Origin of the sequence: Kineosporia sp. NBRC 101731, assembly GCF_030269305.1 — a bacterium.
GTDB lineage: Bacteria > Actinomycetota > Actinomycetes > Actinomycetales > Kineosporiaceae > Kineosporia.
This window is the reverse complement of sequence record NZ_BSTC01000009.1, coordinates 288,356-346,026: the sequence shown is the minus strand read 5'-3', so window position 1 is coordinate 346,026 and position 57,671 is coordinate 288,356. Positions and strand designations below refer to the sequence as shown.

General features: G+C 67.4%; 44 protein-coding genes (2 of these 44 running past the window's edge). 21 read left to right on the top strand and 23 right to left on the bottom strand.

Annotated elements, in window-relative coordinates; genetic code table 11:
• Positions 1–1,402: the 5' portion of a Z1 domain-containing protein gene (locus QSK05_RS24330; protein ID WP_285599622.1), read on the bottom strand. Its footprint begins 1,124 nt before the window's first position; the window shows 1,402 of its 2,526 coding nt (coding positions 1–1,402); its start codon is at positions 1,400–1,402; the stop codon falls past the left edge of the window.
• A gap of 127 nt (positions 1,403–1,529) precedes the next feature.
• Between QSK05_RS24330 and QSK05_RS24325 the strand changes: the two genes are divergently transcribed.
• Both QSK05_RS24325 and QSK05_RS24320 read left to right on the top strand, forming a co-directional pair.
• Positions 1,530–2,015 carry a very short patch repair endonuclease gene (locus tag QSK05_RS24325; RefSeq protein WP_285599621.1) on the top strand — a complete coding sequence of 162 codons (486 nt, stop codon included), beginning with the start codon at positions 1,530–1,532 and terminating at the stop codon, positions 2,013–2,015.
• A 106-nt stretch (positions 2,016–2,121) separates the two neighbouring features.
• Complete coding sequence (locus QSK05_RS24320; RefSeq protein ID WP_285599620.1) at positions 2,122–3,249, top strand: DNA cytosine methyltransferase; 1,128 nt, start codon at positions 2,122–2,124, stop codon at positions 3,247–3,249.
• Positions 3,250–3,279: 30 nt separating this feature from the next.
• Here the strand turns inward: QSK05_RS24320 and QSK05_RS24315 are convergent, their stop codons facing one another.
• On the bottom strand, positions 3,280–4,947 hold the full coding sequence (locus tag QSK05_RS24315) for a TIGR02391 family protein (RefSeq protein WP_285599619.1): 1,668 nt from the start codon (positions 4,945–4,947) through the stop codon (positions 3,280–3,282).
• 381 nt (positions 4,948–5,328) lie between these two features.
• On the opposite strand from QSK05_RS24315, the gene QSK05_RS24310 reads away from it, so the two are divergent.
• The 5 genes from QSK05_RS24310 (at position 5,329) to QSK05_RS24290 (ending at position 21,665) form a co-directional block, all read left to right on the top strand.
• Positions 5,329–9,924, top strand: coding sequence for a DEAD/DEAH box helicase (locus QSK05_RS24310; protein WP_285599617.1), 4,596 nt, complete (start codon positions 5,329–5,331; stop codon positions 9,922–9,924).
• Positions 9,921–11,753 (top strand): UvrD-helicase domain-containing protein, encoded by a 1,833-nt coding sequence (locus QSK05_RS24305; protein ID WP_285599616.1) that lies wholly within the window; start codon positions 9,921–9,923, stop codon positions 11,751–11,753. The genes QSK05_RS24310 and QSK05_RS24305 overlap by 4 nt, the downstream gene beginning before the upstream one ends.
• Positions 11,746–14,976, top strand: a complete 3,231-nt coding sequence (locus QSK05_RS24300) for a helicase-related protein (RefSeq protein WP_285599615.1) — start codon at positions 11,746–11,748, stop codon at positions 14,974–14,976. Before QSK05_RS24305 ends, QSK05_RS24300 begins: the two co-directional genes overlap by 8 nt.
• Before the next feature lie 4 nt (positions 14,977–14,980).
• Positions 14,981–16,834: an MrfA Zn-binding domain-containing protein gene (gene drmB / locus QSK05_RS24295; protein ID WP_285599614.1), complete on the top strand. Its 1,854-nt coding sequence runs from the start codon at positions 14,981–14,983 to the stop codon at positions 16,832–16,834.
• Positions 16,835–17,027: 193 nt separating this feature from the next.
• Positions 17,028–21,665, top strand: a complete 4,638-nt coding sequence (locus QSK05_RS24290) for a DEAD/DEAH box helicase (RefSeq protein ID WP_285599613.1) — start codon at positions 17,028–17,030, stop codon at positions 21,663–21,665.
• Positions 21,666–21,893: 228 nt separating this feature from the next.
• On the opposite strand, the gene QSK05_RS36460 is transcribed toward QSK05_RS24290, so the two are convergent.
• The 3 genes from QSK05_RS36460 to QSK05_RS24280 all read right to left on the bottom strand — a co-directional run bounded on the left by QSK05_RS36460 (position 21,894) and on the right by QSK05_RS24280 (position 23,548).
• The gene (locus QSK05_RS36460) at positions 21,894–22,079 is read right to left on the bottom strand and encodes a DUF397 domain-containing protein (protein WP_352302436.1); all 186 of its coding nucleotides are present in this window, start codon (positions 22,077–22,079) and stop codon (positions 21,894–21,896) included.
• Between the two features lie 20 nt (positions 22,080–22,099).
• A complete protein-coding gene (locus QSK05_RS24285; RefSeq protein WP_285599612.1) occupies positions 22,100–22,984 on the bottom strand; it encodes a helix-turn-helix domain-containing protein in 885 nt (294 codons plus the stop codon).
• A 144-nt stretch (positions 22,985–23,128) separates the two neighbouring features.
• Positions 23,129–23,548: a hypothetical protein gene (locus QSK05_RS24280; RefSeq protein WP_285599611.1), complete on the bottom strand. Its 420-nt coding sequence runs from the start codon at positions 23,546–23,548 to the stop codon at positions 23,129–23,131.
• A 585-nt stretch (positions 23,549–24,133) separates the two neighbouring features.
• Here QSK05_RS24280 and QSK05_RS24275 point away from each other — a divergent pair.
• Complete coding sequence (locus tag QSK05_RS24275) at positions 24,134–24,439, top strand: hypothetical protein (RefSeq protein ID WP_285599610.1); 306 nt, start codon at positions 24,134–24,136, stop codon at positions 24,437–24,439.
• Here the strand turns inward: QSK05_RS24275 and QSK05_RS24270 are convergent.
• From QSK05_RS24270 to QSK05_RS24250, 5 genes are all read right to left on the bottom strand, one after another.
• A complete protein-coding gene (locus QSK05_RS24270) occupies positions 24,427–24,879 on the bottom strand; it encodes a YunG family protein (protein WP_285599609.1) in 453 nt (150 codons plus the stop codon). The genes QSK05_RS24275 and QSK05_RS24270 overlap by 13 nt on opposite strands.
• Positions 24,876–25,334, bottom strand: a complete 459-nt coding sequence (locus QSK05_RS24265; RefSeq protein ID WP_285599608.1) for a hypothetical protein — start codon at positions 25,332–25,334, stop codon at positions 24,876–24,878. Before QSK05_RS24265 ends, QSK05_RS24270 begins: the two co-directional genes overlap by 4 nt.
• A gap of 141 nt (positions 25,335–25,475) precedes the next feature.
• The gene (locus tag QSK05_RS24260) at positions 25,476–25,784 is read right to left on the bottom strand and encodes a hypothetical protein (protein WP_285599607.1); all 309 of its coding nucleotides are present in this window, start codon (positions 25,782–25,784) and stop codon (positions 25,476–25,478) included.
• A gap of 18 nt (positions 25,785–25,802) precedes the next feature.
• Complete coding sequence (locus QSK05_RS24255) at positions 25,803–26,198, bottom strand: GNAT family N-acetyltransferase (RefSeq protein WP_285599606.1); 396 nt, start codon at positions 26,196–26,198, stop codon at positions 25,803–25,805.
• 16 nt (positions 26,199–26,214) lie between these two features.
• Entirely contained in the window at positions 26,215–27,033 is an 819-nt protein-coding gene (locus tag QSK05_RS24250) for a helix-turn-helix transcriptional regulator (RefSeq protein WP_285599605.1), read from the bottom strand.
• 103 nt (positions 27,034–27,136) lie between these two features.
• On the opposite strand from QSK05_RS24250, the gene QSK05_RS24245 reads away from it, so the two are divergent.
• A complete protein-coding gene (locus tag QSK05_RS24245) occupies positions 27,137–27,883 on the top strand; it encodes an SDR family NAD(P)-dependent oxidoreductase (RefSeq protein ID WP_285599604.1) in 747 nt (248 codons plus the stop codon).
• Positions 27,884–27,937: 54 nt separating this feature from the next.
• Here QSK05_RS24245 and QSK05_RS24240 read toward each other — a convergent pair whose 3' ends face one another.
• The 5 genes from QSK05_RS24240 to QSK05_RS24220 form a co-directional block, all read right to left on the bottom strand.
• Positions 27,938–29,122: a hypothetical protein gene (locus tag QSK05_RS24240; RefSeq protein ID WP_285599603.1), complete on the bottom strand. Its 1,185-nt coding sequence runs from the start codon at positions 29,120–29,122 to the stop codon at positions 27,938–27,940.
• A 126-nt stretch (positions 29,123–29,248) separates the two neighbouring features.
• Positions 29,249–30,496 (bottom strand): MFS transporter, encoded by a 1,248-nt coding sequence (locus QSK05_RS24235; RefSeq protein WP_285599602.1) that lies wholly within the window; start codon positions 30,494–30,496, stop codon positions 29,249–29,251.
• Entirely contained in the window at positions 30,493–31,578 is a 1,086-nt protein-coding gene (locus tag QSK05_RS24230; protein ID WP_285599601.1) for a MerR family transcriptional regulator, read from the bottom strand. The genes QSK05_RS24235 and QSK05_RS24230 overlap by 4 nt, the downstream gene beginning before the upstream one ends.
• A 215-nt stretch (positions 31,579–31,793) precedes the next feature.
• Positions 31,794–32,138, bottom strand: a complete 345-nt coding sequence (locus tag QSK05_RS24225; RefSeq protein ID WP_285599600.1) for a hypothetical protein — start codon at positions 32,136–32,138, stop codon at positions 31,794–31,796.
• 110 nt (positions 32,139–32,248) lie between these two features.
• Positions 32,249–32,842: a hypothetical protein gene (locus QSK05_RS24220; RefSeq protein ID WP_285599599.1), complete on the bottom strand. Its 594-nt coding sequence runs from the start codon at positions 32,840–32,842 to the stop codon at positions 32,249–32,251.
• 164 nt (positions 32,843–33,006) lie between these two features.
• On the opposite strand from QSK05_RS24220, the gene QSK05_RS24215 reads away from it, so the two are divergent.
• The 3 genes from QSK05_RS24215 (at position 33,007) to QSK05_RS24205 (ending at position 36,052) form a co-directional block, all read left to right on the top strand.
• Positions 33,007–33,843 carry an alpha/beta fold hydrolase gene (locus QSK05_RS24215; RefSeq protein WP_285599598.1) on the top strand — a complete coding sequence of 279 codons (837 nt, stop codon included), beginning with the start codon at positions 33,007–33,009 and terminating at the stop codon, positions 33,841–33,843.
• On the top strand, positions 33,836–34,405 hold the full coding sequence (locus tag QSK05_RS24210; RefSeq protein WP_285599597.1) for a TetR/AcrR family transcriptional regulator: 570 nt from the start codon (positions 33,836–33,838) through the stop codon (positions 34,403–34,405). The genes QSK05_RS24215 and QSK05_RS24210 overlap by 8 nt, the downstream gene beginning before the upstream one ends.
• A gap of 93 nt (positions 34,406–34,498) precedes the next feature.
• Positions 34,499–36,052 (top strand): sensor domain-containing diguanylate cyclase, encoded by a 1,554-nt coding sequence (locus tag QSK05_RS24205; RefSeq protein ID WP_285599596.1) that lies wholly within the window; start codon positions 34,499–34,501, stop codon positions 36,050–36,052.
• 285 nt (positions 36,053–36,337) lie between these two features.
• On the opposite strand, the gene QSK05_RS24200 is transcribed toward QSK05_RS24205, so the two are convergent.
• Positions 36,338–36,646, bottom strand: coding sequence for a type VII secretion target (locus QSK05_RS24200; RefSeq protein WP_285599595.1), 309 nt, complete (start codon positions 36,644–36,646; stop codon positions 36,338–36,340).
• A 348-nt stretch (positions 36,647–36,994) separates the two neighbouring features.
• Between QSK05_RS24200 and QSK05_RS24195 the strand changes: the two genes are divergently transcribed.
• Positions 36,995–39,319 carry a putative bifunctional diguanylate cyclase/phosphodiesterase gene (locus QSK05_RS24195; protein ID WP_285599594.1) on the top strand — a complete coding sequence of 775 codons (2,325 nt, stop codon included), beginning with the start codon at positions 36,995–36,997 and terminating at the stop codon, positions 39,317–39,319.
• Positions 39,320–39,330: 11 nt separating this feature from the next.
• On the opposite strand, the gene QSK05_RS24190 is transcribed toward QSK05_RS24195, so the two are convergent.
• From QSK05_RS24190 to QSK05_RS24175, 4 genes are read right to left on the bottom strand one after another with little or no spacing between them, the layout of a single operon-like run.
• A complete protein-coding gene (locus QSK05_RS24190) occupies positions 39,331–39,999 on the bottom strand; it encodes a response regulator (protein ID WP_285599593.1) in 669 nt (222 codons plus the stop codon).
• Positions 39,996–41,153, bottom strand: coding sequence for a sensor histidine kinase (locus tag QSK05_RS24185; protein WP_285599592.1), 1,158 nt, complete (start codon positions 41,151–41,153; stop codon positions 39,996–39,998). The genes QSK05_RS24190 and QSK05_RS24185 overlap by 4 nt, the downstream gene beginning before the upstream one ends.
• Positions 41,154–41,162: 9 nt before the next feature.
• The gene (locus tag QSK05_RS24180; RefSeq protein WP_285599591.1) at positions 41,163–41,924 is read right to left on the bottom strand and encodes a hypothetical protein; all 762 of its coding nucleotides are present in this window, start codon (positions 41,922–41,924) and stop codon (positions 41,163–41,165) included.
• The gene (locus tag QSK05_RS24175; protein WP_285599590.1) at positions 41,917–42,654 is read right to left on the bottom strand and encodes an ABC transporter ATP-binding protein; all 738 of its coding nucleotides are present in this window, start codon (positions 42,652–42,654) and stop codon (positions 41,917–41,919) included. Before QSK05_RS24175 ends, QSK05_RS24180 begins: the two co-directional genes overlap by 8 nt.
• Here QSK05_RS24175 and QSK05_RS24170 point away from each other — a divergent pair.
• The 3 genes from QSK05_RS24170 to QSK05_RS24160 are packed head-to-tail and all read left to right on the top strand — an operon-like array spanning position 42,653 to position 45,333.
• Positions 42,653–42,799 carry a hypothetical protein gene (locus tag QSK05_RS24170; RefSeq protein ID WP_285599589.1) on the top strand — a complete coding sequence of 49 codons (147 nt, stop codon included), beginning with the start codon at positions 42,653–42,655 and terminating at the stop codon, positions 42,797–42,799. The genes QSK05_RS24175 and QSK05_RS24170 overlap by 2 nt on opposite strands.
• A 36-nt stretch (positions 42,800–42,835) precedes the next feature.
• Positions 42,836–44,890 carry an MMPL family transporter gene (locus QSK05_RS24165; protein WP_285599588.1) on the top strand — a complete coding sequence of 685 codons (2,055 nt, stop codon included), beginning with the start codon at positions 42,836–42,838 and terminating at the stop codon, positions 44,888–44,890.
• Entirely contained in the window at positions 44,887–45,333 is a 447-nt protein-coding gene (locus QSK05_RS24160) for a GNAT family N-acetyltransferase (RefSeq protein ID WP_285599587.1), read from the top strand. The genes QSK05_RS24165 and QSK05_RS24160 overlap by 4 nt, the downstream gene beginning before the upstream one ends.
• Positions 45,334–45,339: 6 nt before the next feature.
• On the opposite strand, the gene QSK05_RS24155 is transcribed toward QSK05_RS24160, so the two are convergent.
• Positions 45,340–45,825 (bottom strand): DinB family protein, encoded by a 486-nt coding sequence (locus QSK05_RS24155; RefSeq protein WP_285599586.1) that lies wholly within the window; start codon positions 45,823–45,825, stop codon positions 45,340–45,342.
• A 156-nt stretch (positions 45,826–45,981) separates the two neighbouring features.
• On the opposite strand from QSK05_RS24155, the gene QSK05_RS24150 reads away from it, so the two are divergent.
• From QSK05_RS24150 to QSK05_RS24135, 4 genes are read left to right on the top strand one after another with little or no spacing between them, the layout of a single operon-like run.
• The gene (locus tag QSK05_RS24150) at positions 45,982–47,727 is read left to right on the top strand and encodes an ATP-binding protein (protein ID WP_285599585.1); all 1,746 of its coding nucleotides are present in this window, start codon (positions 45,982–45,984) and stop codon (positions 47,725–47,727) included.
• A gap of 30 nt (positions 47,728–47,757) precedes the next feature.
• Entirely contained in the window at positions 47,758–48,945 is a 1,188-nt protein-coding gene (locus tag QSK05_RS24145; RefSeq protein WP_285599584.1) for an exonuclease SbcCD subunit D, read from the top strand.
• Positions 48,942–52,328, top strand: a complete 3,387-nt coding sequence (locus tag QSK05_RS24140) for an AAA family ATPase (RefSeq protein WP_285599583.1) — start codon at positions 48,942–48,944, stop codon at positions 52,326–52,328. The genes QSK05_RS24145 and QSK05_RS24140 overlap by 4 nt, the downstream gene beginning before the upstream one ends.
• Positions 52,325–53,350: a hypothetical protein gene (locus tag QSK05_RS24135; RefSeq protein ID WP_285599582.1), complete on the top strand. Its 1,026-nt coding sequence runs from the start codon at positions 52,325–52,327 to the stop codon at positions 53,348–53,350. The genes QSK05_RS24140 and QSK05_RS24135 overlap by 4 nt, the downstream gene beginning before the upstream one ends.
• A 33-nt stretch (positions 53,351–53,383) precedes the next feature.
• Here the strand turns inward: QSK05_RS24135 and QSK05_RS24130 are convergent, their stop codons facing one another.
• The gene (locus QSK05_RS24130; RefSeq protein WP_285599581.1) at positions 53,384–54,004 is read right to left on the bottom strand and encodes a TetR/AcrR family transcriptional regulator; all 621 of its coding nucleotides are present in this window, start codon (positions 54,002–54,004) and stop codon (positions 53,384–53,386) included.
• 127 nt (positions 54,005–54,131) lie between these two features.
• Between QSK05_RS24130 and QSK05_RS24125 the strand changes: the two genes are divergently transcribed.
• Positions 54,132–56,390: an MMPL family transporter gene (locus QSK05_RS24125; RefSeq protein WP_285599580.1), complete on the top strand. Its 2,259-nt coding sequence runs from the start codon at positions 54,132–54,134 to the stop codon at positions 56,388–56,390.
• Between the two features lie 53 nt (positions 56,391–56,443).
• Here the strand turns inward: QSK05_RS24125 and QSK05_RS24120 are convergent, their stop codons facing one another.
• Positions 56,444–57,671 carry the 3' portion of a sensor histidine kinase gene (locus QSK05_RS24120; protein WP_285599579.1) on the bottom strand. The gene runs 554 nt beyond the window's last position, so 1,228 of the gene's 1,782 nt are visible here — the last part of the coding sequence; the start codon falls outside the window, past its right edge — the gene reads right to left on this strand; it ends in the stop codon at positions 56,444–56,446.

Here is a 57,671-nt window from a genome sequence, read left to right as displayed (position 1 = left end):
CCGAGGGGTCAGAGTAGTCGAGACGGTCTGCGCTTCGGAAGTTGTCCAGGATCACTCGGGTGGCCGAGAGTACCTCGAGAAGGTGCTTCAGGACCTCCTCGAACGAGTTCTGGACCCGACCGAAGTCCTCGGTCGGGACACGAGCGGACTCCTTCTCCCACAGCACACGCCAACGATCCAACGCAGCGGGGTCTTGATCCTGCAGGTTCCGGACCGCCCTGTCGCGCATGCTTTCCAAGGAAGGTCGGTAGGACTCGTGCACCGCGATCTTGAGCGAGGTGTGAATGAGCATGGTGCTGTGACCGAGGTCCTTGCGGGCCCGACGCGCCGCCGTGGCCAGCCAGAACCAGTGGACCGCGTCCTTGAGCTCGGTCGTCATCGTCGGCACGAAGTCCTCGGCGGACTCTCGCCCACCCGGCCTCAGTAGAGGTACGTCGGTCTCAGGGACGTGGCGGACCATGTCGTAGCCGTCCGGCGGCGCCCCGTCCGGGCCGGAGACCTCCTCCTCGTCCACGTCGAAGGTGTCCCGTCCGAAGATCTTCTCCGGGCCGAAGTACCCCACCGGCCGAGGAAGGTTGAGGATGAACGACCTCGGGTAGAGATCCTGGTCGTCCGACGGGTCGATAAAGACGTTCGCGAAAGGAGTTGCCGTGTAGCCGATGTAGGTCGACCGGGGCATCAGTTCCAGCAGCCGACGGATGAGCGGGTTGATCCGTCCGGTCGCGACCGAGGCCTGGTCCGCCTCGTCGTCGATCACCAGCACGGGCGCGGTCTCCAGGGCCTTCCGGGCGTTGGTCTTCTCGAGCCACTGGATAAGCTTCTTCAGGACCGCGACGTTCTTCTTGACGACCGCGAGGACAACTTTGTTCTTGCCCAGCATGGCCGGGAAGCTGGAGGTGGGCTTGACGAAGTCGCTCGTGTCCGAGGTCATGGTGACCCAGTTGTCGTCGTTCAGTTCGACGAGATACTCGTTCAGGCGCAGCTGAGTCTGTTGCCGCAGACCGTTGTGGATACCGGAAAGGACAATGACCATTCGGTACTCGACGTCAGCCAGCTTCGCGACGACGGCGGTGAAGTTCGTGGTCTTGCCGCTCTGGACGTACCCGACCACCAGGCCCCTGGTCTTCCAGGCGTTGGAGACCGGGTTGGGGGTGTGCGCGACCACGGTGCTGGAGGAGGAGTCGACCGAGTTGATGCGCTCTTCGTCCCAGCCTTCATCCTTGAACTTGCTCGCGAGGGCCGGCCAGAAGAACTGGTCGTCGTGGGGTCCGGCATACCAGGGCTCGCGGTTGACCGCGATGATCTTCACCCCGCCGTTCTCGACCTTCTCCAGATCGGCCTTCCACTGCGCCTCGAAGGCTTGAAGGATCTCGGGAGCGAATGCGGAGGAGAATCGACCCATGGCCTTCTCTACACCGAAGCGTCGAGCGTGGTCCGCGAAAACCGGGTACATGCCGTCCAAGGGAACCCTCCAAGGCCTTATTAAGGTCCGTCTAACCTAGCCTCAAGGTGACGTCAGGGAGCTGGAAGTGATCGACTCGACACCGAACAATGACGTCGGATCTGGAATCGAAGACGTGCCTGAACCGCCGGTCCCTAGTTCAGCCGGAGTCTCCGCCCGTATGCGACGACAGGTCCGCAAGGACACCAACCCCGAACTTGAACTGCGGCAATTGCTGCATGCGGCCGGACTGCGTTACCGAGTCGGGCTGAAGGTCCCCGGCCTGGGAAGGCGCACGATCGACATCGCGTTCACTTCGGTGAAGGTGGCGATCTTCGTCGACGGGTGTTTCTGGCACGGCTGCCCCGAGCATGGGACGTGGCCAGCGGCGAACGGCGAGTGGTGGCGATCCAAGATCCTCAAGAACCGTGCTCGGGACCTGGAGACGACACAGCATCTGCAAGAACAAGGGTGGTGCGTGCGCCGGGTGTGGGAGCACGAGCTGCCGAACGAGGCAGCGGTGGAGGTCGGAGAACTGGTCTTGCAGCGCCGATCGGGACCCGGCGGGGCGTAAGGTGCGAATTGTCGTACGGGGTGGCTGACCTTGCTCCCACGGCTCGGTAGCATTCGGTCTTATGACGTCTACCTCTGCATCCGGTGCAGCACCTGACCGGAACAGCATGGTGGACCTTTTCGCCGGCCCAGGCGGACTGGATGTTGCCGCGGCCTGGCTGGGCATCGACTCGATCGGCGTCGAATGGGACCCCAGCGCCCGCAACACCCGAGACGAAGCCATCCTGGAGTCGTCGGAGATCGGCGACGTCGAGGCGAACGACCCGCTAGGGGTGGACTTCGGCGAGCGTCAGATCCTCGTCGGCGGGCCCCCGTGCCAGACATTCACCGTGGCCGGTGCCGGTGCCGGACGGCGGGTGCTGCACGACGTCTGCACCGCCATCAAGGCGATGGGGGCCCTGGAGAGCGTGGAAAAGGTCCGCAAAGATCTGGACGAACGGACCCGGTTGGTCCTTCAGCCGCTCCACTGGATCATGACCAGGGCCACCACCGAGGGTTCCACGCCGTACAAGGCCATCGTCCTGGAGCAGGTCCCGGCCGTTCTTCCGGTCTGGGCGGCCATGGCCGAGGTGCTGCGCGATCTTAGCTACAACGTAGATGTCGGGGTGCTTCACACCGAGGAGTACGGCGTCCCGCAGACCAGGCGCCGCGCCATTCTGATCGCCAACCTCGAGCACGAGGTGGAACTCCCCGCGCCGACGCACCACCGTTTCCGCAAGGGCGAGGCACGACCGACCGAGAGCGAGGGCCTCAAGCCCTGGGTCACCATGGGGGAAGCGCTGGGTCGCAAGTCCGAGTTCACGGTCATCTCCAACTACGGCACCGGAGGAGATCCGGCAGCCCGGGGGAAGCGGGACTCCGGGATGCCTGCCTTCACCGTCACCGGGAAGGTCAGCCGGAACCGTCTGATCGGCAAGGGCATTCGGCGCGACGTGAACGACCGGTTCACCATTTCCGAGATGGGTCGGCTGCAGACCTTCCCGCACGACTACCCCTGGCAGCCGACGAACATCGCCCAGCAGATCGGCAACGCCATCCCGCCTCGCCTGGCGGCTCATGTCCTCGCTGCCGCGGTGGGCCACGAGATCGACCTGGCCAAGCTCGATGCGACCATGTCGATGTCCTGGGAGGAGTCGCGCAAGCCGAAGAACAGGGTGGTTGCCCGGAGCACGCCGGCCGACCCCACGAAGAAGCGGAGACCGAAACCGGCGAAGCAGAGCTCCTTGCCAATCTGAGCGACTCGCGGTCCCCAGGGTTGGCTCCGCCTAGGTTTCGCTCGCTGACGGGGAGCCTGCCTCCATCCGCCGGTACAGGTGCGAGATGATACTCAGGCCGTCCAAGCAGTCCTGCGCCGTCAGGGCACCGGCCGCCTGCAGACGCTGTTCCTCCTCGTGCGCCAACGGATTCCGGAAGGCCGAGACCGCTCCCTTCGACAACTGGAACTGCCCCTCGCGCATGCTGTCCAAGGTGTTCTTGTCGAAGCCTTCTGCCAGAAAAGGCGCTGAGACGTCAAGTTTCAGGTTTCCCTCGGACAGCGACTGGTTGACGATCTGAGTCGCAGTGAGACCGCTCAGGCCGGTGCGCTCGCGCAGGTCGTTGACGTAACGCTTCGCGGCCTCAGTGAGGGCCGAGTGGTAGTACTCGATCCGGTAGAAGTTCTCCGCCGCCTGCTGAATCTTCGGGTGCAGGTGCCGCCAGTGAAGATCCGCGTACTCGGGTGCGATCTTGCGCAGGCTCTCGATCAGGGACGAGCGGTCCTTGTCCCCGATGACCGAGTCAGCCGAGGTCAGGATCTCGGCCGCATCCTGCACGGCCTCCTTCTCAGGCCCTTTGATGGTGCCGGTCCAGGCGTCGATGTCGACCCCGTGCTCCTGGACCAGTCGCTTGCGGTTTGCCGTGCGACGGGCCGTGCGGCGTTCGTGGGCGATCCACCGCAGCAAGTCCTGCAGGAAGGCGCGCAGGCCGGCGGAGGATCCGCTGTCCCAGCTCATCGCACGACGGTCCGTGGAGATGACGTCGGCCTCCTGCTCGTCGATGTAATCGACCTCCAAATACCCGGTCAGATAAGAGAAGGCGTAGCTGGACTCGGAGACACCGAAGAACTCAGGTTCGTTCGCCAGGCGCCCGTGCGCGTACAGGGCCAGACCGCGCTGCTCGACCGGGACCGGCTTGGCAGTCGCCACGATGCGCCCGGTCACGGACGCGTCCGGCAGCCGGGCCTTGAGCTCAGCGGGCAGGTCGTCCGGAACTCTCCATTCGGCGTCGCGCTCGAGGTTGTCCATCCGGGAACGGCGGTCGACGTGGTGGGTCCGGCCGCCGGCGTCGACCACCTCAATGCGGAAGTCGTTGTCCCGATAGATGAACAACCGCCCGAGGCTGACCGCCAGATCCTGGGCCACGACCGAGGTGCGGCGACGCAGGTTGCTGAGAGTTACGACGGTACCCGACGTCGCCCGGCTGGCCTCGACCCTCGAAAGCTGCGGGTGGTAGACGTTCCCGGTCGAGTTCTTGATCTCCGACCAGTCGAGCCGGACCAGCGACTCCTGGGGCGATCCCTCTCGCCGGGTCCGCAGCTCGATCGTCTCGCCGATCCCGAACAGCGCCAGCTTTCCGAGGCCCTTCTTGCCGGCCACACGTCGGCGACCGGACTCCGACAGCTGCTCCCCGAGCACCCTGCGGTTGCGTCCAATCCGCAGGTACTTCTCGTTCAGGCCCCTGACGGACATGCCGTGACCGTCGTCCTCCACCGTCACCGACCGTGAGTCCGGACTCTCCGCCAGGATGATCCGTACCAAGGTGGCGTCAGCGTCGTAGGCGTTCGCGATCAACTCGGCCAGAGCGTTGGGCAGGTGCGAATACATCTTGTATCCCAGGTGCTCGATCGTCAGAGGATCGAACTGCAGGGTCAAGCTCTGTTCGTAGACATCAGTCACGGACGTTCGTACCTCTCCACCGGGGCGCCGCCGGCTGGATAGTGACCCACCGCGTCCGATAGTACGCATCTGCCAGCTTTCCGAACAATAACCTCGAATGAGTGGTCAACTGTGGCCCTCCAAGGGACAGAATCGAAACGTCATGACTCGATCCCTGAACGGTCGTGGCTGTGCGACTCATACGGCCGATCAAGCCGTCGGCGGGGATGCCCGATCGGAGTAGTTGAGCGATCGACGTGACCAGCAGACCAGTTTGTCGGCGCCCAGCATTAGCGTGCACCGCACGGTGCAGGTGAGAGGAGAACGCGGGTCGTGGGCGGTGCGGGCAACAAGGGGTTCCGGCGTGTTCTGGACGTTGTGGCCGAACAAAATGAGCGGGTTTTGGCGTCGTATACGGCCGACCCGGGACTGATCGAGGAACATGCCAACGGCGAGCGGCGCATCTCCCAGGGCGGTTACGGCGACCGGCAGATTTTCGAGTTGGTGCAGAACGGCGCGGACGAGCTGCGCAATACCGAGCTGGGCGCCATTCACGTCGTCCTGACGCCCCACAGTCTCTACTGCGCCAACGAAGGCGATCCAGTCACCCCCGAGGGGGCAGAGTCCATTCTCCGGCTGAGCGTCTCGCGCAAACGCGGAGGGCAGATCGGCCGCTTCGGGGTGGGGGTGAAATCCGTTCTCACCGTGACCGACGCTCCCCAGTTCTTCAGCAAGGACACGGAGGGTTCGTTCGGTTTCGGTTTTCACCGGGCCTGGTCGCGGGAGGCGATCCTGCAGATAGCCCCCGACGCGAGCGAGATGCCGGTCCTGCGCATGGCGCAGATTTTGGACGTCGACGCCCGGCGGGCCCAGGACCCTGTCCTGAACGAGTTGATGGCTTGGGCCACCACGGTGGTGCACCTGCCGCTCAAGGCGGACGCCGTCCCCCGCCTCGCCCTCGACCTGCGGCAGTTTCCTGCGGAGTTCCTGCTCTTCTCCCCCCACGTGGGGTCGGTCATCCTTGAGGACCGCAGTGGACGCGCACCGGTGACGCGACAGATCTATCAGAAGGTCAGTGGTGTCTCGACGGACCTGGAGGAGGAGCAGGCCAACGGCGACGCCGCCACGCACCGTTGGAAGGTCTTCCGTCACCGGCACCGCCCCGGGCCGCAGGCCATGAAAGCTGCGGGCGAGCTGCACAACCGCAACGAGGTGGAGATCGCCTGGGCCGTGCCGGTGACCCGCAGTAGGACCCGCGGCGTCTTCTGGTCCTACTTCCCCACCAAGTTCGCCACCACTCTGCGCGGGATCCTCAACGCCCCGTGGAAGACCTCGGAGGATCGCCAGGCCATCTTCGACGGCAACGCCTTCAACGAGGAGCTGCTGCAGGCGTCCGCCGATCTGGTCGTAGGTTCACTTCCCATGCTGGCCACCGAGGAGGACCCCGGTCTCTACCTGGACTACTTGCCAGGGCGTGGCCGCGAGGCGCCCCAGTTCGCTGACGAACGGCTGACGGCCGCCATCTATGCGAGGGCAGCCCGTGAACCATCGGTGATCGACCAGGACGGCCGCTTCCGGCTGCCGACAGAACTGCGCCAACCGCCGAAAGAACTTCTGGACGAGTATCTGAAGGCCTGGGCAGCCTACCCGGATCGTCCCCGGGACTGGACCCATCCCCTCACCGAGACAACGGACCGGCGCGCCCGGGTAAACCTGATCATGAGCCGAGCCGGTCGTGAACCTGCGTCCGTCGTCGAATGGTTACAGGCTCTGGTCGCCGACGAGGCACCGGCCTCCTCGAGCGTTGCTGTCCAGATGGTCGCGCGCATGGTGAACACCGGCAGCCCGTTGGCTGCCGAGGCGTTGCAGGCCAAGATCGTCCTGACCCACAACCATGGTCTGGTGCGGCCGGTACGGGGCAAGGTCTTCCGTCGGCAGGGCATCGGCGACGGCCTCACCGAGGACCTGGTGTACGTGCACGACGAGATCGCTCAGGCCTTCGGCCTCGGCAGCGCACTCGACGTCCTCGGCATCCGGGAGGCGGACGGTGCTGGTCGCCTCGCGGCGCTGCTCGACCAGGGAACCACGGGCTGGAGCGACGAACAATGGGATGCCTTCTGGAGCCTGACCCGGTCCGTGGCGCTCGAGCAGCTCCAGTACCTGATCGGGCGGATCCCTGCGACGCAGCGTGCCCGGTTCAAGGTGGCCACGCTGGCGGGCACGTTCCGCGAGATCGGACAGTGTCTCCTGCCAGGGGTCGTGGTCCCGGACTCCGGAGGTGCGGACTCGGCGTTGACCATCGACCTCAGGCATCACCTGGCCGATCGCCATGTGCTGGGACTCCTGGGCGCGTTGACCGGGCCCGTGGACGCGCAGACACCGGACGAGGAGCCCTGGTTCGAGGACTATCGGGAGTACGCGTGGAAGGTGTACGTGGCGAGCCTCGACGCGCACGAGCCCCGACCTCAGGTGAGCACGATGCAGGTCGAAGGGGCTGCGCCGGCGGGACCGTTGCACTTCCTGAGCAGCCTCTCGCCTGAAGGCCGAGCCGCCTTCCTGCGAGCGCTGCCCGAGCGCGGCCTGATCGCACGGTGGAAACGTCAGGTGGGTCGCCAGAAGAGCACGGCGGCCTCCCTGCCCTCGCCACTGGTCTGGATGGCCCGCAAGCACGGCTACCTCAAGACGGAGGAAGGGGTCCTGCCGGTACGCGAGTGCGTCTCACCCGTTCTGGCCCGGCACGCGGCGATGCTGCCGGTCGCCGACATCCCTGCAGCGGTGGCGGAGGTCCTCTCGCTCCCTGCTCGTCTGGAGGATGTGCCCGTCCGGGTGTGGGAACGCTTGTTGCAAAGAGCCGGCACCAGCACCGACGACGCCTTCGTGGGTCAGGCTTACGCGCTGACCCTGACCGGCTCGACGCACTGGCCCGAAGGCGTGGCCACCCGTTGCCGCGTCGGCGAGGACTGGAGCGACCAGATCCCGGACGAGGAGATCACGGTCACCAGCGACGCCGGTGAGTACGAGGAGCTGCGGGCCGAGCGCCTGCCGGCGCTCCTGGCCCCCGACGGCGAAAGCGCCGCCCGGATGATCGAGGCCTGGGGCATGCGTAGCGCGGATTCGGTGATCGAGAAGCGGATCCAGGCGGTGGACGAGTCCGAACCGGTCCTGATCCTGGAGATGTTTCCCTACCTGCAGATGAAGGGGTCCCTCGTCGGACGGCGCACCGTCGTGAAGTGCGAGGCCCTGCAGGAGATCAAGCGCACCCCGAACGGTGAACGCTCCGAGGACCGCTCCTACGTCGTGCAGGGCGAGGTCGTCCGTGTCCTGAAACCCGCTGACGACGAGGAGCTTCTGCAGCAGCTTGATGCCGCACTGGGTCTGGGCCTGGGCGCCGTCGGTCGTCGTACCGTGCTGGAGCACAAGGCCCGTCAGGCGCAGTCGGACGTCAAACGCCGTGCCATGCGCGCGGAGTCACGGGAAGAGAAGGTCCTCGAGCTGGTCGGCGAGGAGGCGCTGAAGGCCGGTTTGCCCGGTGGCCTGCTGGAGTCGCACGAGCGACGCGCGGGACGCAGGGCCCGACCGGCCGAGGTCGCGAAGCTGTCTCTGGACGCGCACGGTGACGGGCTGCTCAGCCGTCACAAGAAGGAGATCGTCCAGCGCGTGGGCGATGCCCCGCGCTCCTTCACCGGTCAGACCAGCACCCGTCGTTTCGTGGCAGAGCTGGGCCTGCCCGAGTCGTTCGCCGGCCTCGAACCGCCCAAGGTGCCTGACTTCGAGGAGGTGGAGGGCCCGACGGCCTATCCCCGCCTGTACGAGTACCAGGAGCTCATCGCCCAGGAGATGGCGGAGGTCCTCACCCGCGACACCCCGAGCCGGGCCATGCTGCGATTGCCGACCGGCGCCGGCAAGACCCGCGTCGCGGTCGAGGCCGCTATCCGGGTGGCGAAGCAGGAACGCCTCCGAGGGCCGATCCTATGGATCGCCGAGTCCGAGGAATTGTGCGAGCAGGCCGTGGAGAGCTGGAAGTTCGTCTGGTCCAAGGTGGGACCTGCCGAGAAACTTTCCATCGCCCGGTTCTGGGGCGGTCGGGACGCCTCAAAGGTCGAACTGAACTACCACCTCGTCGTGGCCACCGATGCCCAGCTGGTACGGCGCCTGGAACAGCCCGGTTACGAGTGGCTCCAGCATCCCGCTTTCGTGATCATCGATGAGGCGCACCGGGCGATCTCGCGCACCTACACGTCGATCCTCGAGATGCTGGGGATCAGTCACCGGCACACGGCCCGGCCTCTCATCGGGCTCAGCGCCACCCCCTATCGTACGAACGACGACGAGTCCGACCCACTACGAAAGCGTTTCGGTGACCGCCTCCTGGGCAAGGACGTCTTCGGCGGGGTGGATCCCTACGAAGCGCTGCGGGAGCAGGGCATTCTGGCGGACGTCGAGCACCGGGAGATCCGCGGTGGGACCGTGAGCCTGTCGGCCGAACAACTCGATCAGGCCGGCACCTTCGAAATTCTCCCGGCGGAGGTCGAACGACAGCTGGGCCGTGACCAGGAGCGCAACGATGCCCTGATTAAGGAGATCAAGGGCCTGGACAAGAACTGGCAGATCCTGGTCTTCGCCACCTCGGTCGATCACGCCCGCTACCTGGCCGCGGAGCTGAACGGTCTCGGTATCGCCTCGGGCGTGATCGACAGCTTCACACCGGACGGACAGCGACGACAGCGCATCGACGACTATCGCAAGCGACGTATCCGGGTCCTGACGAACTACGGCGTGCTGGCCCAGGGATTCGACGCCCCGGCGACCCGGGCGGTGGTGATCGCCCGACCGACCTACAGCCCGATCCGGTACCAGCAGATGATCGGTCGGGGCCTGCGCGGGCCACGCAACGGTGGCGAGAAGGAGTGCCTGATCCTCGACGTGAAGGACAACATCGAGAACTTCGGCAAGGAACTGGCGTTCAACCAGTTCGACCACCTGTGGGGGAACAGATGACCGGTCCCGACGAGCAGGTCGAGCTCACCGCTGAACAGGCGAAGGTTGTGCAGCTACCGGCGGACTCACTGACCGTGGTCACGGCGTGCGCGGGTGCTGGCAAGACCACGACGCTGGCCAGGAAGGTCGACTGGCTGATCACCGAGCTAGACGTTTCGCCGGGCAACATCCTGGTGTTGAGCTTCTCGCGAGCGGCTGTGGCCCGGTTGCAGCAGGCCTTCATCGGCCTGGAACGTCCTCCACGCGCCAAGACCTTCGACAGCTGGGCGCTGGAACTGCTGGTGAACCTCTCACCGGAGGGCGCGTGGAGTTCGCGTCCGTTCGAGGAACGGGTTACGCAGGCCACACTTCTGATTCGCTCCGGCGAAGCAGACGAGTACCTGTCCGAGATCCAGCACGTCCTGGTGGACGAGACCCAGGACCTCGTGGGCGCCCGCAGATCTCTGGTCGAGGCCCTGTTGCACCGAATGGAGTTGGGTTTCACCGTCGTCGGCGACCTGGCCCAGTCCATCTACGGTTTCCAGACCGAGGCCTCCCAACGGGCGACGGAGACCGGCGCCTTCCTGCGTGGCCTACGCCAGGAGTTCGGGGACGACCTGCTCGAGCTGGAACTCAGCGAGAACTTCCGCGCCAGAACCACGGCTGCACGATCGGCGCTACACCTCGCGCCGCAGTTGCTCGCGGTGGCCGAGGGACGGTCCTCGCTCGCCCCGACACGGCTCTACGCAGACCTGCGGGACGTGCTCCAGGATCGGCTCTCGATCGAGTCGCTGAACGAACCGATGCTGGCAGACCTGCTGCGTCAGACGCCGGACTGCGCGGTCCTGACCCGGACGAACGGGCAGGCGCTGCAGGTCGCCGATGCTCTCCACGAGCAAGGCGTCCCGCATCAGTTGCGGGGGGACTTCCGGGACCGGGCCGTCCCGGCCTGGATCGCTCGGTTGTTCCGTTCGGGTGTCCGGGTCCTCACCCGCGAGGCCTTCGACGACCTAGCATCACCGGGCGACATCGAAACCGCGTGGCGGCTCCTCCTGCGGGTTGCACCGGCCTCCGGTCGACGCAGCCTCGACCTGTCCAGACTTGCCGAGCTCATCGCCCAGCAACGCCTTCCGGACGAGTTGCGGGAGAACCCGGACGCCCGGGGCGTGGTCATCTCGACCATGCACCGTGCCAAGGGCCTGGAGTTCGACCTGGTCGTCGTGACGGACCCGGGAGCTGCGCAGTCGGACCGAGAGGACTGGGACCCGGCCGAGGAAGCACGGCTGCTGTATGTCGGTCTGACCCGGGCTCGCGAGAACATCCTGCGTCTGGCGCTGCGTAAGCCCGGCTGGGACTTCGCGGTCAGGCAAGCACCTGGCACCAACCGATGGGGTCGGACCGGCAGGCAGAGCTATTTCCGGACCGGACTCCAGATCGGACCGGGTGACGTGCACGTCGAAGATCCCGCAGGCACGTACCTGCTCGAGGGCTCTGCCTCCGCTCTGCAGGAGTACCTCAAGGACGAGGTGGCAGCAGGCGACGAGGTTGACCTGAACATCGTCGGGCTCGAGCCGACGGGAGGGCCGGTCTACTCGATCATTCACCGCGGCCAGGGCATCGGCGTCACGTCCGAGCAGTTCGGGCGTGACATGTCTCGGTGGCTGGGGCGCGGCAAGCGCGTCCCGCAAGCGTTGCGCTGCGTGCGCATCGCCCAGGTGGAGACCGTCGCCGGACGAGAGGCCGCCGGTAACCGGGCCGGCCTCGCTTCGTCGGGGATCTGGCTGGCACCACGACTCACGGGTCTGGCGCGGTTCACGTTCGACAAGTCCGAGGAGGACGACCGTGGCTGATCACGGCGAGCACTACCGCTTCCGCAAGCAGCTGGTACAGCGGGTGACCGAAGACTTGGTCGGACCGGTCGGCGGCGAGCACGAACAGATCGAGGAGGAACCAGCCAACGCCTACGTCGTCGGTGTCCTGCACCCGCAGGCCGACACAGGCCGGGGGATCAAGAACGCGGCACAGGACTTCGACGAGAAAGCTGGCGACGAGTCGCGCGACGACGTCGTGGACGACGCGGTCCCACTGGCCAACCGGGTCCTGCCCTCGGCGCTGGGTCTGACCTTTGCGGTTGATCTGGCCCGGGCCGGCAGCGTGCTGCTCACCGTGAGCGCAGGCCGCTACGAGGCTGTCAACAGCGACGGCGAGCGGGTGGAGCCACGACGCGCCGAGCGCCGGACCACCGAGACCTCCCAGTACCGCTGGCGCAGGCGCCCGTGGACCCCCGGGACGTTCTCGGTCGACGTCACGACACCGGGCGACCAGCCCTTCCCGTTCCCCGATGTGGAGGCCGAGGTCAGGGTCAGGTGCCGACCGGCGCTGGACGGGATCGTCTCGGTCACCGTCTCGCTCATCAACCGGGCCAAGGTCGCCCGCGACGTCCTCATGGACGGCGCCTGCCTCTTTCAGCCGCAGATCGTGGTCACCCTTGAGGGTGGGACCCCGGCGCTGGCCGAGCGTCCGCGGGCTGCCGCTACCGACGACGAGACGTTGCGCAGCGACATGTTCTACCGACATGCACCGCTGTTCGCCGTCGGGCACGCCTGCGCCGCCAGGTGGACCTGGGACCCCCCGGCCCCCGGCCAGGCAGGTGTCGGGGGGACGGCCTACTGCGCCGAGGTCTCCACCGCCCTCGTGCCGTTGCACGAGCTCATGCTGACCGATGCCAACCCGGCGGTCGACGTGCCCCGGATGCAGTGGCTCGCGCAGGCTGAGAAGGCGGAGGTACTGCGGGCGCTCACCTCGCTGGTCGCCGGTTACCGCACGTGGATCAATGCGGACCTCACCGACCAGTACCGCGAACTGGTGGGCTCCCGGTTCGCCCGGGTCGCGCAAGAACAGGTCGACGCCTGCCACGAGACGCTGGCCAGGATGGAGATCGGCATCCAAATCCTCGGCGACGAGACCCGTCCGGAGATATGGCAGGCCTTCCGTCTGAGCAACCAGGTCATGGCCCAGCAACGGGCCCGGACCGTGTGGATCCGCGACGGCGCCGTGGGACAGCCGGACCTCGCTGCTCCCCGGTGGCGTGCTTTCCAGATCGGCTTCTTCCTGCTGTGCCTGCGGGGCATCGTTGAGCCGGAGCACGAGGACCGTCAGATCGCCGACGTGCTGTGGTTCCCGACCGGAGGCGGCAAGACCGAGGCCTACCTGGGACTGGTCGCCTTCACGACGTTCTTGCGAAGGATCAGGGCCTCTCGTCACGGACGGCCCCAGATCGGCGGCGGGGTGACCGTTCTGATGCGCTATACGCTCAGACTGCTGACCCTGCAGCAGTTTGAGCGAGCAACCGCACTGATCTGCGCCATGGAGGATGTACGCCGCCGGGAGCCCGCGTCCCTGGGAGAGGAGGAGATGTCGATCGGCATGTGGGTGGGCAAGGCCGCCACCCCCAACAAGCTCGCGCAGGCGCAGAAGAGCCTTACCGCCCTGGCCGAGCGCAAACAGCTGACCGAACTCAACCCCGTCCAGTTGCGCACATGCCCTTGGTGCGGCAACGAGATGGACCACACCGACTACCAGGTGCTGGCCGAACTGGGTCAGCTGTCCATCACCTGCCCCAACCCGCAGTGCGCGTTCCACGACGGCCTTCCGGTGCACGTCGTGGACGAGACGATCTACACCGCCAGGCCAACCCTGCTGATCGCCACGGCCGACAAGTTCGCCCAGGTCGCCTGGCGCGGGGAGGTGGCGAGCCTGTTCAACCGGGCCGGCGCACCGGAAGGGACGCCGCCGCCCGAGCTGGTGATCCAGGACGAGCTGCACCTGATCTCAGGACCTCTGGGGTCGCTGGCCGGACTCTACGAAACCGCGGTGGACATCGCGGCCGAGCGCCCCAAGATCGTGGCCTCGACCGCGACCATCCGTCGCGCCGACGAACAGGGGCGGGCCCTGTTCGACCGTCGCGTACGACAGTTCCCGCCCGCAGGGCTCGATGCCCGTGACTCGTGGTTCGCCGTCGAACGATCCCGCGAGGACAAGGCGACGCGCCTGTACGTCGGGGTCATGACCTCCAGCACGAGCCAGGCGACCCTGCTCATCCGCACTTATGCGGCCCTGCTGCACCACGCCAAGACGCTCGAGGGCCCCGACCGCGTCAGGGACGCCTACTGGACCCTGGTCGGCTACTTCAACAGCCTGCGCCTGCTCTCGGCCGCCGAACTGCAGGTCAACTCCGACGTCGACGAACGCCTGCAGCAGTTGGCCTTCCGCGACCAGGTCGACACGCGGCTGGTCCAGAACCTGTCCGAGCTGACCAGCCGCAAGGACTCCAGCAAGATCCCCGAGTACCTCAAGGAGCTGTTCGAGGAGTACGGCAGCCAGGGGGTGATCGATGTCTTGCTGGCGACCAACATGATCTCTGTCGGCGTGGACGTCGAACGGTTGGGTCTGATGGCCGTGATGGGCCAGCCGCAGGCGACCGCCGAGTACATCCAGGCGACCAGCCGGGTCGGGCGTCGCGACCCCGGACTGGTGCTGGTGATGCTGAACTCCAACAGGTCGCGGGACCGCTCGCACTACGAGAACTTCGCCGGGTACCACTCGGCGCTCTACCGCCAGGTGGAGTCGACCAGTGTCACACCCTGGGCCTCCCGGGCGCGCGACCGGGCGCTGCACGCGGTCCTCGTCGGCTTGCTGAGGGTGCGCCACCCAGTTGCCCGCACCAACGGGGCTGCCGCGCAGATCGCCGACTTCCTGCCCCAGGCGCGACAGGTCGTCGACGAGATCGTCGAGCGGGTCAGGACGTCCTCGAACCTCAGCCAGGAGCAGCAGATCGAGAAGCTGGCCGATGCGGTACGTGAGGAACTGGAGTTCTTCCTGCAGGACTGGGTGGACCAGGCCGCATCGGATGCCCTGGTCTACGAGGCCGAGTACAAGAAGTGGGACGGGAAGCAACGCGGCCCCGCCCTGTTGAAGGCGTTCGGCCAGGACGACGACCTGGTCCATGCGCAGGACACGATGTGGAGCATGCGGGACGTCGACGTCGAGTGCTCCGTCTACCTGGAGCGATGAACACATGGCCGTGCGAAAGAAGTTTCAGACCGCAGAGAAATCGTCCAAGCACATCGGTGAGGTCGGGGAGGTACGCCGCAGCCAACTCGTCACCACCTACGGCATCGGTTCGATGCTGGCGGCCGGGGAGCAGTCATACGTCGTCAGCGGACTGGACAGTTGGCCCCAACCGCAGCCGGACGAGCCGTTCTTACGGGAATTCCGCCTCGAGACCAGGCTCCGGGCGCCCCGGGGCTTCCGCCTTCCTCCCGACGGAGAGAACGGTGACGGTGTCCGGGCCCGGCTGTTCCCGGAGTGGTACTCCTGCCCGGGGGTCGACCCCAAGACAGGCCAAGGGTGCGAGAACAATCTGAGGGAACGCAAGAATTTCGCTCCCCCGGCGGGCAAGAACACGTGTTCGGCGTGCAGCGAGCCCTTGACCCCGTCACGATTCGTCGTGGCCTGTGAGAACGGGCACCTGGACGACTTTCCTTACTGGCGCTGGGTACACGCCGGGGCCGACTGCCCGGACTCCCCGAAGTCCCGGTTGAGGCTGAGCACCACCGGACGGACGTCGGCGCTCCGGTCCATCCTGATCGGCTGCTCATGCGGCGAGTCCGCCTCGATGGAAGGCGCCATGGGACGTCAGGCCATGCAGGCAATCCGGTACCGCTGCCGCGGGCGGCGCCCGTGGCTGGGCAGGGACGCCGCCGAACAGGGATGCGACCGGCCCGCTCGGGTGCTGCAGCGAGGTTCATCCTCGGTCTGGCTGCCGGTGATCGCCTCCGCACTGTCGATCCCGCCTTTCTCCCAGACGCTGTACGCCGCGCTGCTGCCACACTACGAGTGGTTCAAGGACACCTCGGACGATGAGAAGGCCTTCGCCGCCAAGCGGATCCGCACGGTCGAACCGAGACTCTTGAGGTACACCTCCGAGGAAATCATCGAAGCAGCCAAGGCTTACGCCGACTTCGAAGCCGGACACGCAGCGGACCCCTCCACACTGTCCGGTTTCGAAGCAGCCGACGTCCTGCGCGAACAGGAGTTCGAGCAGCTCTCACGCCCGAGCACACCGGATCCGGACGACCTCGACCAGATATTCGAGTGCGTACCCCCCGAGGGGAATGATCAGGCCGCCCCGCCCTCCGGGATCGAGCAGGTGATGCTCGTGAACCGACTGCGCGAGGTGCGGGTACTGAAGTCGTTCACGAGGATCGAGGCGCTCTCGCCGGCCGAGGACCGCTCCCGCGAGGCCAAGCTGTCCCTGCAGGAACTTCCATGGCTCCCCGGCTTCGAGGTCTCCGGCGAGGGCGTCTTCCTCCGGCTGAACGACGATCGTCTCCGAGCCTGGGCCGAGCAGACCGCTCCTGGCTCGCGGGCCCGGCGCATCCGCGACCGGCATCAGGAGCTTCTGACCCGTCGCACACCGCCCGGCAAGGATGCGCCGAAGTCCCAGGTCACTGCGCGCTTCGTGCTGGTGCATACGCTCGCGCACGCCCTGATCAACGAGTGGTCGTTGGAAGCCGGATACCCGGCGTCCTCGATGAGGGAGCGCCTGTTCGTATCGGACACGACGGCAGGCCTGCTGATCTACACGGCCACCAGTGATGCGGCGGGCAGTCTGGGTGGGCTGGTGGAACTGGGCCAGCTGCGCAACATCCGTCGGACTTTCGATGCCCTGCTGGAACGCCAGCGATGGTGTTCGGCCGACCCCTTGTGCATGGAGGCCGACGCTGCCGGGGCGGACAGCCTCAACCTGGCGGCATGCCACTCCTGTCTGCTGCTGCCGGAAGTCAGTTGCGAGAACGGCAACAGCTTCCTGGACCGGGCCATGGTGGTAGGCGGGGGCACCGAGGAGGTTCCCGCCTATTTCGCCTGACTGCTAAGCAGGGCGGCGGGTCCGCCCTGCTTAGCAGTCAGTGGCCGCCGATACTCCGACCGGTGGTGAGCAGCATCTGGGCAGTGATGTCCACCTCTCGAACGGCCGATGACCAAGAGCGCCGACATCACTCGTCCAGCCGTGGCGACCTTCGAAGGGGATGGAGTGCGCTTCGCGACGACGGAGGAGACACATGCCCCTGGAAGGCTGGGACGGCCCGGACAGCTCGCTGGCACAGCACCTGCGCGACGAGATACAACGGTCGTTGAAGGCTTACCTGGAGAAGCCGAAGTCCGTCACCGAGCACGCCAACATCGAGATCGTGACGGCCCAGGGCGGCTACGGGCGTAAGCAACTCCTCGAGCTCATCCAGAACGGTGCGGACGCCCTGACCTCCGCCGGACCGGAGGGTTCGGGTCAAGCTCGGATCGAGGCTCGACTGAGCGACGACTTCCTCTACGTCGCGAACGAGGGCACGCCGCTGACGCCGGAGGGCGTCGATGCGTTGACGCTCTCGAACATGTCTGACAAGAGCGACCAGCAGATCGGACGTTTCGGACTCGGCTTCAAGTCGGTCGTAGAACTTTCCGACTCGGTCGAGATCGTCTCGCGCTCACTCTCGATCCGGTTCGAACGCGAATCGGCACGGCGACAACTCCAGGGCGTGCTGGGCCCGATCGTCGCACCGTGGCCGGTCCTGCGACTGCCGGAACCGTTCGACCCGCAAGAACTCGCCGACGAGGACGAGCACCTGCGTGAGCTGATGTCCTGGGCAACGACGGTGGTCAGGCTGAGACTGCGCGAGAGCTGTGATTGGCTCAGGAAGGACTTCGCCCAGTTCCCCGAGCAGTTCCTGCTCTTCAGCCCTCAGATCCAGACCCTGGTGCTACGCGACGCCCGCACCGGTGGCCGCGTCCGACAGATCGCAGTGATCTTCGACCGGGGCAGCGAACGGGTGCTGTCTGCCGACGACAAATTGAGCTATTGGAGCGTACGGACCAAGGACCACGAGCCCTCCACGCAGGCGCGCTCGGACGCCGGGAAGATGGCAAAGCGGGACCTCATCCGCATGGTGTGGGCCGTACCGGCGGAGGAACGCACGGGGACCGGGCGGCTCTGGGCGTTCTTCCCCACGCATTCATCCGCCACCCTGGGCGGCATCATCAACGCTCCGTGGAAGCTCAGCCCGGACCGTCAGACCTTGATCGAAGGAACCTTCAACGAGGAGCTGCTGACCGAGGTCCTGCCCGAGCTCGTCGGATCGAGTGTGCCCGACCTCATCGATCGCAAGGACCCGGCCAGCGTCCTCGATGTCTATCCGGCCCGCGGACGGGAGCACCGTTCTTGGGCGGACGAGGTTCTCAACGGACCGGTGGTCAGAGCTCTGCAACGAACGGCCTCCGTCCCGGATGCCCTGGGTGTTCTTCGCCTCCCGCCCAGGCTGAGGATGCATCCGGAGGCTCTCAAGGGCTCGTGGAAAGCACTCTGGCTGGAGGGAGCACCTCATCCGGAGCAATGGGTCCACCACGGTGTCGATGATCGCGGAGCAGCCGAACGCAGGGCCAAGGTCGAACGGCTCGCGGCCTTCGACAACACAGCAACGATCACCGAATGGTTGCAGGCATTGACCTCGGGGTCCAATGCCGTAGCCGGCTCGAAGAATGCGCTACGTCTGACCTGGCGCATCATTCGCGAGGAGCCCAAGCACCTGGAGGCGTGCCGGTCGGCGGCCATCGTCCTGACCACCGACGGCAACCTGGTCCCACCGGTCAAGGGTCGCGTCTTCCTGGGCGGGGTGAGCGATCCCGGTGTCGCAGCGACAACGTTCGTGCATCCGGACCTGCTTGAGGACCCGGACGTGGTGGAGCTGTTCGAGATGTTGGGTATCTCGCAGTTGGACCTGGCCGGCACTCTGCACTCGATCCTCGACGGTATGGACCTGGACCATCCCGAGGCGAGCCAGTGGGAGAAGTTTTGGCGAGCCTCCGCTCAGATCGAAAGCGAGCTCGTACAGAAGATCCTCGGCGAGCACATCGAGGACCCGAGGATGAACTGTCTCGTCAAGACGAAGACCGGCGACTGGAGATACGCTTCGCAGATTCTTCTACCGGGAGCGGTTATCCCGGAAGGCGCCACGACCGACGGCCACGCATCCCTGGACAACCAGTTTCACCGGGGAAACCTGAGGACTCTGCGAGGCATCGGCATGTCCGACCGCCCGGAGCTTCGGGCCCCGAGTCTGGACGATGAGTGGTTCGACAGCTGGAGGGAACACATTGTCGATGTCTACCGGCAAGGGCTGCCCAAGGGAGTGAGCGTGCCCAAGCGCGAGAACGTGTACGTCGACGAGCACCTGATTCCCTCACACCTCGATTTGCTCAACACTCTTTCCGAATCCGGGAGGGAAGCCATGACGACCATCGTCATGGCGTTCCTGCGTCCAGCGGTCTGGAAGGTCCGGGCCGACAAGCGGCCCGAACAGGCCGTCGCAGATCCCGTGATCGGCCTCGTTCTCGAACACGGTCGCATCCCCACATCCCTCGGACCGCGACAGGCCCGGCAGGCGTTCGCGCCCGTTCCCGGCCTGCCGGAAGATCTCTTCCCGGTGGCGCGAGCAGCCGACATGCTTCTTAACGAGCTGATGCAAGGGCTCGAAGACCTGACCGACGCCGACTGGGCGGATCTGCTGAGCAAGGCTCAGCAGTTGTCCACCGATCAACGCGGTCGCCTGTACACCCTTGCGGTGAAGCACATCGAGCCCCCCGCGACACTGTGGGCCGACGATCTCGAAGGACAACGTGAGGCATCCACGTCCCAGATCTGTGCCGTAGCAACCACGGAAGACTTCCACATCCTGCGTCAGCAGGGAATCGCGGTGGTCAGGGTCACCAGCGCTGCCGAGGCCGAAGAACTCCACACAGCATGGGGTCTCGAGCCCGCCGCCCGACACATCACGTCGGCTATTCACCATGTCCCGTCCCGGGAACCGCTGCCTCTGCTGGACCTGCTGCCGGCACTGCGCGATCACACCAGCAAACCCGTCGACCATTACGAGGTGCTGCCCTGCGAGGAGATCGAGTTCCGCAGGGTGACCCCCGGCGGACAGGAGACTCAGAGAAAAGACTTCCTTCTCCTAGAGCACCAGATCTACACTGTCGACCTGGAACTCGGCCCGCTACTGAGCCGGATCAACGCCGAGCTGGAACTCGGGATCAGCGACGCATACCAACAGATCATCGTTCACGAGTCCAGCCGCTCGGCCACCCGTCATCGCACCAAGGCCGTCCGCGAGGCCAAGAATGACGACGAACGTCTCCTGATCGCTGTCGGCGAGGACGAACTGCGTCGCGCCATACCTGCAGCTGCCATCACCTTGATCGAGCAGGACGAAGGACCACTACGGGGGACGAAACTGGCGGCTGCCGCGCGAGCGGCACTGGGCCTGGAAGTACTCACGACCCTCAAGGCGGCCCTGGAACGTCGAGGGTTGGAACCGCCCAGCCGATGGGCCGGATCGGGACAGGCCCGAGGCTACGTCACTGACCTCGGTTTCGATTCGGAGCTGGCCGGCTTCAGCGGCGGCGAGCGCGATGCCATCGTCGATGTCGACGGTCCAGTACTACTGCCGGACCTGCACGAATACCAGGTTCGCGTGGCCGACCGGATCCGACGTGTCCTTCGCGGTGAGGACAAACACCACCGAGGCATGGTCTCTCTGCCCACCGGCGCCGGTAAGACCAGGGTCGCCGTCGAGGCCGTCGTCCGCGCGGCAGCCTTCGAAGGTCTGCGTGGGCCCGTGCTGTGGCTGGCTCAGAGCGACGAACTCTGCGAGCAGGCCGTGCAGACCTGGTCTCTGATCTGGCGTTCCGTAGGACCGCCCGAACGACTGAGAGTCAGCCGGCTCTGGGCAGGTAACGACGCTGAACCCTACGAGGACGGCTTCCACGTGGTGGTCGCCACGGACGACAAGATGACGAGTGTGTACCGACGGGACGAGTATCGATGGTTGCGCGAGGCGACCGTGGTCATTATCGATGAGGCTCACACGTCCATCTCGCAGTCCTACACCCCTCTGCTCGAATGGTTGGGCCGCGGACGCTCCCGCGCATCCGGCAAGCCCTTGATCGGTCTTTCCGCGACACCGTTCCGCGGCGTAAGCTCTGAGGAAACCCAGCGTCTGGTCGGCCGTTACGACACTAACCTACTCACGGACGACGCTTTCGAAGGGGACCCTCACGAAGAGTTGCAGGCCATGGGGGTTCTGGCCAAGGTCCGGCACGAAGTGCTACAAGGGGCCGAGATCGACCTGAGCGTGGACGAGCTGCGAGAGCTGCGTGAGCGCAGGCGTGTCGCACCCTCGCTACAGGACCGTCTGGGAAGGGACGATCGGCGAAACCGCACCATCGTTGAGTCCATTCTCGGCCTTCCCTCCGACTGGACCGTTCTGCTCTTCGCGCCCTCGGTGGACAGTGCTCGTGCCCTAGCCGCGATCCTGAGCAACAAAGGCGTTCCTGCAATGGCAGTTTCGGGCGAGACAGACAAGGCGGCCCGCCGCCACTACGTGGACCAGTTCCGAAAGAAAGAGTTGCGCGTGCTGACCAACTACGGGGTCTTCGCGCAAGGATTCGATGCGCCGGCAGTGCGCGCTGTCTACGTGACACGCCCCACTTTCACTACCAACCTGTATCAGCAGATGATTGGCCGTGGCCTGCGCGGGCCTCTGAACGGCGGTTCCGACGAGGTCCTGATCATCAACGTCGAGGACAACTTCCGCCAGTTCGGAGAACAACTGGCTTTCCATCACTTCGACTACCTCTGGCAATCCAGCTGAGTGAGCCCGGTAGCCAGGAGGAATCTCGCCCCCGGGCCCTCACAGAACCGTACACGGCAGTCTCCCGTCATGCGGCTCTTGTCGTCCTGGTCACAGCGCCACCGGCACTGGCCCACCGCATCGATCGCGGACCTGTCCGGCCGGTACCCGTAGGAGTCCGGGTGGAAGACCACCTCGTCCTTCTCCTCCAGGACACGCGCGGCCACCGTCTGCCATAACGAAGTAAGTTCAATCTCTGAGACGATCAAACTCGTTGTTGCGGACACCCGCCAAGAAGGCATCCCACTTGATTGAGCTCGTGATCACAACCGTTCCGGGATCATCGCTTTCTCGCAGAGCGACATCTCCGTCGCCCAAGAACGCCACTTCGACGCAAGCACCCGAGCCATTGCTTCGGCTACTCTTGCGCCACACGGCTCCCTCTAAAAGGCCATTCACGATCTGAACTCCTTCGCGGCTTGTCTCATCAGATTCACGGACGCGGAGGCACCCAAGGATGACCCCCAGATTCCTTGCCACGCAGCGTCGTACTGCAGTAGTTCAGCTGGCTTGTCGAGATACAGGGCACCGGTGAGCGACTCGACGTAGATGGTCGGAGGTTCGCTCTCACGCCCATCAGTAGTCACCGGAAATCGCAGGGTGATGAAGGGTCCGGAATGAATGCCAGCGTGATATCCGACTCTGAACGGTAAGACTCGCAACTGAACATGGTCCAATCCGCTCAGCTGGACCAGATGATCAAGTTGGGCTGCCATGACCTCTGCGCCACCTACGGGGCGCCGCAGAATCGATTCGCTGATCACTGCCTGGAATGTCGGCGGCGCGGTCGCCCTGGTCAGCAACGCTCCACGACCGATCCGAACACGAACACGATGATCAATCTCCGCCTCGTTTGCATCGGCGTGAGCCTCCTCCACGAGAGTTCGCGCGTAGGACTCGGTCTGCAACAAACCAGGAACGAGATCCGTCTCGTACCAACGAAAGGCGGACGCTCCCTCTTCGAGACCAATGTAGACGTCGAAGTACTTAGGAAGCACGTCGCCATAGCTGTGCCACCAGCCGCGTGCTTTTGTCTCCCCTGCCAAAGCACTGAGCACACTAGTCATCTCGGAACTGGCCCCGTATATCTGGCACATCAACTCGGCGTCGTGACTGCGCATCGACGATTTCCCCGTCTCGATACGCCAGATCTTGCCTTCCGACCACTCCAGTTCCTTGGCCACGGCCCGAACCGTCATGCGAGCCTGCCCGCGCAGATCGCGCATGTATCTGCCGAGCTGACGTCGCGGAACAGTCGACCCCGTGATCTCGGTCTGCACCTCATCCCCCTCGGTCAGGAGCGAGCCCTCACACCCGAAGCAGAAGGTGTCGGCCAGTCCACCTAAAAGACCACCCCCCGCAGGCTTTCTGCATGCCCGCGAGCACAAGTAGAAGATTGCACACCGTTTGTGATTTTGCCAAATCTAAGATCTAGCCCTCCACCGGATCGGCAGGCCAGTCAGCTCGCTGATGTCGCTCAGATCGGCCGGCTTCACCTGGGGCAGGCACCGCCTGCGCCCGCTTCTACTGAGAACGTAGACCGGGTCGCCTCCCAGGTTCCGGTCCATGAGTTCCTCGGCCTGAGCCACCGGCAGAGCCCAGGAGCCCACCAGGGTGCGGACGGCGATGACCTCGGCCGTCACGATCGTCCTGAGTCGGCGCTGCCGGTAGCCGAAGTACACGCCGAGCAATGTGGCAGTGAAGACAGACGTCCAGCTCAGGTAGATCCCGATCAGGACCATGAGCGCCACGTACGCCATCAGGCTCGCGAGGAACAGGGCGACTGCGTAGTGACGCGGCATGGTGGACCGCGGCTCGGGCGCCGGATAGACCAGCTGCTTCACGCCGTCCCGCCCTGGCCGCACCGGGCGAGCCGAGGTCGGGCCCGGTCTATGCCCGGAGCCCGAGACGGCTGCAGCGAAACAACGTCAAACAAGCCGTTCTGCCGCCGTCGGACAGCCAGAAGAACGTCCGTGACAGCCACCGGCTCATGGTTACCCGAGCCCAGAATGCTCGCATGTCGAGCAGCGATGTCACGCGGTGAACATGTCCGGACCACCGTTGTGGAATGAACCTTCCATCGACAATGGAAGACTTTGGCTCGTCCGTTTAAAAGACCTGCCCCATCAAACTTTCAAGACTTCGACAGGCCGAAATAGCATCTTGCGCACCGTTCGGGTTTTTGCCAATCTTGGTCGCGGCGGATCACTCGGAAGCAAGCCGAGGGGCGCGATCCGCCGGGTGCAGTCATCGGGGAGCACGCTCGAAGACGGGGGTTTGGGGCAGTGCCCGGCACCCTCCTGGTGGCCTGGAGCCCGCACCTCCAGGCCACCAGGGTCCCTCCCATGATCGCCGGGTCTCTCGCCTCGTGAACCCCTCCTTCCCAGGCGAGGGACCCGGCTCAGGACACGGGAAGTAGGCACGCAGCGATGTCATTAGATGCGCCCTGGATCGGGTGGCTGGAAATAGACCTGGGCAACGGCCTCGGAGTCTCGGTTGCGACCGTCGACGTCAACGTCCGGCGTGACATGGTGATCTTCTACATCGGCAACCGGAACATCGCGGTCATCGATCGGCAGCAGCTGCGACGCTGGCTCATCCACCCCACTATCGACCTACTTCAGGACGACGTCGTGTTCCTGACCCTGGCCGGCGAGCTCTGCCTCAGCGTCGACGCCTCAGTTCCTTACGTGGTGCCGAAAGACGCTGCCCGAGAACTTCTTCAGCTCGTTTGAGACTGACTGCCATCCTGCTCGTCACGCTGGGTGCCGTCGGCCTCGTGCGGGAGCGCACCCAGACGATCGGCGAGCCGCTCCCGCAGCAACAGGTACTCCTCACGGCGCCGTCGTAACGGCCCCGGCGGACGCTTGCGCACCTGCACCGAGCTGATCGTCTGACCGAGGCGGAACTGCTCCTTGGTCATATCGATCTCCAGGCCGCTCTCCAGCCGGTTCCACCAGTGATATCCGTGCTGCTCACCGTTGAGATGCACCTCGCCCATCACCAGATCGCCACCGAAGAGATCATTGACGACCAGAGCGGTGATGTCGCAGTGACCCCAGGCCGGGTTCTCCGGGCTCCAGGGGGAACGTTCAACATCGTCAGGTGAACAGGTATCGGCCGCCCAGGACGCGCGCAGGCCGTCGGCGACATCGTTGAGGGTGAATACGGTCATCGGAGCTGCAGGATCATCACGGGGTAAGGACCCGCGGGCATCTCAGACGTGGCGTGAGCTGCGGGAATGACGTTCTCCATCCTGATCAGCAGCTCGCGTGGCTCACCGATTCCGAGGTGAATGCGCCACCCCCATTCGCCGGCGTACTCGCCCTCCAGGCTGATCAGTCCGTCAGCGGTCCGGGTCCCGGACAACGACATGGTGTCGGGCTTCCGATGCCACGAGTCACCCCAGGTGGCCACTACCGCATCATCCTCACCAGCAAGCTCCATGAGGACGAGACCGTCTTGCGGGCCGTCGTCGGGATGCTGCCAGGAGTACGCCAGCAGGGTCAGGTGGCCGCCCGCGGCAGTGGTCACGGAGGCCGCGGCCGGCAACTCCACGAGCGGATCGGCCGGAATCAGCCGGAAACCGTTGCTACCAGACCAGGTTCCCACAAGTTCGGACAGGCTCATGGCACGACTCTATCCAAGGTGCGCCCGAACGTCAGTCGTACCAGTTGAAGAAAACGCCACCGAGGGTCTCGGTCTGGTGATAGACCACCCACTGCCGGTATCCGTCCAGTTTGCGTAGATGCTGTTCCCGCACCGGCTGGTTCATCTCCTCGGCGCTGGCGACCCGGAACCCCGACGCCCTTGGACGATCTCGTCCGCCTCCCGGCCGCTGCCCATCTCCGCCGCGGCCACCAGACCGGCTGCCGGATTGAGCAGGATCCACAGAGCGGGGCCATGGTCGAACTTCACGCCGACCCGGCAGTAATTGCGCCCGAGTTCTGGCGGCTGGTAGTTGACGACCACCTTCCCGCGCCCACGTCGGAGCACCTCGTGCAGAGCCGTCAGCAGGATCTTCTTCTTGGCCTCGTCATGGAGCGGGTCGATCATCCCGGGAAACAGCAGATCGTCCATGGCCATGATTCTCCCGCATCAGCGCAACGCGATAAGGCCCGCGCGTGTAGGCGAGAATCCGCACGCCTCGAAGTAGAACGGTTGCAGATGTTTTTCGAAGTCGACGTGGATCCAGGCGCAGTTCGCCGCCCGGGCTCCACGGACAGCGGTGGCCACGAGTTCAGCTCCGACACCGCTCTGCCGTCGATCGCGAGCGACCATGGTGTCGAGGAGGAAAGCGTGGGCACCGCCGTCCCAGGCCACGTTGACGAATCCGACCAGCCGACGGTCTTCGTGTGCGCAGACCCAGCCGAGACTGTGCCGGTGCACCTGCGCGTACCAGTCGACGGCCGTCTCTCCAGGACCAAAAGCCTCTGCGTGAAGGGATTTGAGGGCCTCGTTGGTGAACTCGGCCCGCCACTCGTAGGCAATCATCCGTGGATCAGACGCATTACACAGTCACTGACCTACGGACCGCATCAAGGATGGTCTCGGTGTCGGTAGACGGGTCGGCGGTATAGAGGACGAGGGTCTGGGCGGTCGGGTAGGCGGTCATGAACGCGTCCCACAGCACGGTGATCGTGCCGAAACGATGGCTGGAAATGCGCTTGGTGCCGGAGGAATGACCGTGGACGTCGTGGCGGGCCCAGAGCTGCCGGAAGGCGTCGCTGCCCGCCGAGAGGCGTCCGAGCAGGGAATGCAGCCTCTGATCGCCCTCCCTCCCGCGCGCCATACTGCGCAGGGCTGCCACGGCTTCAAGTGCCACGGCGTCCCAGTCCGGGTAGGTGGAGGGGGCCTCACGGTCGAGGAAGACGTATTCCAGCTGATTGCCGTGGCCGGCCCGGCCGAGGAAGGCATCGGCCACTGCGCTGCACGCGATCACGTCGAAGTACGGGCCCAGGATGTAGGAGATCTCCCCGTCGAAACGCATCAGCGCTCGGGCCAGAGCCGGAACCGGTTGGTCGGCGCTCACGGTCGGAGGCTGCACGGCGACCGGCCAGACCAGGGAGTGCAGGTGGCGGACGGCCTCGTCCTCCAGGCGCAGCGTCGCCGCCAGCGCATCCAGCACCTGGCGTGAGGGTGAGCTGTCTTTTCCCCGCTCCAGACGGGTGAGGTATTCCACGCTGATGCCCGTCAGCGCAGCCACCTCTTCGCGCCGCAGGCCGGGCACCCGCCGGCCCTTGGTCCGGATGCTGAGCCCGGCCTCTTCAGGCGATACCAGTTCGCGGCGGGCGCGCAGGAACTCGCCGAGACGATTGCTCTCACCCATGCCAGGAGCGTAGGCCAGAACGGGCAGGCCGGAAGGGGCCCTGCTGGGTCCCCTCCCGGCGGGTTCTGTTGCCCGAGCGGTGGTCCGCCGCATGCTGCCGGTCATGAATACCGAACTGCTCGGCAAGGTAGCCCTTGTCACCGGGGCCTCCTCCGGAATCGGAGCGTCTGTCGCCCGGGCGCTGGCCGCCCGCGGCGCGAACGTCGCTGTGGCCGCGCGGCGGCGTGACCGGCTCGAACAGCTGGCCGCCGAGATCGAGGCGGACGGTGGCACTGCCATGGTCGTCGAACTGGACGTCACCGATGAGGCGACGTGCCGTGCGGCCGTCGACCAGTGCGTCCGTCGCTGGGGCTCGCTCGACCTCCTCGTGAACAACGCCGGAGTGATGCTGCTGGGCCCCATCAAGGGCGCCGACACCGACGACTGGCGACGCATGATCAACACCGATGTTCTGGGGCTGATGTACATGACGCACGCGGCGCTGCCGCACCTGCTGAACTCCCGGGGCACGCTCGTGCAGGTGTCCTCGGTCGACGGCCGTCTGGCGGGACCGCTCACCGGTGTCTACAACGCCAGCAAGTCCGCAGTGAACGCGTTCTCGGAATCACTGCGGCAGGAAGTGACCACCCGGGGAGTTCGTGTCGTGGTGATCGAGCCGGGGGCGACGACGACGGAACTGGCCTCCCACATCACACATTCCCCGACACGGGAGGCGGTGGAGCAGTTCGCGGCAGCCCTGCGGCCCCTGGCCCCCGAGGACGTCGCGGCCGCCCTCGTCTTCGCGGTGACGCAGCCGGCTCAGGTTGCGGTCAACGAGATCCTGCTGCGATCGGTGGATCAGCAGCGATGAGGAACGGGGCCGGAACCAGACGGTTCCGGCCCCTTAGCAGGGTTTTTCAGATGGTCAGAGCCCGGCGCCCATCCCGGCGAACGTGTCCGCCGGGATGGTGTTCAGGATGGCTTTCACATCGATCACGGTGGCGCCGTCCGGAGCCTTCACCGGGGCGGCGTCAGGGTCGATGTCTACCGTGACGGCCAGGGTCGCGTCTTTGACCGGCTTCTGGAGGAACTGGACCAGGTCGATGTTGAGGCCACTGAGCTTCTCGTCCTCAAGGAAGAGGTCGACCGTGACGGTCTCGTTCTCGCCGATCTCACCGGTGCTCTTCTTGATCCCGTCGGCCGTGCTCTGACCGAAGACGGCGATCAGGTCGTCCTGCACGGCGGCCGCGATCTTCTTGATCGGCACCGTGACCCGGTAGCCGTCACCCTGGTCGCCGCCGTCGACCTCGGTGACCTGGGCGTCAGCCTCGACCGCGGCCTGCAGCGAGTCGACGAGGGTCTGCACCCGGTTCGGGTCGATCGACGGTGTCACAGCCTCTTTCGGGAGCTCGTCGAGCACGCCCTGCTGGTTGAGCACCTTGAGCGACTCGATCAGGTCGAGCGAGACCCAGCCGCCGTCGAGCGCAGCCTTCGCCGGGGTGGCGATGCTCGGCGGAAGCTGACCGAGCAGGGCCTGCGCGTCGCTGACACTGCCCAGGCCGGACATCGTGGCGATCTTCTCAGCGTCGGCGCGCAGATACATCACGCCGTCTATGGTGACGAAATCGACCAGGCTGGAATCGTTCAGCACGGCCGAGATCGCCATCGACCCCTGAGCCTTCACCGCGGCCTGAGCCTTGGCCGGGTCTTTCAGCAGCGAAAGGCTGTCAGCTCCGAGGTCGGAGACCTTCAGCATGTCGGCGAACGTCTGACCATCCGGTGCGGTCTGGTTCACGACCAGCTTGCCGCCGAGGACCTGCTCGAAGTCTTTGATGTCAGACGCTGTGATCACGTCGTCACCGCCGGTCTTCGGCTGCGCGGCGCTGATCTTCTGCAGATCGGCCTTGGTGCTGTTCAGCGCCAGGGTGTAGCCGGCGCTGGAGAGCTTCGTGTGGTTCGTGAAAGCTTCGAGGACCTTGTCTTTCGGGGTGCTCCCAGCGGCCCCGGCACCGTCGGCGCCATCGGATTCAGAGCCTGCGCAGCCGCTGATCCCGACCGTTGCCACCAGGCCGAACGCTGCGACTGCCATGACTTTGGAACGCGTGGTCACTGTTCATCCCTTGCATTGATCTTGCTGTGGGCGCCCCGACGCCGCCGATGACTCGACTTTAGGGATAAACACACAGACTTCGCACAGGATTTAAAAAACGGACGAATCTCGAATGGGTCACGGCGGTCAGACAGTCGGGTAGCGCCACAGGTACGGGACGGCGCGCACGATCGCGGTGACGGCGGCCATGGTGAGCAGGCCGCCCAGGCAGACGGCCCAGCGCGCACCGATCGCCGATCCTGCGAGCGCGTGCAGGACACTGCTCAGCTGTGGGCCTCCGACCAGCACGATGGTCAGGGAGCCCTGGGTCCGACCGCGGAGGGCGTCGTCGGTGTGGGCCTGGGTGATGACGTTGCGGAAGGTGCTCAGGACGACGTTCACCGCGCCTCCGACGGTGAGGGCGATCAGGGCCGGGGCCAGGTGTGGAGTCAGGCCGAACAACACCACGGTCAGGCCCCAGGCGATCGCGGCCGAGGCCATCCAGGCGCCGTGCCGGCGGGCGTGGGTGAAGGTTCCCGACAGCAGACCAGCCAGGAGCACGCCGGTGGGGTAGGCGGCGTACAGCAGTCCCAGGACCGGGCCTCCTTCGGCGGGGCCGCCGTAGAGGCGGTGGGCGAGTTCGGGGAACAGGGCGACGGGCATCCCGAAGACCATGGCGGCCAGGTCTACGGCCAGGACGGCGACGAGGACCGGCTGGGCGAACAGGTAGCCGAAACCGTCGATCACCTGCCCGATCAGGGGGCGGCCCACAGGACGCGGAACGGGTGGGATCGGCGGGAGCCGGAAGACGGCCCACAGCACGGCGGTCAGCGCGATCGTGTCGCAGAGGTAGAGCGGGCCGAGGCCGACCGCGGGGATCAGGAGGCCTGCCAGGAGCGGCCCGATGATCGAGCCGGTGTAACGGACCAGGGAGCTGAGACTGGTGGCGGCGGGCAGGAGTTCCGGAGGGACGACGCGGGGCACGGTGGCGCCCGTGATCGTCATGCTCGCCCCGAACGCCAGGCCCTGGGCTCCGACGAGAACCATCAGGGCTGCCAGGGAAGGTGTTTCCCGGGTGGCCAGGGCCCACAGCAGGAGGTAGATCAACGCCTGGAGGGTGTGTGCAAGCAGGAGCAGACGGCGGCGGTCCATCGTGTCGGCCAGCGCACCGCCCCACAGCGACGCGACGGCCAGGGCGACGAAGGACGTGGCCGAGGCGACGGCGATGGTGCTGGAGGAGCCGGTGAGGGCGAACAGCTGACTCGGGATCGCGATCAGGCTGAAGGAACCACCGACGGCGGAGATCACCGATGCGATCCAGAGTCGGCGGTAGGCTGGGATTCTCAGGGGACGCGGGTCGAGAAGGTACGACCCGGTGCGGAGCGACCGGCTCATCGGACCGGCTTGCTCGTCACGTCGGCCACGACACAGCTGACGTTGTCGGGGGCCCCGGCCTCACGGACGGCGGCCAGCAGCTCGCCGACCGTCTGCTGGGGCTCGCCGCCGGTGGCGATCAGGGTGCGGATCTGTTCGGTGGGGACGACCGCGGACAGTCCGTCGGAGCAGAGCAGGAACCGGTCACCCGGTTGGGCATCCTGCAGGCCGACCTGCGGCGCGACGGGGGTGCGGCCGTCGAGCGCCTTCAGCAGGAGGGCCCGCTGGGGGTGACTGTCCGCCTCGGGGGGCGTGAGCCGGCCCTCGTCGACCAGGGACCGGACCAGGCTGTGGTCGTGGGTGATCTGGAAGAACCCGCCGTCCCGGAGCAGGTAGGCGCGGGAGTCTCCGATGTGCACCATGGCCAGTGCCGAGCCGGTCCACAGCATCGCGGTCAGGGTGCTGCCCGACCGTTCTTCGCAATCACCGGCCGGAATGATCTCACCAATGGCCTGGTTCGCCCGGGCGGCCGCATCCTGCATGACATTCAGCAGGTCACCGGACCGAAGGTGCTCTCCGTCAGCCAGTTTCACCAGTGTCTGCACCGCAGCGGTACTGGCCTCAGCACCACCGCGGCCGAACCCGTCGGCCACGGCCAGCAGACCGGGCCCGGCGTAGGCGGTGTCTTGGTGGGTGGCGCGGACCAGGCCGATGTCCGATCCCGCCGCGTAACGGATCTCCAGGGCACCGCCCTGGCCGGACCCAGCCGATTGCCGTCCGGTCAGTCGATCGACGAGAACGGCCGCCAGATCTCGCCGGACCGCGGTGTCGGCCTCGACCTGGGCCCAGAACGCGGCGACCTCGTGGGCCGCTTCCCCGGGATCCAGGTCGCACACGGTACGGATCTGGGCCAGGGGCATCCCCAGCCTTCGTAGCCATGCCACTGTCTGCGCCCGTTCGAGCTGGGCCGGGGCGTAGAACCGGTAGCCCGTGACCGGGTCGACGTGGGCCGGGGGCAGCAGACCCAGCTCGTCGTACAGGCGCAGCGCTTTCGGTGACAGCCGGGCTGCTCGGGCGAATGCCCCGATCGTCCACCATTGCACGCCTGACCTCCCGCCACCCGGAACCGCACCCGACAACGGGAAGAGTGGTACTTCCCCCCAGGGGAAGGTCAACCGCGTCCTGCGTGATCATGCCGATTCGGGGAACGTTCGCCTGATCACGAACGAGGTGGATGCTCCGCTGCGGGCGGACACGGCCAGGTACACCCCGAAGACCGGCGATCTCCGGGTGCCCACCTCGTCCGTTGTTACAAGAACTACTTCCAGCCCTCGACCCACACCTTGGCAGCGGCCCACCCGACGCTCGGCGCCGGCAGGTCCTGCTTGGAACCGAAGACCACCTGCACGGTCGCGGTCGGGAGGTTGCACGCCTTGTAGGTGCGGACCTCCTCGCCGTAGCCCTGTGCGTTGGTCTCGTAGCTGGCCCGGGTGCCGTTGCCGCCGATGACCTTCGCCACCTGGGCCTTCGACATGCCGACCTTCACCTTGCCGAACTCGGCGTTGGTGACGCACGACGTGTTCTTGACCGCCGCATCGGCCGATGAGGCACCACCGACCACGAGGGTGGCAACGACACCGACGCCAATGAGGGCACGACGCATGAAGAGTTTCCTTCCAGATTGTCCCAGAACTGCTCCGGGCCTGACTGATCCATCGGACAGGCCGTAGCGGTTCTGATACTCCGAAAGAGCTACTCCGTCACGGAGTGCATTCAGGACGTCGTCTGCACCCGGTCCAGGTGGTACATCTTGTTCAGGGTGCGCAGGCCCATGGTCTTTAGCACGTCGCGATGGACGTCGTCGCACTCCTGCTTCATACGCGCGTCGAGCTCGACGTCTTTGAAGCTCGCGGTGGGCTGGTTCGCGGCAGCCGCGACGGCGGTGCTCCAGTAGGCGCCGATCTGCATGCTCACCATGTCGGCGGAGTCGCTGTCCTCGTAGGACAGCAGCTGGATCGGCATGACCTCACAGGCCACGTGCCCGACGCCCTCGGGGCCACCGGCCGCGGCCATCTCGGTCAGCACCTTCTCCAGGTCGATCATCTGCTCGGTGCGAACCTCGGCGGCCTTGGTCGACTTGGCGCCGTGGACGCGCTGCAGCATCTGCTTGATCTCCTTCAGCTGCCGGGTCCACGTGGCGTCCTGCTCCTCGTCCACGTTCCAGACCGACACCGGGGCGGTGGGCGTCACGACCGCAGGGGACGAGGCCGCGGCGGTCGGGGTCTCGCTCTCTCTCGCACACCCGGTCAGCAGGAGTCCGGCCACCGACATGGTGACGACCGACCGAACCAGCAGCGACCGCTTCACGTTCACATCCTCCAGGGCCTGGGGCGTCCGTTCCCCAGTAGCCGCAGAATCATGGCAGGTCGTTCTGTGATCACCAATCTCCCAGGAGAGCGCGCCCGTTGACACCGCTGGCTAATGCCACTAGCTTTTAGCTAACGGAATTAGCCGACGCCACGGAGGACATCATGACCGAGCACCTGAACATCGCCGGCAACACCCTCGCCTACGACGTCACCGGCGAGGGCCCCCTCGTCGTTCTGGCGCACGGCATGGGCGACAGCCGGCACTCCTACCGCTTCATGGTCCCGGCCCTGGTGGCCGCCGGATATCGGGTCGCCAACGTCGACATCCGCGGCTGCGGCGACTCCAGCCTGGGCTGGGACGGCTACAGCCGCACCGACATCGCCGGTGACCTGGTCGCCGTGGTGCGGCACCTGGGCGGACCGGCCGTGATCATCGGCCAGTCGATCAGCGGGGGCGCGGCCACCATCGCCGCCGCCACCGCACCCGAGCTGATCACCGGCACCATCGAGCTGGCCCCGTTCACCCGCCAGCAGTCGGTCTCCCTGGGCGCGCTGTTCCGGTCGAAGCGCTACCGGGCCGGCACCACCCAGCTGGGCCTGACACTCGTCCTCGGAAGCCTGTCCGCCTGGAAGAAGTACCTGACCCTGGCCTACCCGACCAAGCCCGCCGACTGGGACAGCGAAATGGCGCGCATCGACGCCAAAATGATCGAGCCCGGCCGGATGAAGGCCCTCCAGGCCATGTGCAAGGCCAACCCGGCGGACGCGGGCGAGCAGCTGCCCAACGTCACGTGCCCGGTGCTGGTCATCCAGGGCAGCCTCGACCCCGACTGGGTCGACCCGCGCGCCGAGGGCGAGAAGATTCTCGCCGACCTGCCCACCGGTCTCGGCGAACTGGCCGTCATCGAGGGCGCCGGTCACTACCCGCACGCGCAGAACCCCGACGAGGTCGTCGCCCTGGCCCTGCCCTTCCTGGCCAAGAACCTCTCCCTTGCCTAGAGCCGGGCTCGACGCGGGCTCGGTCACCGCGGCCGGCGCGGCGCTGGCCGACGAGGTCGGCTTCGACCGGCTCAGCATGGGCCTGCTCGCCGAACGCCTCGGGGTGAAGGCGCCCTCGCTCTACAAGCACGTCACCGGCCAGGCCGATCTTTCCCACCGGATCGCGGTTCTCGCGATGACCGAGATCGCCGACACGATCGGTGAGGCCACCCGGGGACGAGCCGGTCGCGATGCCCTGGTCGCCGGCGCGAACGCCATGCGCACGTACGCACTGAAACACCCCGGCCGGTACACGGCAGGCAACGTGGCCCGGCCGAACGGGGCCGAAGACCCGCTCCACCCGGCCGTCGACCGGCTGCTCGCCTCCTGGACCGCCATGCTGCGCGGGTACCGGCTCGATCCCGATCAGGAGATCCACGTACTGCGGCTGCTGCGCAGCATTCTTCACGGCTTCGCGATCCTGGAGGCGACCGGCGGCTTTCGGATCGGCATCGACGTCGACGACAGTTTCACCTGGATGGTGCGGTTCATCGACCAGGGATTGAGGACGACGACCCCGTAGGCGAGGACGGCCGACCCTAGCCTTGATCCCTTCATCTAACGCCTGTGGACCGGGACGCACCACTGGGTGGCCTGAGGTCGGCAAGATCCTTGAATGTTCAGCGGCCAGGCCGACAGGCACCTGGTGAGCCAGGACCGCGCAGCCAGCCGACGCGCGGCAACGGGTCTGTTCGGGAGTCTCAGTCGCTGGTTCGCCGCAGGACTGGACGCCGACTCCCAGCGGCAGCGCAAGGGGCGGATCGGGGCCTGTCTCTACCTGGGCGGCGCCGTCTACGGTGCGCTGATCGTCTGGCAGACGCCCGATCCGCCGGTGTCGCAGACGGTCGTGGCGATCGCGGTCGCCGTGGTGGCCCTCACCCTGATGGTGCTGCCCTGGCAGCGCGTTCCCGACTCGGTGCTGATCTGGCCGGTGCTGCCGAGCGCCTTCTTCACCACGCTCGGCTCCGGCTCTTCGAACATGCTCGGTCACTACCAGGCGATCTACCTGCTGGCCCTGGGGTATGCCGGGCTGGTGCTGAGACCGGGGCAGACCGCGAAGGTGGCCGGGGTGAGTCTGGCCCTGCTGGCGGCGGTCGCCGGGTTCGGTCTGCAACGCGACAGCCTGGTCGAGATCACCGGGACGATCCTGTTCGCCGCCCTGATCGGTGAGCTGATCGCCGCCGCGATGGCGGCTCAGCACCGGCAACGCGTGAAACTGGAGCACCTGCACGCCGGGGTGCGGCCACTGCTCTCGGCCCACTCCGAGTCGGAGGCCGCCCGCCTGGTCAGCGAGCAGGCGCTGGACCTGCTCGGTGCCGACGGGGTCGTGACCCTGGTGGCCGACCGGTTCGGCCCGCCGAGTGCGCGGGACACCTCGCTGACCGCCCGGGGCGGCGCCGGGCTCGGTTCGGAAGTGGCCGCGGTGCAGTCCGGTGACCACCCACCCGAGTCGGGCATCGGTGCCGTCACCCGGGACCGGCGTCCCCTGTTCGTCCCCGATGCCCGGCACTCTCCCGTGAGCCTGCCGACGACCGGGAACGAAACGAGCTGGGCCTCGGCGCTCTTCCTCCCGGTCGAGGTCGTCGACCAGCTGGCCGGGGTGATGGTGGCCTTCTGGACGAGGCCGGTGAACGAGCTGGACCCCTTCGACGCCCAGGTGATGGAACTGCTCTCGCTGCAGGCCGGGCCGGTACTGATGCGGGTGCGGCACGTGGAGGAGCTCGACCGGGCCGCGACCACGGACCCGCTCACCGGGGTCTCGAACCGGCGGGCCTTCGAGCAGGCCATGGCGAACCTGGAGGACGACGCCCTCCTTCTGCTGTTCGACCTGGATCGTTTCAAGGGGGTCAACGACACCCAGGGACATTCGGCCGGGGACCGGGTGCTTCAGGCCTTCGCCTCGTCGCTGACGGCCTCCGTGCGGGACACCGACCTGGCCTGCCGGATCGGTGGCGACGAGTTCGCCGTGCTGACGCGCGGCAGTTCGGAGGTCGCCCGGGCGATCCTGGACCGGCTCTCGGCCGCCTGGTCGTACCCGGAAGGGGTCGGATTCAGCGTGGGGTCTGCCGAACGACGGCCGGGAGAATCGGCCGAGCACCTCAGCACCCGGGCCGACGAGGGGCTCTACGCCATGAAGCACCGCCGCCGGGAGCGGGTCGAGGTCGACTGAATTCGAGCTGTCCGCGCCGGACCTGGCCGCGATCGACGCCCTCGACGCCGGCGTGCGCAGTGGCCCGGACCCGGACGTCCCGCGTCCGGAGCGGTTCGACACCGTGATCCCGGAGAACTGAGGGCTCTTCTTCCGCCTCGCCCCTTCACCCGTAGGGCGGGGCCCTCGAGGTCGGCCGATCCCGGGTGGCCGGGTTCGCCATGTGTACACCTGGTACATCCGGTACCGCTTGTACCAGGTGTACACATCGCGCACGCCCCCTTGCCACGAGGACGTGCGCCGCTCTCAGGGACCCCCGGGAACCAGCTTCGAGAACTCTTCGGCGCCCACGTCGTCCCCTCGCTGGTAGTCGTCGGCCGCGACGTCCAGGTGCTCGCCGAAGGTCTGCATCTGGTCGCGCCAGGACGTGAGGTGGCTCTCCCACTTGCTGCCCACCTGGGTCAGCGCCGTGATGCTGTCGGCACCGGGGATCCCCTTCCCCGCCGATTCCAGCTCACTGCCGGGATCGAGCTTGCCGACCACACCGGCCGCCGACTCGGCCTTGCCCCCGGATGCTCGTAGTTCCCCCACGAGCACACTGAACTGCCCCTTCATCATGGCCCTCCCCCATCTCAGGAGCCGCCCATAGTACTTAAGGGCAGTTACCGGCATAACCCTCGAGAACCGTCGACCTGGGCGTTCTGACCCAGAGTGACATACTGGTCCATCTGGGTGTCCGCCCTTCAGGGAGACGGTGACGACTCAACACCGCCGGTCTCCGGTCGATGGATCGCCCGGAACTAGTTGCCTCAGCAACACGCCCGGTGGGAGAGGAACTCATGCACGGACACCCGTCCCCGATCCTTCAGGACGCCAGGGGCCCGTTCCGTGCCTGAGATGTCAAGAATCACGGTGCGGAAGCCGATGACGTGGGGCATAGGTATTCGCGAGGAGGACTCGACGGTGGCTGAGCAGGCTGTACCGCTGCGTCCGCTGACCAGTCTCCTGCGTGATCCGGTGCTGCGCGCGCTGGTGGCCCTGACCCTGGTGCTCGCCTTCTTGTTCCTGGCCTTTCCCGGCGATGTCACCCGCCGGGCCCAGATCTACTGGATCGGCCAGCTCCCGATGGACGCGGCGCTGGCCGTCGGCGCGTGGCGTCTCCGGCACCTGGCACCGGTCCGGTACCGGCGCTTCTGGTCGTTCATCGCCTTCGCCGGCACCGCTTTCACCATCGGCGACAGCTATCAGGCGTCGGCGATGGTGCTCGGTCTCGACCGGCCCTCGATGGACGGCGGTGCCGTCCAGAGCGCGTTCTTCGCAGTCGGTATGTCGAGCAACGTACTGGCCTGCCTGATCTTCCCCCAGGGGCCGCAGTCGGGCCGGGAGAAGGTCATCTTCTGGATGGACTCGGCCACGGTCCTGGTCGGCGGAGCCGTACTGGCCTGGTGTTTCGCGGTCAACCCGATCGACCGCAGCACCGACCGGGCTACCGCCAGTCTCACCGTGGCCCTGGTGATCGTGGCCGCGTTCGCGGCGACCAAGGTGGCCCTGTGCCCCGCACCGCCGATGGACCGGATCGCCGCCTGGCCGATGGTCGCCGCCCCGATCGTCCAGGGACTGAGCACCTTCCTGCTCAATCTCTTCGACCAGCAGGACCAGCCGTACGCCTTCGCCATCCGGCTGATGCCCTCGCTCCTGATCGCGGTGGGCCCCCGTATCCAGGAGGTCACGGTCCGGATCTCGGGCAACGAACCGCGCCCCAAGCGCCGGCCCTACAGCCTGCTGCCGTACAGCATGGTCGCGTTCACCTTCGTGATGTTCTTCCTGGTGCTCCCCTCCGACGTGTCCATCCAGCTGTGGGGAGCGATCACCGGCGTCATGGTGATCACCGCCCTGGTGGCCGGGCGGCAGCTGATCGCCTTCCAGGACAACACCCGTCTCATCCGGCGTCTCGACGTCGCGCTCGGAGATCTGAAGGGCCAGGACGCGTTGCTGCGCTATCAGGCGACGCACGACGCCCTCACCGACCTCGTCAACCGCACGCGGTTCCAGGAGGAGATGGGTCTGCTCCCTCCGGAACTGCCCCACACGGTCTTGCTCATCGACCTCGACGACTTCAAGACGGTCAACGACACCATGGGCCACGCCGCGGGTGACGCCCTGCTGGTCTCGGTGGCCCAGCGGCTCGAGGGAGCGGTCCGGCCCGGCGACCTGGTGTCCCGGCTGGGCGGTGACGAGTTCGCGGTACTGCTGCCGGCCGCGGGTCTCAGCGATGCCCTCTCGGTCTCGGAGAACATCCTGCGCAACTTCGCCGACGACGTGGACGTGCTCGAGCACAGCGTCGCCGTCCGGGCCAGCATCGGCATCGCCGTGGCCCAGACCGGTTTCGATCCGTCGACCCTGCTGAAGAACGCCGACATCGCCATGTACGAGGCCAAGCAGCGGGGCAAGGGCATGTGGGCGCTGTACACCGACGAGATGGGTATGCGTATCAACGGCGAGGCCGACCTGGTCCGCGAGATGTCCACCGCTCTCGACGAAGGACAGTTCACCCTGGAGTACCAGCCGATCGTGCGGTTGGACGACATGGAGATGACCGGTGTCGAGGCCCTGATCCGGTGGCAACACCCCACCCGCGGCCTGATCAACCCCTCCGACTTCATCCCGCTGGCCGAGAAGTCCGGGCTGATCGTGCCCATCGGGCGCTGGGCTCTCGGCGAGGCCTGCCGCCAGGGCGCCGCCTGGCGGCAGGCCCACCCCCAGGCCGACCACCTGGTCATCGGGGTCAACGTCGCCGGTCGTCAGCTGCGCACCGGAACGTTCGTCGACGAGGTGCTGAAGGTGCTCGCCGAGAACGAGATGTCGGCGGCCAACCTCAGCATCGAGGTGACGGAGACCGCCGTCCTGGGCGACCAGGAGTCCACCGACGCGATGCTCCGCCTGCGCGAGATGGGCGTCCGGCTCGCCCTGGACGACTTCGGTACTGCGGCCTCCTCGCTCGGCCTGCTGCTCACCTGCCCGGTCACCACGCTCAAGCTGGACCGCTCGTTCGTGGAGTCGATCACCACCGTCGGCCGGCAGGCCGCGGTCGCCACCGCCGTGAGCCAGATGGCCAACGCCCTGGACCTGGCCTCGGTCGCCGAGGGCATCGAGACCGAGGAACAGTGCCGCCTCCTGCAGGAACTGGGTTATCGGTACGGCCAGGGCTTCCTGTTCTCCCGGCCCGTCCCGCCCGGGGTACTGGCCGGGTGGTGGGCTGCAGTTCCTGCGTCCTCTCGGTTGCCGTAACCGGCCGGCCGTCAGCCGCTCGGGCGGACCAGCCCGGTCTCGTACGCGAGCACCACAGCCTGCACCCGGTCGCGTAGACCAAGTTTGGTCAGGATGCGGTGCACGTGGGTCTTGGCCGTAGCCTCCGCGATCACCAAGTACTCGGCGATCTCGCTGTTCGGCAGGCCCCGCGCCATCAGGACCAGAACGTCGCGCTCCCGTTCGGTGAGCAGATCGAGCCGGGCACCGCGGTGCTGATGCGCCCCGGCTGCAGCATCGAACTGCGGCACGAAATGCTCCAGCAGGCGGCGGGTGGTGCTCGGGGCGACGATGGCGTCACCACCGGCCACAGCCCGGACCCCGTACAGCAGTTCGGCCGAGGGAACGTCTTTCAGCAGGAAGCCGCTCGCTCCGGCCTGGAGCCCGGCGTAGGCGTACTCATCCAGGTCGAAAGTGGTGAGGATGATGACATGCGGTGCGCTTCCGGCTCCGAGCAGGCGGCGGGTGGTCTCGACCCCGTCCAGATGGGGCATCCGTACGTCCATGAGGACGACATCGGCCCGGACACCCCTCAGTAGATCGAGGGCTTTCAGCCCGTCCGCGGCCTCACCGACCACCTCCATGTCTGATTGAGCCTGGATCACCATCCGGAAACCGGTGCGCACGAGTTCCTGGTCGTCCACCAGCGCGACCCGGATCATGCCACGCCCACCGGGAACCAGGCCCGGACGACGAAACCGCCGTGCGGATCGTGGCCGATGTCCGTCCGACCACCGAAAAGGGCAGCACGCTCACGAATCCCGATGAGTCCGTGACCCGCCCTCTCATCGACGGAGACGATCGGCGGACTTCCGCGTCCCTCATTCCTGATCTCCACCTGGATCTCCCCATCGGCGAGACGAACAGCCACCTGGGCTGGTGTTCCCGCGCCCACATGCTTCAGCACGTTCGTCAATCCCTCCTGCACGACCCGGTACGTCGCCAGCTGAACACTTTCCGGCACCAACTCCGGATCCGGTCCTGCTTCGAGGCCGACGTTCAGTCCACTCAGCTGGAACCGTTCGACCAGGGCCCGGATGTCATCAAGACCAGGTTGTGGCGCAGCGGATTTCCCCTCGTTGCCTCTCAGCACTCCCAGAAGACGCCGGAGTTCAGCCAGAGTCGACCGCCCGGTGTCGGCGATCGTTACGACCGCGGCCCGCGCCTGGTCCGGCGCCGTGTCAATAGCCCAGCTCGCCCCTTCGGCCTGCACCACCATGACACTCACGTGATGGGCCACCACATCATGCATCTCGCGAGCGATCCGGGCGCGCTCGGTCAGCGTGGCGGTGAGTACCGCGGTGTCCCGCTCCAGTTCTAGCCGGGAGGCCCTCTCTTCCAGAGCCCGCAGATACCCCTGCCGAAGAGCAACGTTCGTGCCGAGAACCCAGACCACGAGCACGCAGAGAAACTGGAGAACAGTGTTGACCGGCCCCTGGTACGGCTGGCGTAGCGGAGCGATCATGACCAGGGCCAGGCACACCCCGAGCGCGACCCGGCCGGAGCGGGCCGGTTCGCACCGGGCGATCGTGTACAGGCTGAGCAGGAGAGCAACCTGTGCCCCGTTGACCGGAAGCCCGAACACCCACTGCACCAGCTCCGCCGCGACCCCGACTCCCAACACGGCGAAAGGTTCCTGACGACGCCGGAACAGAGCGAGCGCAGGCGCGATCGCGAGGGGCAGGGCCCAGCCCCATCCCATCTGTTCGGCCACGTAGTACACCGAGGCCCCGGCCGCGACCAGAGCAGTAGCCACCACTATCAGATCAGGCAGGACGGGGTGGTCACGGATGAACCGGCGTAGCCAGTCGCTCATGTCCCGAGCCTAGACGTCGCGGGTACGGAATCGGGCCAGTCCGGCCACGTTGAGCAGTATCATCACGCCCAGGAACAGCGCAGCCGCGACGAACGGCGAGGGCCCACCCTCGTCCACTCCGATGAGCGACCCGAAACTCGTGAAGGGCAGCCAGAGTCGCGCCTCCTCATGCGCCTGACCGACAAGCATCGCCACCATCGGCTCGACCACGGCCGGGTAGATCACGTACGTCGCGATCGCCGCCGGCAGCGAGGGAAGCAAGACGCCCAGCGCGAGACCGAACCAGCCGATCCCCAGGCCGAACACCACCATACCCAGACCGTTGCGCTGCACCAGGCCGTCGGAGGCGAAGCGGGCCAGGCCACCGCCTGTCGCCAGCACTCCGGCGATCCAGGCCGCTGCCTCACACACCAGCACGACGCTGAGTAAGTAAGCCGTCATGACCAGGGTGCGGGCGAGTGCCAGGACACGACGGTCGGGCAGGAGAGTCAGAAGAGGTCTGATCGTGCCGTACCGGTGGTCGTGTCCCCAGGCCAGGACCCCGAGCGTGCCCAGCAGGACGGCCAGCGGGGCTGGCTGCCCGGGGTTCAGCACCGACCGGGCCAGATCGGCGTCGAACGGCCCGTCGTGGACCATGACGACCGCGAAGGCCAGCCCGACCGACGAGGCCAGGCACAGACCGGTGATCAGCCAGGTGCTGCGCAGGGTGCGCAGGCGGTACCACTCCATCGCCAACGCGGGCCGTAACTGATGTCGCAGCTGGTCAGACATGCCGGTCCCCCGATTCCGCGACATATTCCACGGCTCCTTCCGTGACCCGCAGATAGGCCTCTTCGAGTCCCGGGGCACCGGTCCCGGACACGAACTGCGCCATACCTCCCTGGGCCAGGACGTGGCCACGCCCCAGCACCACCACGTCGTCCGCGACTGTCTCCACCCCGGCGAGCTGATGACTGGACACGAGCACAATGCGTCCTTCGTCCGCCAGGCTGCGCAGCAGGGTTCTCAGCCAATGGATGCCCTGTGGGTCAAGCCCGTTCTCCGGCTCGTCGAGAATGATCGCGCCCGGATCGCCGAGCAGTGCCGCGGCCAGGCTCAATCGTTGCGCCATGCCCGTCGAGAACACGCCCGGCCGCCGGTCCGCCGCGTCGGACAACCCGGTCCGGGTGAGCACCTCGTCCACCCGTCGCTCGGGTATGGCGCCCCCGATGGCGAGCATGCGCAAATGATTTCGTGCGGTGCGGCCCGGATGCCAGAAGCGGTCGCCGAGTACTGCACCGACGGTGCGAGCCGGATCGTCCACCTCGCGCAGACGTAGGCCGTCGAACGTGGTGACACCCTCGCCGTGATCCAGTCCGAGCATGAGCCGCAAGGTGGTTGACTTGCCGGCCCCGTTCGGTCCGAGGAATGCCGTGACCACGCCGGGCCGGACATCGAAACTCAGGTCTTCGACAGCGGTCCTGCCGCCGTAATGCTTCGTCAGGTGCCTGCAGGAAATCATGTCCGCAACGGTAGGAATCCACGGGGGCGAAATCGTCAGCCCGGAGATCGGACCCCTGATACATCTCTGGGTGTACGGCACCCGCACGGTCCTCGGCGGGCAACGCCGGGTCGGTATGGGTAACGTGCCCGTGGTGAGTACGTGATCTTGGCCAGTCCCTGACGCTGCCGGAGGAACGCCCATGACTGCCCTCTCCCGCCTGGTGATCGCTGGACGCTGGTGGGTGGTGGCCCTGTGGATCGTGCTGGCCGCGCTCGGGGGGTTCGCGGCGCCGCAGGCCACCCAGCGGCTGACCTTCGACTTCGGGCTTCCGGGGCAGCCGGGGTACGAGGCCAACGTCGACATCCTGAAGACGTTCGGGTCCGGGGGTGTCGGGGCTCCGGTGCTGCTCGTGGTGGGTGACGGGTCGAGCGAGGTACCGGCGGCCGCACCCATCGCGGAGGCTGTGGCGAAGGCCGCGCCGGGAGCGCGGGTCGCGACCTACGCCGATCAGAGCGACCTGCTGGCGGACGACGGCAGAACCGGTGTCGTACTGGTCTATCCGATCCCCGTCGCCGCGGACCAGCCCTATGCCCCGGCACTGGCGCAGTTGCGGCCGGCCGCCGAGCACCTCACCCGGGAGCTGGGCACGCCCGTCGTGGTGACCGGCCGGGACGCGCTCAATTTCGCGGAGGGCGACACCGGCGGCAACGCGCTCGCCGAGACCCTCGCCGGTGGGATCGGGGCCGCGATCGTGCTGGCCCTGGTGTTCGGATCGTTCCTGGCCCTGATGCCGCTGGTCATCGCCGCCGCCTCGATCCTGACAACCTTCCTGATCCTCTGGGGACTGACCGCACTCACCGACGTCAGTTTCGTCGTCCAATATCTTCTCGCCCTCATCGGCCTGGGCGTAGCGATCGACTACGCCCTGCTGCTCGTGACCCGCTGGCGGGAGGAGACGGGGAACGGATCCACCCCGGAAGAAGCTGTGCGCACGGCCATGTCGACGGCCGGACGGTCAATCTTGTTCTCCGGCATCACGGTGGCCGTCAGTCTGGCGGCTCTCATCGCCGTGCCGGTGCCCTTCATCCGCAGCGTCGGTTACACCGGTCTGCTCATCCCGGTGCTCAGCGTCGCGGCGTCGCTCACCCTGTTGCCCGCGCTGCTGCTGATCCTGGGTCGGCGTCTGAGCTGGCCGCACCGGCGCACCACCGATCCGGAGAGCCGACTGTGGCGCGGCGTAGGCCGTTTCGTGGTGCACCACCGCTGGGTCTGCGCGATCGCGTCCGCCGCCGTCCTGATCATCCTGGCCGTGCCGAGTTTCGGGCTGCGGCTCGGCCAGGCCACCAACGACGCGCTCGCCGCCGGGTCGGGCCCGGCGGCCACGGCCGTCCGCAGCCTCGACGGCAACGGTCCCGGGGCCGGGCTCTCCGCACCGATCGAGATCCTGACCGACACACCGTCCGAGGTGGTCGAGAAGATCCGGACGGTGGACGGGGTGGGCGGCGTGGCCGCGCCCGGACAGTGGCGCTCGGGTGCCGGGGAGTCCGTGGTGGACGTCTGGACGCAGGACGACGCCAACTCCTCGTCCGGTGCCGCCGTGGCCGCCGAGATTCGCACGGTCGCCGAGGATCTCGGAGCCCGGGTGGGCGGTATCCCGGCGCAGGACGCGGACTTCATCGACACCGTGTACGGCAGCGCCGGGTGGATCGTCATCGCCATCGTCGTGGTCACGTTCGTGCTGCTGGCCGTGGCCCTGCGCTCGATCGTGCTGCCCGCCAAGGCCCTGCTGCTGAACGTCGTCTCGCTGGGCGCCGCGTTCGGCATCACGGTCTGGATCTGGCAGGGTGGCCACGGCACCGAACTGCTCTTCGACCGTCAGCCCTCGGGCGCGGTGACGGTCTGGATCCCCATCGCCATCTTCGCCTTCCTGTTCGGCCTGTCCATGGACTACGAGGTCTTCCTGCTCTCCCGCATCAAGGAGGAGCACGATGCCGGCCACACCACCGACGAGGCCACCGTGCACGGCGTCGCCCGCACCGGGCGCCTCGTCACCAGCGCCGCCCTGATCCTGTTCCTGGCCTTCGTCTCGCTGAGCCAGATCCCCACCGCCGACGTGAAAATCCTCGCCACCGGTCTGGCCCTGGGCATCATCATCGACGCGACGATCGTGCGGGGCATACTGGCCCCGGCGCTGGTCGCCGCTCTCGGCCCCGCCAACTGGTGGTGGCCCTCCGGTGCGAAGGAGAAACCGTGACCGTCCAGGTCAGACCGGCCACCGTCGCGGATGCCGAGGCCATCACCGAGATACATCTCGTCTCCCGGGCGGTGACGATGCCCTACCTGCCGCGCCTGCACAGCGACGAGGAGACCCTGGCCTGGATCACCCACGTCGTCCTGCCCAGCTCCCAGGTGTGGGTCGCGGTCGACGACCGGGTGCTGGGATATGCGGTGCTCGAGGGCGACCTGCTGGAAGGCCTGTACCTGCTCCCGGAGGTCCGCCGTCGCGGGATCGGGACGGCGCTGCTGCACCACGTCCGTGACGTGGCCCCGGTATTACGCCTCAACGTTTTTCAGCGCAATCACGAGGCGATCGCGTTCTACCGCGCGCACGGGTTCGAACTGACCGGGAGCAGTGACGGAAGCGGGAACGAGGAGAACGAGCCCGACGCCACCTACAGCTGGCGGGCGACGGCCTGACCACCGTCAGAGCACCAGCCAGCGGCGACCGTCGAGAAGTTCTCTCGCCGCATCGAGATGTCCCGCATGGCAGGCCGTCTCCGTGATCACGTGCAGTACCGTCTCGTGCAGGTCGCGGTGCCGCACCGGGAAGTAGTCCGGCCACCAGGCCGGTGGCCGGTCGAGCGCGGTCCGGGTGATGATCTCGTTCGCGAGGGCGATGTGGGTTCGGTAGTCGTCCAGAATGATGGACGATTCACTCCCCGCCGGCACCTGCCAGTAGTCCGGATGGCCGTCGGACCCCTGCGCCTCCTTCACACCGGCGACCACGCCCTGGAACCAGAAGCGCTCCACGTCGTGGGTCAGGTGGCTCACCAGGCCCAGACACGACCAGCCGGAGGGCAGGGCCGGCCTTCGGAGGTCTTCCTCCGGCAGTCCTTCCAGGATTCCCAGCACATGTTCGCGCTGAGAATTCAGGGACGACAGCAGAGTCTCCACCTGCGGCGATGTCATACACCTCAGCGTAGCGGCCCGAAATGCACCTTTTGACGACCGTGTTCCCGGTGAGTCCGGAGCCATCTTGTCGGTGGTCTTCCCTAGTCTCTTTTCGACAGACCGAGCACAGACAGAGCAACGCACGCACGACCTGACGGAACGAGGGATGCACCAGTGAGCGACGCGGTCGGGTTGGTGGTCGGCACCGAAGACTCCACACCCCTGAAGTTCCACGTCGCGGTCGCACCCGACGCCTACCTCCAGCTGGACGACGTGGTGGTCACCCAGCGCCTGATCCCCGGGGTCGGGCCGGTGATGACGTCGGGGATCGTCACCGAGGTGCGCTCGCGGCACGAGGGGGCCAGCTTCGGCTCCGACGTCTTCCTGATCGCCGACGGCGTGCTCCCGGCCCAGGTGCAGGAGATCGCCGAGATCACCACCACCCGCGTCGACCCCGAGGTCTACGTGCCGCCGCGGCCGGGTGAGCCGGTGCGCCGGGCGCAGGGCGAGGAACGGGCCCGGGCGCTGTACTTCGACCAGATGGACAAGAAGGTTCCGGTCGGGCTGGGCCGTGACGGGCAGCCGGTGTACCTGAACCTGGAGTTCCTCAACGGTGTGCGCGGCGCCCACGTCTCGATCAGCGGTATCTCCGGCGTCGCCACCAAGACCAGCTTCGCGCTGTGGCTGATGCACTCGATCTTCCGTTCCGGCGTGCTCGGGGGCGGCGGCCGTAACTCCAAGGCGCTGGTGTTCAGCGTCAAGGGAGAAGACCTGCTGTTCCTCGACAAGACCAACGTGCGCCTGGACGACGACCTGCGTGCCGACTACGCCGGGCTGGGCCTGCCCGCGGTGCCGTTCGAGTCGGTGGGGTTCTTCGCTCCCCCGACCCCGCAAGACCCCACGGGCCGTCCTCACGTCACCGGCCGCACCAGCGGTGTCTGCGCCTTCTGGTGGACCCTGGCCGAGTTCTGCGCCGACGGCCTGCTGCCGTACGTGTTCGCCGACGTCGAGGACGAGCGCAATCAGTACACGATGGTCGTGCACAACGTGGCCACCCGCCTGAAGTTCGAGGCCCTGGCGGCCGGGGTCGACGGCGCGGTGACCATCGAGGGCAAGACGATCCGCACCTACGAGGCCCTGGTCGACTTCGTCGTGGAGAAGCTCAGCGACGACAGCACGCGCGGCACCTGGGCCGGCCCGGCCATCGGGCAGGGCACCGCGAACGCCTTCATCCGGCGGCTCATCTCGTCGGTGCGGCCGTTGCGCGAGATCCTGCGGGGCGATCTGCAGAAGTCCGACGAGCGCGTCGTGTCCACGGAGGGCCAGCAGATCACCGTGGTCGACCTGCACAACCTGCAGGAGCGGGGTCAGCGGTTCGTGGTGGGCGTGGTGCTGGCCTCCGAGACCCGGCGCAAGGAGGCCTCCGGCACGGGCAGCCTGCTGTTCACGATGATCGACGAGCTGAACAAGTACGCGCCCCGAGAGGGTAACAGCCCGATCAAAGACACGCTGCTCGACATTGCCGAGCGCGGGCGGTCTCTCGGCATCATCCTGATCGGTGCCCAGCAGACCGCCAGCGAGGTGGAGCGCCGCATCATCAGCAACAGCAGTATCAAGGTGGTGGGCCGGCTCGACCCGGCCGAGGCCAGCCGCCCGGAGTACGGCTTCCTGCCACCCTCGCAGCGGCAGCGGGCCACCCTGGCCAAACCCGGCACCATGTTCGTCACCCAGCCGGAGATCCCGGTGCCGCTGGCCGTGGAGTTCCCCTTCCCGGCCTGGGCCACCCGGCTGTCCGAGTGCATCCCGGGAGACCTCGTGGCTCCACCCGCACCCTCGGGTCGGGGCAGCACCGCCGATCCGGCCCCCAGTGTCTTCACCCGCCTTCCTCCCACTTTCGAGGACGACGAACCCCCCTTCTGATCCTGCTCTTTCGTAAGGAGTCGAGCCGCCGTGAAGTTCCTGCACACGTCCGACTGGCACGTCGGGAAGCAGCTCAAGGGCCGTGACCGGCTCGACGAGCAGAAGGCGGTGCTGCGCGAGATCGTCGAGGTGGCGCGTCACCACGAGGTCGACGCCGTGCTGGTCTCGGGAGACCTGTACGAGAACGCGGTGCCGGGCGCGAGTGCGCAGCAGCTCGTGGTGCGCACGCTGATGTCGTTGCGCGACCTGGGGTGTGAGGTCATCGCGCTGGCCGGGAACCACGATCATCCAGGCAGTTTCGACGCCTACCGGCCGCTGATGGGCCGGGCCGGCATCACTCTGCTGGGCAACATCCGGCCGCCCGGATCCGGCGGTGTGGTCAAATTCAAGGCCCGGTCCGACGGGCAGGACGCCGCCGTGGCCCTGCTGCCCTTCCTGTCCCAGAGGTATGCGGTGCGGGCCGCCCACCTGATGACGCAGACGCCCGCGGAGAGCTCCGGCGCCTACGACCAGATGGTGCGCGAGATCCTGGGCGCCCTGTGCGGCGAGTTCCACGACGACACGGTGAATCTCGCGATGGCCCATCTGACCATGACCAACGGGGCGTTCGGCGGCGGTGAGCGGATGGCCCAGTCCATCTTCGAGTACTCGGTGCCGGCCACCGTGTTCCCGGCCGAGTGCAGCTACGCCGCGCTGGGCCACCTGCACCGGCGGCAGACCCTGCCCGCGGCCTGCCCGGTGGTGTACAGCGGCTCTCCCCTCGCCGTGGATTTCGGGGAGCAGGACAATCCGTCGGTGGTCTGCATCGTCGAGGCCACGGCGTCGACCCCGGCCAAGGTCACCGACGTGCCGATCACCTCGGCCCGCCGGCTGCGCACGGTGAACGGCACCGTGGCCGAGCTGGAGGCGATGGCCGGAGACCTTGGTGACGACTACCTGCGGGTGCTGGTGCGGGAGCCGGCCCGCGCCGGGCTGCGCGAGGCGGTCAGCGACGTACTGCCGAACGCGCTGGAGGTGCGCATCGATCCGGAGTTCACTGGGTCGGCCGAGCGTTCCGCACGGCACCGTGACCGCACCACGGGCAGCCCGCAGGAGCTGTTCGAGCGGTACATGGAACAGTCCGGGGCGAAAGACGATGCGGTGTCGCGGCTGTTCGCGCAGCTGAGCGACGAGGTGACGGCCTCTGACGCGGCCGACGGCGCGGAGCTGTCGGCATGAGGCCCGTCCTGCTGGAGATGGAGGGCTTCGCCTCGTTCCGGGAGCGCGCCCTGGTCGATTTCGAGGAGGCCGACTACTTCGCGATCGTCGGGCCCACCGGTTCGGGCAAGTCGACGATCGTGGACGCGATGACGTTCGCGTTGTTCGGGTCGGCACCGCGGTGGGGACGCAAGAACGCGGTCAGCATGGCGCTGTCGCCGCACGGCAACCGGGCGGTGGTGCGGCTGGTGTTCGAGCTGGCCGGGCACCGGTACGTGGTGGCGCGCGAGGTGCGGCGTACGGGCGCCTCGATCAGCGCCAAGAACCAGCGTCTGGAACGGCTGCCGTCGCTGGAGAGCCGGGGAGATCCGGACGAGAACACGGTGTCGATCGCCGCCGACAGCAAGGTCACCGAGGCCGTCGAGAAGCTGCTGGGCCTGACGTTCGAGCAGTTCCGGCAGTGTGTGGTGCTGCCGCAGAATGCCTTCGCCGAATTCCTGCACTCCACCCCGAAAGACCGGCAGGAGATCCTGCTGCGGTTGATCGGGGCCGAGCACTACGAGCTGATCCGGGGCGAGGCCAACCAGCGGGCGCAGTCAGCCCGCGACCGGGTGGAGCACCTGGACCGGCAGCTGACCGAGCTCGGAGACGCCACGGCCGAGGCCGAGACGGCCGCGGCCGCCCGGGAGCAGCAGGTCTCCGGGCTGGTCGACCAGGTCCGGGCTGCGCTTCCGGGACTGGCCGCGGCGCAGGACGCGCTGACCGAGGCGCTGCGCACGCAGGAGCGGCTCGGGCTTGAACGTGACCGGCTGGCCGCGATCGTCGTGCCCGACGGGGTGTCGCAGATCGACCGCGCGGTGTCCGAGGCGTCGGCTGCGGCTTCCATCGCGAGCGCGGCCGAGGCCACGGCCGAGGCGGCGGACACGGCCGCGCGGGAACAGCTCTCGGCGGCTCCTGCCCGCGGTCCGTTGGAGCGGACGGTCAAGGACCGCACCGAGCTGGGCGCTCTCACCGTGGAACTGCCCTCGCTGAGCGGGGCGCAGGCGCAGGCCCACGACCAGCACGTGGCGGCCGGGCATCTGGTGACGGCGGCGGAGCTTCAGTACCTGCAGGCCCAGACCGCCTCCGAACGGGCTGCGCGCACGGCCGACGAGGCGGGGCGCCGGGTGAGGGATCTGGAGGCCCAGCACCAGCTGCTGACGCGACCGTCCTTGCCGTCGGGTCTGGACGAGCTGGACCGTGATCTGACGAGTGCCGGTACCGCTCTGGAGTCGGCGACGGCCGAGCTGGCCGAGGCGGAGAAGGCCGACGAGGCGGCGACGGCCGCGATCGAGGCCGGTCCCCCGCGGGTGCCGCTGGAGCGGGCCCAGGTCACGCTGGAAGAGCTCGCCACGCTCGGCGGGCGGCTGGCGGAGCTCGAGGCCCACGCCGAGAAGGCCCGGGAGGCGGCCCAGCAGGCCTCCGCCGCGGTGGACCAGGGCGTCGCGGCGGTGCGTGAGGCCCGGCAGCGGCGTGACGAGGCGCAGCTGCGGCACGCGGCCTCGACGTTGCGCGGGCATCTGGTGGCCGGCGAGGACTGTCCGGTCTGCGCGCAGAACGTGGCCGTGGTGCCCAGGGTCGTCTCTGCGTCCATCGAGACGCCGGCGAAGGTGGACACGGTGGGTCCGGGCGCCCGGGCGGCCGGTCACCCGGGTCTCGCGGCGGCGGACGCCGAACTCGCTGCTGCCGATGCGCTCATCGTCTCGGCCGAGGGTGCGCTCGAGAAGGCGCGGGCGCGCTGGAACACGGCTGCGCGGGCCGAGAGTTCGGCGCAGTCGCAGGTGGAGACGGCGAAGCGCCGGATGGAGGAACTGCGGGTCAACGTCCCCCGGGCGTGTCCTGATCTTCTGACCGCGCAGCGGCTGCTGGGTGAGTTGGAGGCGCTCGAGGCCCGGCAGCGCGAGTCCGGCCGCCTGGTGCGGCAGGCCCGGGCCCGGGCCGACGGGGCGCGTCGGCAGGCAGAGCAGCTGGCCGCCGCGCAAGCCCGGATCCGGGGTGAGCTGGGGCGGGCGCGGGATCCATTGGTGGCCATGGGAGCTCCTGCGGTCGAGGCTCTTTCGCTGGTCGAGGCCTGGCACCGGCTGATCGATTGGGCCTCGGAGCGGTCCGGGGTCCTGGCCACGGAGCTCGCCGCGGCCCGGTTCGACCTGGAGCGGGCCGAGGCCGAACGGCAGAGCACCGGCAAGGAGCTGGAGGCGGGCGAGGCCGAGCTGAGGAAGGCCCGGACGGCCGAGTCGAACGTGCTGGCCCGGGCCGAACGGATCCGCGAGCGGGTGCGGCAGGCCGAGCAGCGCATCGCCCGGCTGACAGCCGATCTCGTGGACGCACCGGCGGAAGATTCCGCGCGGGAGCAGATCCGGCAGATCGATGCCCTGGAGGTGGCGGCCCGGCAGACCGACGCTGCCCTGCGTTCGGCCCGCCAGGGCCGCGAACAGGCTCAGCGGAAGCTGCGTGACCTCGACGGCCGGCTCGGTGAGGGCTGGGCGGGGCTGCGCCGCGCCCGTGACGAGGTGGTGCAACTGGGAGCTCCGGAGCTGACGTCCGAAGGGCTGCTGGAGGCGTGGACCGGTCTGACGGCCTGGAGTTCAGCGGCTGCGGACGCCCGGGAGACCGAGCTGACCGGGGCTAGCGAGGCCACCAGCATCCGGCGGGAGCAGGTCGGGGCCCTCAGAGGTGAGCTGATGGGCGTCCTCCAGCAGCACGCGATCCCGGTGACCGGCGACGACCTGGCGACCACCGCGCCGGCCGCCGTGGCCGGTGCGCACGCCGAGGCCCGGGCCGCGCTGGAGCGGATCCGGGAGCGGCGGGCGCAGGCCGCGGCCGTGGTGGGTGAGCGGGAGACGCAGGATCAGAACGCACACGTCGCGAAGATGCTCGGTGACCTGCTGCGCACCGACAAGTTCCCGCGCTGGCTGGCCACGGCGGCGCTGGAGAGTCTGGTGATCGAGGCGTCGGACACCCTGCTGCGCCTGTCCAACGGGCAGTTCGACCTGGACCACGACGACAAGGGCGATCTGGTGGTGGTGGACCACACCGACGCGGACGCCCGGCGTTCGGTGAAGACCCTGTCCGGTGGGGAGACGTTCCAGGCCAGTCTGGCGATGGCGCTGGCCCTGTCGTCGCAGATGTCGCAGCTCTCCAGCGCGGGCGGTGCGCGGCTCGACTCGATTTTCCTGGACGAGGGTTTCGGCACGCTCGACCCCGACACGCTGGAGACGGTGGCGGGCACGCTGGAGAACCTGGCGCGGGGCGAGCGGATGGTCGGCGTGATCACGCACGTGCCGGCGCTGGCCGACCGGGTGCCCGTGCGGTTCAACGTGCGGCGAGATGCTCAGACTTCGAGGGTGGAGAGGCAGAACCTGTGACGATCACCGTCCCCATGACCTATTCGGTCGAGGCATGGGATCCCAGCTACGGCACGACCTTCGCCACCGAGGAGCAGGACGGGCTGGCCGGTTCGGAGGCCGAGCTCGAGGTGGACATCGAGGTCCCGGCCGACCGGTGGCGCGCGGTCTCCCCTCGACCGGGTGTGAAGCATCCGCAGACCGTGCTCTTCGTGGACGGGGTGCGGCGTGTGGACGCCCGGATCTGGATCAGCCAGCCCGAAGAGCTGGACGGCGGGGACGGTCTGGACGACGGGGCCGCGCTCGGTCTCTGCGCGTCGTACGCCTCCGGGGTGACGTTGTGCCAGCACACTGCGGCCGGGAACACCGCCCGGGTCGTGGGCAGCCAGATCCGGCGGGGACTGTTCACCACGGCGGTCACCGCCTCGACCATCGACGCCCCCGGCGGGAATTATCAGGCGCACATCACCGACGCAGACCCGGCCACCCCTTTGCCGCAGCTGTTGTCGGCCGAGCTGCAACAGCGTCTGGCCGATCTCGAGGTGGTGACGGCCGTGGCGGCCCGCGACCAGCTCGACCCCTCTCAGCAGGAGGGCGACCTGCTGGTGGTCGACGGCCCGCTGCGTGGCCGGCAGCACCTCCCCCGAACCCTCGGCTACATCAAGACCCATCACAGCCGGTACCTGGAAGTGGAACAGAACCGGCTCGTCGCGCAGCTCGAACCCGGGCAGCGCACACCGGTCTTCCGGATGGGCACGAACTGGAAACGGTTCTCCTGGTACCTGCGTCTGCCCTACCGCGAGGGAGCGCCCTGGGCCGGGATCGTGCGGGTGGAGTGCAGCGCCGACCTGGCCGTGACCGAGGCCGTCGAGCTGGCGTACCTGAGCCAGGCCGTGCTGGTGCGGTACGCGAGCAGCGAGATCAAGGATCCGCGCGCACCGCAGAACCTCTACCCGATCGCCGGTCTGGAGAAGGAGCTGCGTCGTCGGCTGGGCAACCCGCAGATCCTGCACCGCTCGCTGCGGACCCGGCGGCCGCGGTGAGGGATGGGGTGAAGGGCATCGCGGCCCCGGAGGTCAGGTCGCTGCTGTGAGCACGGGCACCGCCGGGGGTTCGGCGGACATCTGGGAGGTCACCGAGGCGAAGACATCGCGGACGTGCTGCTCGGCCACGGCGTTGTCGTCTCCGGGCACGTTCCAGGTGAGCTCGGCGATGTACTCCAGCATGGCCGCGGCGAGCCGGGCCGTCATCACGCAGTAGACGTCGTCGGGCGCGCGACCGAGGCGCTCGGCGATGGCGCCCTCCAGGAGCACGCGTTCCTTGACGAACTCCTCCAGCAGGCGCATGCGGGGGCCCGGTGCGCTCTCCACCACGGAGTTGATGCGCCGCAGGCGTTCGCGGTCACCGCGGGGCTCGACGAAGAGCCCGAGCATGGTCTGGCCCAGGGCCACGTCGATCGGCTCGTCGGCGGGCCGGTTCCGCAGGCGCTCGGCCAGCTTTCCCCGGAAGGCGAGGGGCTCGATGATCAGCAGATCTTTGGTCGGGAAGTACCGGTAGAGCGTGGAGGTACCGATCCCGGCGGCCTCGGCGATGTCTTCCATCTTGGTCGCCTCGTACCCGTGCTCGAGGAACAAGGACAGCGCGGTGTCGATGATCATCTCGCGCGTGCGCGCGGCGTTCCGCTCCCTGAGCCCCATGACGCGCAGACTAACAGCGAGAGTCATCTTGGTAGTGACTTCCACTTCGGGATACTGTGCCGATCGGGCAGTCACTGCTGACTGCGTAGTGACCTTTTCCCCCTTCCCCCGAAAGGTTGCGCCTTTTATGGCATGGCATTTGTTCCGGCTGGGCAGGTGGTCGTTCGTCCACCGCCGGATCGTCACGGCCGTGTGGCTCGCCCTCCTGGTCCTCATGGGCGCAGGCTCGGCCACCCTCGCCGGCCAGACGAACGACAATTTCTCGCTGCCCGGGCTGGAGTCGACCGACGCGTTCGCCCTCATCGAGCAGCGCAGCCCCGGCACCAACGCAGAGGCCGCGACGGCCCGTCTGGTGTTCGAGGCCCCGCCGGGCCAGACCCTCGACACGGACGCGAACCAGAAGGTCATCTCCGCGTCCCTGGCCGCGGCCGCGACCGCTCACGTGCAGAAGACCGAGGGCGTCAACCCGCTGACCACGGTGACGTACTCGGAGAACAAGAAGGTCGGTCTCGCCACCCTCTCCTACACCGTGACCGCGGTCGACGTGACCGCGGCGGACAAGGACGCCCTGGAGAAGGCTAAGGAGGTCGCCCAGGACGCCGGATTCACCGCCGCCTTCGGTGGTGATGCCGTGGCCGCCGAGGCCGCCGCCCCGACCGGCGAGATCGTCGGCGTGGCCGTGGCTCTCGTGGTGCTGCTGGTGACCTTCGGGTCGCTGGTAGCGGCCGGGATGCCGCTGCTGACAGCCATCATCGGCGTCGGTATCGGCGCGGCGGGCATCACCACACTGACCGGTTTCGTGGAGCTCAGCTCGGTCACACCCGCGCTCGGCTCGATGCTGGGCCTGGCGGTCGGGATCGACTACGCGCTCTTCATCATGAGCCGCTACCAGCACGAGGTGCGCACCGGCCGATCACTGCCGGACGCAGCCGGAAGTGCCGTCGGCACGGCCGGTTCCGCCGTCATCTTCGCCGGGCTCACCGTCATCATCGCGCTGGTCGGCCTGAGCATCACCGGCATCACGTTCCTCACCCAGATGGGGATCGCGGCCGGGGTCATGGTCGCGATCGCCGTGCTCATCGCCCTCACCCTGCTGCCCGCGCTGCTCGGTTTCGCCGGGCCGAGGGTGCTCAAGGGCGGCATCAAGTTCCTCAAGCAGCGTGACCCCGAAGACGACGGCGTACGCACCAACGGCCGCCGCTGGGTCGAGGGGGTCAGCCGGTACAAGTGGCCCGCGCTGGTGCTCGGTGTCGCCCTCGCCGCCGTGATCTCCATCCCCGTCACCCAGATGGAGCTGGCGATCCCGGACGAGTCCACCGCCCCGGCCGGCAGTGACAGCAACATCGCCTACAACCTGATCGCCGAGAACTTCGGCGCCGGGGCGAACGGCCCGCTCACGGTCATCGTCGACACGGCCGGTGCGGCCGACCCGCTCGGCGCGGCCAACAGCGCCCTCACCACGCTGCAAGGTATTTCGGGCGACGTGGTCAGCGTGGGGCTGTCCGGTGTTCCGGCCGGCACTCCGGACGCCGCGGTGCAGAGCGCGTTGTCGCAGCAGCTGCAGGCCGTGGACTTCGCGAGCATCACGGTGATCCCGAAGAGCGGCCCGGCCGACTCCTCCACCAAGGAACTGGTCGGCACGATCCGCGACGACCTGGCGTCACTGCCGGGCGACACCGGTGCCCGGGCCATGGTCACCGGCCAGACGGCCGTCGGCGTGGACATCTCGCAGAAACTGACCGACGTGTTCCCGCTCTACCTCGCGGTGGTCGTCGGTCTGGCGTTCATCCTGCTGGTGCTGGTGTTCCGCTCGATCCTGGTGCCGCTCAAGGCCGCCCTGGGCTTCCTGCTCTCGGTCGGGGTCGCGCTGGGTTCCACGGTGGCCGTGTTCCAGTGGGGCTGGCTGAACAACCTGATCGGCCTGGACGTCACCACCCCGGTCGTGTTCATCCTGCCGCTGCTGCTCACCGGTGTGCTGTTCGGCCTGGCCATGGACTACGAGGTCTTCCTCGTGACCCGCATGCGCGAGGCCTACGTGCACGGGACTGAGGCCCGGCAGGCCGTGATCGAGGGCTTCTCGCACAGCGCCCGCGTGGTGGTGGCGGCCGCGATCATCATGTTCGGCGTGTTCGCGGGCTTCGCCCTCGGCGACGACGTGATGATCAAGACCATCGGATTCGGCCTGGCCGTAGGCGTCATCGCCGACGCCTTCCTGGTGCGCATGCTCATCGTGCCCGCCGTGATGGCTATCGCGGGCAAGGGCATCTGGTGGCTGCCGACGTGGCTCGACCGCGCGCTGCCGAACCTCGACATCGAGGGCGAGGCCCTGCTCGAGAAGCTCGGTCCGCCGTCGGGACACCGCGAGACGGTGTCCGCCGGTCAGTAGAAGAACCAGAATGATGGACGGCGGCGGGCTCCGGCCCGCCGCCGTTCGTCGTCTCAGACCCCCGGCACCGCGGCAACCATCAACGAGCCACCGTGCCCGAGCGCGGAGAACATCACGTCGCCACCGAGCGCCCGCACCTGATCGATCATCCCTGGCAATTCCGCCCCCAGGCGCAACTGGGCCGGGCGGGCGTCGTCGTCCTCGATCTCGATGATGAGCACCCCCTCCGACTCGTGCCCCCGGATCTCCAGACGCGCCTGCTTGCCCGTCGGCTCCCGCGCCGCCGTCAGCACCGCGCAGATCAGGGTGTAGGCGGTCTCCTCGGTGGCCGCCGGGAATCGCGCACTGGGCAGGGCCACGTCGACCGGCCCCGGCTGACGCTGGGCGACCGCCTCGACCGCCGCACCCAGACCGGCCTGGCTGAGCAGGGCCGGGTGGATACCGCGGGCCAGATCGCGCAGCTCGTCCAGGGCCCGGGAGATCTCCTGGCTGATCCCCTTCAGGCGCTCCCGCGAGGTCTCCGTGAGATCATTCGAGTCTGACGCCGCCAGAAACAGTTTCAGGGCCAGCAGGCGCTGCTGGGCACCGTCGTGCAGATCCCGCTCGATGCGCCGCCGCTCGGCCGCGCCCGCCCGCACCGCCTGCATCCGGTTCGAGCGCACCTGGCTGAGCCGGCCGAGCACCGCCGCCTGGAGCTGGGCGTTCTCCAGGGCCAGGCCGCTCGCGGCCACCGCGTTGGCGACGAGGTTGGGATGCCGGCGCAGGGCCGGGTCGGTGTCGATGACCGCCAGAGCGGCACCGGAGGCCGACGCGACCGGTAACAACAGGCGTTTCTCATCGATCGGGGTGCTGCCGTCGGGCGCGCCCGTCGTGTCGACATAGGTGTTGAGCTCGGGGGCCCAGTACCGCACGTGCAGCGACTCGTCGAGCAGAGCCTCGCGCAGGGCGTTCTCCACGGCCTCCGGGGTCGGGTGACGCTGCACCTGCCGGATCAGGGACAGCACCGCCTGGTCGGCCAGCCGTCTTCGCACCACGCTGGCCAGGAAGGCCATCGGGACGAGGGCGAACAGGGTTGCCTGCAGGGCGAACGTGTAGTCCTTCCAGTCGCCGTGCACCTCGAGCAGCTGGGCGACCGGCACAATGACCGCCGCCAGCGTGGTGGCCGGGGCGGCCAGGGCCATCGGGGCCAAGAGTTGCCGGTCCAGACCCCGCATCCGCCGGATCCGGACCATCCACAGCACCGTGAACAGCACCGCGAGTACCAGCTGCCCGGCACTGGCG

Excerpts from the sequence above, each read along its gene's own strand:
- QSK05_RS24255 (WP_285599606.1), bottom strand. The coding sequence starts at position 26,198 with ATGATTGCCTACGAGTGGCGGGCCGAGTTCACCAACGAGGCCCTCAAA.
- QSK05_RS24245 (WP_285599604.1), top strand. The coding sequence starts at position 27,137 with ATGAATACCGAACTGCTCGGCAAGGTAGCCCTTGTCACCGGGGCCTCC.
- QSK05_RS24165 (WP_285599588.1), top strand. The coding sequence starts at position 42,836 with ATGACTGCCCTCTCCCGCCTGGTGATCGCTGGACGCTGGTGGGTGGTG.
- QSK05_RS24200 (WP_285599595.1), bottom strand. The coding sequence starts at position 36,646 with ATGAAGGGGCAGTTCAGTGTGCTCGTGGGGGAACTACGAGCATCCGGG.
- QSK05_RS24180 (WP_285599591.1), bottom strand. The coding sequence starts at position 41,924 with ATGTCTGACCAGCTGCGACATCAGTTACGGCCCGCGTTGGCGATGGAG.
- QSK05_RS24215 (WP_285599598.1), top strand. The coding sequence starts at position 33,007 with ATGACCGAGCACCTGAACATCGCCGGCAACACCCTCGCCTACGACGTC.
- QSK05_RS24260 (WP_285599607.1), bottom strand. The coding sequence starts at position 25,784 with ATGGACGATCTGCTGTTTCCCGGGATGATCGACCCGCTCCATGACGAG.
- QSK05_RS24290 (WP_285599613.1), top strand. The coding sequence starts at position 17,028 with ATGCCCCTGGAAGGCTGGGACGGCCCGGACAGCTCGCTGGCACAGCAC.
- QSK05_RS24305 (WP_285599616.1), top strand. The coding sequence starts at position 9,921 with ATGACCGGTCCCGACGAGCAGGTCGAGCTCACCGCTGAACAGGCGAAG.
- QSK05_RS24275 (WP_285599610.1), top strand. The coding sequence starts at position 24,134 with ATGTCATTAGATGCGCCCTGGATCGGGTGGCTGGAAATAGACCTGGGC.
- QSK05_RS24170 (WP_285599589.1), top strand. The coding sequence starts at position 42,653 with ATGTCCGCAACGGTAGGAATCCACGGGGGCGAAATCGTCAGCCCGGAG.
- QSK05_RS24265 (WP_285599608.1), bottom strand. The coding sequence starts at position 25,334 with ATGAGCCTGTCCGAACTTGTGGGAACCTGGTCTGGTAGCAACGGTTTC.
- QSK05_RS24125 (WP_285599580.1), top strand. The coding sequence starts at position 54,132 with ATGGCATGGCATTTGTTCCGGCTGGGCAGGTGGTCGTTCGTCCACCGC.
- QSK05_RS24235 (WP_285599602.1), bottom strand. The coding sequence starts at position 30,496 with ATGAGCCGGTCGCTCCGCACCGGGTCGTACCTTCTCGACCCGCGTCCC.
- drmB (WP_285599614.1), top strand. The coding sequence starts at position 14,981 with ATGGCCGTGCGAAAGAAGTTTCAGACCGCAGAGAAATCGTCCAAGCAC.
- QSK05_RS24175 (WP_285599590.1), bottom strand. The coding sequence starts at position 42,654 with ATGATTTCCTGCAGGCACCTGACGAAGCATTACGGCGGCAGGACCGCT.
- QSK05_RS24140 (WP_285599583.1), top strand. The coding sequence starts at position 48,942 with ATGAGGCCCGTCCTGCTGGAGATGGAGGGCTTCGCCTCGTTCCGGGAG.
- QSK05_RS24270 (WP_285599609.1), bottom strand. The coding sequence starts at position 24,879 with ATGACCGTATTCACCCTCAACGATGTCGCCGACGGCCTGCGCGCGTCC.
- QSK05_RS24320 (WP_285599620.1), top strand. The coding sequence starts at position 2,122 with ATGGTGGACCTTTTCGCCGGCCCAGGCGGACTGGATGTTGCCGCGGCC.
- QSK05_RS24205 (WP_285599596.1), top strand. The coding sequence starts at position 34,499 with ATGTTCAGCGGCCAGGCCGACAGGCACCTGGTGAGCCAGGACCGCGCA.
- QSK05_RS24250 (WP_285599605.1), bottom strand. The coding sequence starts at position 27,033 with ATGGGTGAGAGCAATCGTCTCGGCGAGTTCCTGCGCGCCCGCCGCGAA.
- QSK05_RS24155 (WP_285599586.1), bottom strand. The coding sequence starts at position 45,825 with ATGACATCGCCGCAGGTGGAGACTCTGCTGTCGTCCCTGAATTCTCAG.
- QSK05_RS24225 (WP_285599600.1), bottom strand. The coding sequence starts at position 32,138 with ATGCGTCGTGCCCTCATTGGCGTCGGTGTCGTTGCCACCCTCGTGGTC.
- QSK05_RS24130 (WP_285599581.1), bottom strand. The coding sequence starts at position 54,004 with ATGGGGCTCAGGGAGCGGAACGCCGCGCGCACGCGCGAGATGATCATC.
- QSK05_RS24190 (WP_285599593.1), bottom strand. The coding sequence starts at position 39,999 with ATGATCCGGGTCGCGCTGGTGGACGACCAGGAACTCGTGCGCACCGGT.
- QSK05_RS24185 (WP_285599592.1), bottom strand. The coding sequence starts at position 41,153 with ATGAGCGACTGGCTACGCCGGTTCATCCGTGACCACCCCGTCCTGCCT.